This window comes from Rhizobium sp. A37_96, from assembly GCF_053521765.1.
Genome location: NZ_JBNWDS010000028.1, coordinates 1 through 40,821, shown reverse-complemented (window position 1 = coordinate 40,821; position 40,821 = coordinate 1). Strand labels below are relative to the sequence as shown.

At 61.8% G+C, this 40,821-nt stretch carries 37 protein-coding genes and 1 pseudogene; 18 read left to right on the top strand and 20 right to left on the bottom strand.

What is annotated here, in order from left to right:
- Positions 1-55 precede the first annotated feature (55 nt).
- From ACQZ6J_RS32515 to ACQZ6J_RS32500, 4 genes are all read right to left on the bottom strand, one after another.
- Positions 56-811 (bottom strand): amino acid ABC transporter permease, encoded by a 756-nt coding sequence (locus ACQZ6J_RS32515; protein ID WP_449087055.1) that lies wholly within the window; start codon positions 809-811, stop codon positions 56-58.
- A 201-nt stretch (positions 812-1,012) separates the two neighbouring features.
- On the bottom strand, positions 1,013-1,501 hold the full coding sequence (locus ACQZ6J_RS32510; RefSeq protein ID WP_449087054.1) for an NUDIX hydrolase: 489 nt from the start codon (positions 1,499-1,501) through the stop codon (positions 1,013-1,015).
- Entirely contained in the window at positions 1,494-3,179 is a 1,686-nt protein-coding gene (locus ACQZ6J_RS32505; protein WP_449087053.1) for a Na/Pi cotransporter family protein, read from the bottom strand. Before ACQZ6J_RS32505 ends, ACQZ6J_RS32510 begins: the two co-directional genes overlap by 8 nt.
- A 198-nt stretch (positions 3,180-3,377) precedes the next feature.
- Positions 3,378-4,379, bottom strand: a complete 1,002-nt coding sequence (locus ACQZ6J_RS32500) for a LacI family DNA-binding transcriptional regulator (protein ID WP_449087052.1) — start codon at positions 4,377-4,379, stop codon at positions 3,378-3,380.
- A 184-nt stretch (positions 4,380-4,563) separates the two neighbouring features.
- Between ACQZ6J_RS32500 and ACQZ6J_RS32495 the strand changes: the two genes are divergently transcribed.
- The 6 genes from ACQZ6J_RS32495 (at position 4,564) to mcpU (ending at position 13,150) form a co-directional block, all read left to right on the top strand.
- Positions 4,564-5,592 (top strand): ABC transporter substrate-binding protein, encoded by a 1,029-nt coding sequence (locus tag ACQZ6J_RS32495; protein ID WP_449087051.1) that lies wholly within the window; start codon positions 4,564-4,566, stop codon positions 5,590-5,592.
- A gap of 89 nt (positions 5,593-5,681) precedes the next feature.
- The gene (locus tag ACQZ6J_RS32490; RefSeq protein WP_163990583.1) at positions 5,682-7,919 is read left to right on the top strand and encodes an ABC transporter permease; all 2,238 of its coding nucleotides are present in this window, start codon (positions 5,682-5,684) and stop codon (positions 7,917-7,919) included.
- Entirely contained in the window at positions 7,916-8,980 is a 1,065-nt protein-coding gene (locus ACQZ6J_RS32485; protein ID WP_449087050.1) for an ABC transporter ATP-binding protein, read from the top strand. The genes ACQZ6J_RS32490 and ACQZ6J_RS32485 overlap by 4 nt, the downstream gene beginning before the upstream one ends.
- A gap of 36 nt (positions 8,981-9,016) precedes the next feature.
- Entirely contained in the window at positions 9,017-9,817 is an 801-nt protein-coding gene (locus ACQZ6J_RS32480) for an inositol monophosphatase family protein (RefSeq protein ID WP_449087049.1), read from the top strand.
- 170 nt (positions 9,818-9,987) lie between these two features.
- Positions 9,988-10,794 carry an MBL fold metallo-hydrolase gene (locus ACQZ6J_RS32475; RefSeq protein WP_449087048.1) on the top strand — a complete coding sequence of 269 codons (807 nt, stop codon included), beginning with the start codon at positions 9,988-9,990 and terminating at the stop codon, positions 10,792-10,794.
- Between the two features lie 289 nt (positions 10,795-11,083).
- Positions 11,084-13,150, top strand: a complete 2,067-nt coding sequence (gene mcpU, locus ACQZ6J_RS32470; protein WP_449087057.1) for a methyl-accepting chemotaxis protein McpU — start codon at positions 11,084-11,086, stop codon at positions 13,148-13,150.
- 145 nt (positions 13,151-13,295) lie between these two features.
- On the opposite strand, the gene ACQZ6J_RS32465 is transcribed toward mcpU, so the two are convergent.
- The 7 genes from ACQZ6J_RS32465 to ACQZ6J_RS32435 all read right to left on the bottom strand — a co-directional run bounded on the left by ACQZ6J_RS32465 (position 13,296) and on the right by ACQZ6J_RS32435 (position 21,125).
- Positions 13,296-14,978 (bottom strand): ABC transporter ATP-binding protein, encoded by a 1,683-nt coding sequence (locus tag ACQZ6J_RS32465; RefSeq protein ID WP_449087047.1) that lies wholly within the window; start codon positions 14,976-14,978, stop codon positions 13,296-13,298.
- The gene (locus ACQZ6J_RS32460) at positions 14,975-15,919 is read right to left on the bottom strand and encodes an acetamidase/formamidase family protein (RefSeq protein WP_449087046.1); all 945 of its coding nucleotides are present in this window, start codon (positions 15,917-15,919) and stop codon (positions 14,975-14,977) included. Before ACQZ6J_RS32460 ends, ACQZ6J_RS32465 begins: the two co-directional genes overlap by 4 nt.
- Positions 15,920-15,996: 77 nt before the next feature.
- The gene (locus tag ACQZ6J_RS32455) at positions 15,997-17,616 is read right to left on the bottom strand and encodes an ABC transporter substrate-binding protein (RefSeq protein ID WP_449087045.1); all 1,620 of its coding nucleotides are present in this window, start codon (positions 17,614-17,616) and stop codon (positions 15,997-15,999) included.
- A gap of 26 nt (positions 17,617-17,642) precedes the next feature.
- Entirely contained in the window at positions 17,643-18,563 is a 921-nt protein-coding gene (locus ACQZ6J_RS32450; protein WP_449087044.1) for an ABC transporter permease, read from the bottom strand.
- Positions 18,563-19,411: an ABC transporter permease gene (locus ACQZ6J_RS32445; RefSeq protein WP_163990569.1), complete on the bottom strand. Its 849-nt coding sequence runs from the start codon at positions 19,409-19,411 to the stop codon at positions 18,563-18,565. Before ACQZ6J_RS32445 ends, ACQZ6J_RS32450 begins: the two co-directional genes overlap by 1 nt.
- Positions 19,411-19,992: an ANTAR domain-containing response regulator gene (locus ACQZ6J_RS32440; protein WP_449087043.1), complete on the bottom strand. Its 582-nt coding sequence runs from the start codon at positions 19,990-19,992 to the stop codon at positions 19,411-19,413. The genes ACQZ6J_RS32445 and ACQZ6J_RS32440 overlap by 1 nt, the downstream gene beginning before the upstream one ends.
- On the bottom strand, positions 19,989-21,125 hold the full coding sequence (locus tag ACQZ6J_RS32435; protein ID WP_163990565.1) for a transporter substrate-binding protein: 1,137 nt from the start codon (positions 21,123-21,125) through the stop codon (positions 19,989-19,991). Before ACQZ6J_RS32435 ends, ACQZ6J_RS32440 begins: the two co-directional genes overlap by 4 nt.
- 358 nt (positions 21,126-21,483) lie before the next feature.
- On the opposite strand from ACQZ6J_RS32435, the gene ACQZ6J_RS32430 reads away from it, so the two are divergent.
- Complete coding sequence (locus ACQZ6J_RS32430; protein WP_449087042.1) at positions 21,484-22,137, top strand: HAD hydrolase-like protein; 654 nt, start codon at positions 21,484-21,486, stop codon at positions 22,135-22,137.
- Positions 22,138-22,318: 181 nt separating this feature from the next.
- Here the strand turns inward: ACQZ6J_RS32430 and ACQZ6J_RS32425 are convergent, their stop codons facing one another.
- Positions 22,319-22,759: a hypothetical protein gene (locus ACQZ6J_RS32425; RefSeq protein ID WP_449087041.1), complete on the bottom strand. Its 441-nt coding sequence runs from the start codon at positions 22,757-22,759 to the stop codon at positions 22,319-22,321.
- Between the two features lie 609 nt (positions 22,760-23,368).
- Between ACQZ6J_RS32425 and ACQZ6J_RS32420 the strand changes: the two genes are divergently transcribed.
- From ACQZ6J_RS32420 to ACQZ6J_RS32385, 8 genes are all read left to right on the top strand, one after another.
- On the top strand, positions 23,369-24,268 hold the full coding sequence (locus ACQZ6J_RS32420; RefSeq protein ID WP_449087040.1) for a helix-turn-helix domain-containing protein: 900 nt from the start codon (positions 23,369-23,371) through the stop codon (positions 24,266-24,268).
- A gap of 11 nt (positions 24,269-24,279) precedes the next feature.
- The gene (locus tag ACQZ6J_RS32415; protein WP_449087039.1) at positions 24,280-25,146 is read left to right on the top strand and encodes an AraC family transcriptional regulator; all 867 of its coding nucleotides are present in this window, start codon (positions 24,280-24,282) and stop codon (positions 25,144-25,146) included.
- Between the two features lie 368 nt (positions 25,147-25,514).
- The gene (locus ACQZ6J_RS32410; protein WP_449087038.1) at positions 25,515-26,423 is read left to right on the top strand and encodes a helix-turn-helix domain-containing protein; all 909 of its coding nucleotides are present in this window, start codon (positions 25,515-25,517) and stop codon (positions 26,421-26,423) included.
- A 76-nt stretch (positions 26,424-26,499) separates the two neighbouring features.
- Complete coding sequence (locus ACQZ6J_RS32405; RefSeq protein ID WP_449087037.1) at positions 26,500-27,108, top strand: TetR/AcrR family transcriptional regulator; 609 nt, start codon at positions 26,500-26,502, stop codon at positions 27,106-27,108.
- A gap of 127 nt (positions 27,109-27,235) precedes the next feature.
- Positions 27,236-28,555: a YbfB/YjiJ family MFS transporter gene (locus tag ACQZ6J_RS32400; protein WP_449087036.1), complete on the top strand. Its 1,320-nt coding sequence runs from the start codon at positions 27,236-27,238 to the stop codon at positions 28,553-28,555.
- Between the two features lie 315 nt (positions 28,556-28,870).
- Entirely contained in the window at positions 28,871-29,818 is a 948-nt protein-coding gene (locus ACQZ6J_RS32395; RefSeq protein WP_449087056.1) for an NADP-dependent oxidoreductase, read from the top strand.
- A gap of 65 nt (positions 29,819-29,883) precedes the next feature.
- Positions 29,884-30,300 (top strand): cupin domain-containing protein, encoded by a 417-nt coding sequence (locus tag ACQZ6J_RS32390; protein ID WP_163990551.1) that lies wholly within the window; start codon positions 29,884-29,886, stop codon positions 30,298-30,300.
- 525 nt (positions 30,301-30,825) lie between these two features.
- Positions 30,826-31,737: a helix-turn-helix domain-containing protein gene (locus ACQZ6J_RS32385; RefSeq protein ID WP_449087035.1), complete on the top strand. Its 912-nt coding sequence runs from the start codon at positions 30,826-30,828 to the stop codon at positions 31,735-31,737.
- Between the two features lie 198 nt (positions 31,738-31,935).
- Here ACQZ6J_RS32385 and ACQZ6J_RS32380 read toward each other — a convergent pair whose 3' ends face one another.
- Positions 31,936-32,700 carry an SDR family oxidoreductase gene (locus ACQZ6J_RS32380; protein ID WP_449087034.1) on the bottom strand — a complete coding sequence of 255 codons (765 nt, stop codon included), beginning with the start codon at positions 32,698-32,700 and terminating at the stop codon, positions 31,936-31,938.
- A gap of 360 nt (positions 32,701-33,060) precedes the next feature.
- Between ACQZ6J_RS32380 and ACQZ6J_RS32375 the strand changes: the two genes are divergently transcribed.
- The 3 genes from ACQZ6J_RS32375 (at position 33,061) to ACQZ6J_RS32365 (ending at position 35,172) form a co-directional block, all read left to right on the top strand.
- Positions 33,061-33,243 (top strand): hypothetical protein, encoded by a 183-nt coding sequence (locus ACQZ6J_RS32375; protein ID WP_163990545.1) that lies wholly within the window; start codon positions 33,061-33,063, stop codon positions 33,241-33,243.
- A gap of 160 nt (positions 33,244-33,403) precedes the next feature.
- A complete protein-coding gene (hmpA, locus tag ACQZ6J_RS32370; protein WP_449087033.1) occupies positions 33,404-34,615 on the top strand; it encodes an NO-inducible flavohemoprotein in 1,212 nt (403 codons plus the stop codon).
- Positions 34,616-34,713: 98 nt separating this feature from the next.
- On the top strand, positions 34,714-35,172 hold the full coding sequence (locus ACQZ6J_RS32365) for an RrF2 family transcriptional regulator (protein ID WP_163990818.1): 459 nt from the start codon (positions 34,714-34,716) through the stop codon (positions 35,170-35,172).
- A gap of 42 nt (positions 35,173-35,214) precedes the next feature.
- On the opposite strand, the gene ACQZ6J_RS32360 is transcribed toward ACQZ6J_RS32365, so the two are convergent.
- From ACQZ6J_RS32360 to ACQZ6J_RS32330, 7 genes and pseudogenes are all read right to left on the bottom strand, one after another.
- Entirely contained in the window at positions 35,215-36,006 is a 792-nt protein-coding gene (locus ACQZ6J_RS32360; protein WP_449087032.1) for a c-type cytochrome, read from the bottom strand.
- On the bottom strand, positions 36,003-37,628 hold the full coding sequence (locus ACQZ6J_RS32355; RefSeq protein ID WP_449087031.1) for a b(o/a)3-type cytochrome-c oxidase subunit 1: 1,626 nt from the start codon (positions 37,626-37,628) through the stop codon (positions 36,003-36,005). Before ACQZ6J_RS32355 ends, ACQZ6J_RS32360 begins: the two co-directional genes overlap by 4 nt.
- Entirely contained in the window at positions 37,618-38,181 is a 564-nt protein-coding gene (locus ACQZ6J_RS32350) for a cytochrome C oxidase subunit II (RefSeq protein ID WP_449087030.1), read from the bottom strand. The genes ACQZ6J_RS32355 and ACQZ6J_RS32350 overlap by 11 nt, the downstream gene beginning before the upstream one ends.
- Positions 38,178-38,357, bottom strand: coding sequence for a hypothetical protein (locus tag ACQZ6J_RS32345; RefSeq protein ID WP_449087029.1), 180 nt, complete (start codon positions 38,355-38,357; stop codon positions 38,178-38,180). Before ACQZ6J_RS32345 ends, ACQZ6J_RS32350 begins: the two co-directional genes overlap by 4 nt.
- A gap of 10 nt (positions 38,358-38,367) precedes the next feature.
- Complete coding sequence (locus tag ACQZ6J_RS32340; RefSeq protein WP_449087028.1) at positions 38,368-39,633, bottom strand: c-type cytochrome; 1,266 nt, start codon at positions 39,631-39,633, stop codon at positions 38,368-38,370.
- Positions 39,630-40,343 carry a c-type cytochrome gene (locus tag ACQZ6J_RS32335; RefSeq protein WP_449087027.1) on the bottom strand — a complete coding sequence of 238 codons (714 nt, stop codon included), beginning with the start codon at positions 40,341-40,343 and terminating at the stop codon, positions 39,630-39,632. The genes ACQZ6J_RS32340 and ACQZ6J_RS32335 overlap by 4 nt, the downstream gene beginning before the upstream one ends.
- Positions 40,344-40,636: 293 nt before the next feature.
- Positions 40,637-40,821: pseudogene (locus ACQZ6J_RS32330) on the bottom strand (EmrB/QacA family drug resistance transporter); the annotation flags it as partial.

The window sequence follows — 40,821 nt, the reverse complement described above, 5'->3', positions numbered from 1 at the left end:
GCAATGATTGCAAAAGGTAAATAGGTGGCCGACTTTTACGCCGCCCGAAGCGGGACTATCCCGCCGCTACCGTGGTAGGTTTTTGCACCGCCGCTCTCACATAGTAGATGTCCTCGACGTTTTTCAGCACTTCGGAATATTGAATGACGCTGGCAAGCGAGGTCAGCTTCACCATGCCGATCGTCTCGTTCCCGATCGGCGGAACGATGACGCGCATGGCCTGCGGCAACACGACTTTCAGCGTCGCTCGCAGTTTCGTCATGCCGATCGACTGCGCGGCTTCCATCTGCCCCTTGTCGATCGACAGAAGGCCGGCGCGCACGACTTCGGCCGTATAGGCGCCCTGCTGAATGCCAAGGCCGAGAAGGGCGGCGACGAACGGCGTCATGATGTCGACCGTTCGAACGGAAAGAACGCCCGGAATGCCGATCGTCGGGAAGATCAGGGCGAGATTGAACCAAAGGAGAAGCTGCAGGAGCGCCGGCGTGCCGCGGAAGAGCCAGACATAGCCGACGGAAATACTGCGCAGGACCGGATTGTCGGACATGCGCATGATGGCCGCGACGACGCCGAGAACGATCCCGACGATCATGGCGCAGAAGGTCATGACGATCGTATTGCCGACCCCTGTCATGACGGACCGGGAGAAGAAGTTTTCTCCGACATATTCCCAGGCAATATCGCCCTTCCAGAAGGCTCTCGCCAACAGGAGAAGGAGGATGATGCATATCGCCGCCATGATCTTGGTGCCGATTTTTCGCTGCGGCACGATCACGAGCGCATTCACGTCGAGTGGCGCTGAATTGGTCAAATTTCGATCCCCTGAGCTCGTTGGTGAGCTTCCGTTTTCTGGTGGGGAAAATTTACGTTGCTTTTGAATTCATCCGCAAACGAGATTTGAACATGCGATTTATGCGCTTCACGCATAAATCTTCAATGATGACGGCAATATTCCGCCGGGAACCGGGCACGGATCGGGATGCTGGTGGATTTGCGGGGGCTGGCCTTTCCCTCACTTCTCCTGCGCAAGCGCTGTCTCGACCGTGCGCAGAAGGCCTTTAAGTTCCGGCTCGCGGACATTGGCTGCCGCCTCATTTGGCGAGAACCATCGAAGCTGGCGCTGGCCGCGTTCCGGAAAGCGCTCGTCCAATCCGGAAACCTCGAGAAGATGGACCTGAACGACCGAAGGAACGGTCTCGCCGGTATCGAGAGACTTCAGATAGGTGTAGTAGCCGAAGCTTTTCTTCTTGGCCTTTCCCTTGACCCCGGCCTCCTCCCAGGCCTCGCGTTCGGCGACCTGATGCGGAAGCTTCTTGTCCATCGGCCACCCTTTGGGGATCACCCACCGGCCGCTTTCGCGCGATGTGATCAGCAGGATCTCGACATCCTTCCGCCCCGGCAGGCGCCTGTAGCAGATCGCGGCGTATTGCTCGATCGAGCGGCCGGCGAAGAGCTTTTCCGCCTCGCCTGCCAGGCGGCTGAGATAGGTCTTTTTATTCATTCGCTGTCACGGCTGCCTGTGGGAGCGGGCTTGGCGTCCGGCTCTGCAAGAGTTCGCCGCGCTCTTCCAGGACAGGATAGGCGGCAGCGGCGACGAAGTGGGAATTGATCTGCTTGAGATCGCGCAGCAGGTCGAGGTGAAGCGAGCTGGTCTCGGCGGTCTCGATGCCACCCTGGCGCAAGCGCTGGAAATGAGCCTCCGTGCCCTCGCGCTCCGCCTTGCGGAAGATAACCTTTTCCTGCGCCAGCATACGGGCGGCACTCTCGTTTTGCGTCATGAACAAGGCTGCCGTCGTCTGCAGGTTCGATTGCAATCGGTCGAACAGCCTTGCCAGCTCGAACTGGCCTTCCTTCGAGAAACTCAAGCCCCGGCGCAGGCGTTTGGCCAGATGCGGCAGAAGGTTCTGGTCGAGCACATCGCCGGCATGCTCCATGTTCATCGAGAACAGCAATATCTCGTTCAGGCGCCGCCTGTCGGCTTCGCCGAGTTCATCGGGATCGATCGAGGTCAGATAGGTTTTTACCGCCGTATTGAGGCTGTCGAGGATATTGTCCAGCGAGCGCAGGCGTGTGAGGGCTTTTCGATCGGTGTCGGAGAGCGCCAGTTTTGCGCCGGCAAGCATTTCCGACAGCACATCGACCAGTCTCAATGCCTCCCGCGCCGCGGCACCGAGAGCGACGACAGGCGTTTCCTTGGCGGCCGGATCGAGATATCTCGGCCGTGTCGGATCGGCCTCGTCGATCTTCTGCGGCAGCAATCTCGTCAGCAGATCGGCATAGGGCCGCAGGAGCGGCATGAACACCACCGCCAGAACGATATTGAAGGCACTATGGAAATTGGCGACGGCACGGGCGCTGTCGCTGTCTATCATGGCCGAAAGGCGCGTCGCCGGCTCGAGCAGACCGATCATCGCGGCCACGCCGACAATGCGCGTCAGCATGTTGCCGATGGGCAGCCGCTTGACGGACAGATCGGCGCCCGATTGCCCTTCGATCAACGGATTGATCGCCGTTCCGAGATTGGCGCCGAGAACGAGGGCAAAGGCCTGATCGACGTTGACGAGACCCTTGCTTGCCAGAGACATGATGAGCAGCACCACGGCAACGCTGGAATGCGCCGCCCAGGTCAGGATCGCGGCCAGAAGCAGGCTGAGAACCGGGGTCGACGCGATGGCATCCAGCACATAGGCCAGCGCCGTCGATCCTTCATACTGCGTCATCAGGTCGAGCAGCTGGTGCAGCGCCAGAAGCATGAAGCCGAGCCCGATCATGACGCGCCCGAGATCGTGCACGCGCGAATTTCCGGTGCGGCGGAACATCAGGACGCCGATCAGGATGAGGGCGGGCGACGCGGCGGCGACATCGAAGGACAGAACCTGGACGATCAGGGTCGTCCCGACGTTGGCGCCCAGCATCACGGCAAGCGCCGGCACCAGATCCACCAGCCCGCCCGCGGCAAAACCCGACGCCATCAGGCCGGTGGCCGTGCTGCTCTGCAGAATGGCGGTGACGCCGATCCCGGCAAAAAACGCCTTCATGCGATTGCTGAGCGCGCGGCCGAGAAAGGAGCGAAGATCGGGGCCGAAAGCGCGCTGGATGCCGGTCTGGACCATGCGCGTGCCCCAAAGCAGAAGGGCGATGTGGCCTGCCAGAGCGACAAGGCCGAGTATAAGCGCCATAGCGGTCCTCCGTATGCTTGCGATGCCCGGAGAATGCCGGACGACAATATCACGATAAGCTAAACTTTCGTTAGCCGACTATGTTTCTCCCTCTTTGCATCTTTTTCAAGACGCATTGTCACAAAACTGTCATAAAATTTATTTTCTCATTTATAAACAGAAGGATAGAGCATAAAATCTTCTGTTATAAACTCGTGGTCATCCGCCTCTGACCGAATCACGCCAGACAAGATCGGAGTGCAGCCGCAACGATTTGCCCTGCACGACGCCATTCTCCGAAAGCCAGGTCACCGCCTCGCGCGCAATTGCCGCAACCGGCTGCGAGAATGTGGTCAACCGGTAGGAAGACCAGGAGGCCTGCTCGATGTCGTCGAAGCCGACGACGCAGAGCTGCTGCGGAATGGAAAGCGAAAACTGATGGCGGGCGGCATCCATGAAACCGCAGGCCAGCAGATCCGTTGCGCAGAAGACCGCATCGGGCCGCTCCTTGCGGGTCAGCAGACGCCGCGCCAGGACGCGGCCGGCCTCGTATCCGGTCCAGCCGTGCCGCTCGACGACGACCTCCAGGCCATGATCCCGGGCGGCGGCGATGAAACCCTCTTCCCTTGCCATGAGGCTCGGCGTGCCGGCTTCCGAGTTGGCAAAGGCGAGCCGGCTGCAGCCCGCTCTGACAAAGGCCGTGACGACGCGCGCTGCCGCCTCGCGGTCGTCGAGATTGATGTGTAGCGGGCCTGACTGATCCTCGTCGCGATTGATCAGCACGAGCCTTTGCCCGCTGCGCAGACAGAGCTGCGTGATCGATTTGTCCGGCAGGCCCGACAGGATGACGGACGCGTCAGCGCGATATCGGATCGCCTGCTGCAGCGCCTTGTTGACGCTGCCGTCCGAGCGGTCCGTATTGATCAGCATCGCCACCTTCCCCGCAAGCTGCAGCTGCAAGGTCAGTTCCCGCAACAGGGCGGAGCGGTAGGGCGTCGCGACATCGGAAACGATCAGGCAGACGATGCCGCTCTCGTTGCGCATCAGCCCGCGGGCGAGATGATTGACCTGATAGCCGAGCTCTTCCGCCGCCTGCAGAACCTTTTGCCGCGTGGCCTCGGATACGCTGGCGCCGGGGGTGAATGCGCGAGACACAGCCGAGCGCGAAACACCCGCCCGCTGCGCCACTTCTTCAGCGCTGACAAAATCTCGTTGCGACACGGTGCCTCCCTATTCGCTGATGAACTTCAGCATAGTTTGCAATCGCGTGCAATACAGCAATCATGTCAGTATTGTGAAACTTTTATGACAGCGCTGGTTGACATGGCAAGCCAACCAATGCAGCATTTGCACACGCTTGCAAGAAGCGCTCGGCGTGGAGGCGCCGCAAAAGCAGGAGGACATCATGCGATTGGTCAATGTGGCCGCGGCAGCCCTTGCCGCGGGAGTATCTTTTGTTGCCTGGTCGGCGCATGCCGCGGGCGATCTGAATGTAATCTGCTCGGCAGATCCGGAAGTCTGCGACCTGATGAAGGGGCTGTTCGAGAAACAGAGCGACATCAAGGTCAACATGGTCCGGCTTTCCGCCGGGGAAACCTATGCCAAGATCCGCGCCGAGGCGCGCAATCCGAAGACGGATATCTGGTGGGCCGGAACCGGCGACCCGCATCTGCAGGCGGCGGCCGAAGGCCTGACCCTCGAATACAAATCACCATTGTTCGATCAATTGCAGGACTGGGCAAAGAAGCAGGCCGAAAGCGCCAACTTCCGCACGGTCGGCGTCTACGCCGGCGCGCTCGGCTGGGGATACAACAGCGAGATCCTGAAGAAAAAGGGCCTGAAGGAGCCAAAGTGCTGGGCTGACCTGACCGACCCTTCCTACAAGGGCGAGATCCAGATCGCTAATCCGAATTCGTCCGGAACGTCCTACAATACGCTTGCGACGCTCGTGCAGATCATGGGCGAGGACAAGGCTTTCGACTATCTCTCGAAGCTCAATGCCAATATCTCGCAATATACGAAATCAGGCTCGGCGCCGGTAAAGGCGGCGGCCCGAGGAGAGGCGACCATCGGCATCGTCTTCATGCATGACGCCGTCGCCCAGACCGTCGAAGGCTTCCCCATCAAGGCGGTCGCTCCCTGCGAGGGCACCGGCTACGAGATCGGCTCCATGTCCATCATCAAGGGCGCCAGAAACCTCGAGAACGCCAAGAAATGGTACGACTGGGCGCTGAGTGCCGAGGCGCAATCGCATATGAAGGACGCCAAATCCTATCAGCTTCCCTCCAACAAATCGGCCGAGGTTCCGAAGGAGGCCCCGAAGTTCGAGGAGATCAAGCTGATCGACTACGACTTCAAGAAGTACGGCGATCCCACGATCCGCAAGGCCTTGCTTGCCCGATGGGACAAGGAAATCGGCGCCAAGGCCAACTGACCGGCCCCTTGACCGTCGTGCCGGCCGGATACGCACGCATCCGGCCGGCATAGTCTCCAAATTCTGCTGAATGGGATGCGAATCCGACCATGACCAATAGCAAACGCCGGCTGGATATTGCGCTTATTCTCGGCATCGCCGCCCTGATACTACTCCCATGGTATCGCATCGAGGACGGCTTCTTCGGCTTTGGCTGGTTGAGCAGCTTTCCTCGCGACCCCTCCACAGCGCCTGGAATCCTGCAAATCTCCAGCTATGGTCGATGGTGGCTCGCGATTGCCGCCGGGCTTTTCGTGCTTGGCGGCATCGCGCGCTTCGTTTCCAGTCCGATGCGGCGCGGCGCGCTCATGGCCTTTGCCGGGGCGTTGGGTTTTGTCTTTCTGGCCCTGCAAGGGCTTGCCATCACCTCCGCGGGCTGGGCCTGGGCGATTAGCGAAACCATGTTCGGAGCCCTGGCGGACGGCCAGCCGGCCATGGGCGCCGGCGCGATCACGCTTGGCATCGTCTTTGTCCTGCTCTTTTCCTTCGGTCTTGCGGAGCGCGGCGTGATGAAGGGCGACGCCTTCGTCGTCAGTTCCATCACGATGCTGATCGTGCTGGTCGCGATCTTCGTATTCTATCCCGTCGGCAGCATGTTCGTCGGCGCCTTCCAGTCATTCGACGGCTCGTTCGATCCCAGCGGCTTCACGACGAACATCCAGGACCCATCGATCTGGAGCCTCAGCTGCATCGTCGGCGGCGACCGTTGCGGCGTTGCCTGGCGCACGCTCTGGCTCGCCATCCTGACGGCGGGAGGATCGACGCTGCTCGGTCTCTGCTTCGCGCTCGTTGCGACCCGCACCCGCTTTCCCTTCAAGAAGGGGCTGAGGCTCCTGACGATCCTGCCGATCATCACGCCCCCCTTCGTGGTCGGGCTTGCCCTCACCCTCCTGTTCGGGCGGGCGGGCGTCGTCACCCAGCTGGCCTCGTCGCTCTTCGGAACGGAGCCCAGCCGCTGGCTTTACGGCCTGACCGGCATATGGATCGCGCAAGTCCTTTCCTTCACGCCGATTTCCTTTCTCGTTCTCATCGGCGTGGTCGAAGGCGTCAGCCCGTCGATGGAAGAGGCGTCGCAGACCCTGCGTGCCAATCGCTGGCGCACCTTCTGGCGGGTATCGCTGCCGTTGATGAAGCCGGGTCTCGCAAATGCCTTCCTGATCGGCTTCATCGAGAGCATGGCCGACTTCGGCAATCCGATGGTGCTCGGCGGCAGCCATGGCGTTCTGTCGACCGAGATCTTCTTCAGTGTCGTCGGGGCGCAGAACGACCCGTCTCGCGCCGCGGTCCTCGCCATGATCCTGCTCGTCTTTACGCTGAGCGCATTCCTTGCCCAGCGCCTCTGGCTGCAAGGCAAGAGCTTCGCGACGGTGACAGGCAAGGGCGATTCAGGTGCGCACGCCGCCTTGCCCCGAGGCCTCTCGATCGCGGTCCACGCGCTTGTCATTCCCTGGATGCTCTTTACCGTCGTCGTCTATGTCATGATCCTCTTCGGCGGCTTCGTGCGGACCTGGGGCCTCGACAACACGCTAACGGTCGAGCATTACGTCAAGGCTTTCTCGATCGGCCTGCGCGACGATGGCGGCCTTGCCTGGAGCGGCGTCGCCTGGAACTCTTTCTGGACGACGATGGAAATCGCGCTGATCTCCGCGCCGCTGACGGCCGCCGTCGGCCTGCTCACCGCCTATCTGATCGTGCGCCAGAAGTTCGTCGGTCGCGGCCTGTTCGAGTTCGCACTGATGATGAGCTTCGCCATCCCCGGCACGGTCATCGGCATCAGCTACATCATGGCCTTCAACCTGCCGCCGCTGGAAATGACCGGAACCGCCCTGATCCTCGTCGCCTGCTTCGTGTTCCGCAACATGCCGGTTGGCGTTCGCGGCGGCGTGGCCGCCATGAGCCAGCTCGACAAGAGCCTCGACGAGGCATCGCTGACGCTGCGGGCCAACAGCCTGCGCACCATACGGAAAGTGATCCTGCCGTTGCTCCGGCCGGCGATCAACGCAGCGCTGGTCTATTCCTTCGTGCGCGCCATCACCTCTATCAGCGCGGTCATCTTCCTCGTCAGCGCCCAGTACAATATGTCCACGGCCTATATCGTCGGCCTGGTCGAAAACGGCGAATACGGCGTCGCGATCGCTTATTCCTCCGCTCTCATCGTCGTCATGATTACCATCATCGCCGGCTTCCAGCTGCTCGTCGGCGAAAGGCGGTTGCGGCGCGTGAACCGTGTCGCCATGACGCCATCACCGACAACCTCCGCATCCCTCGCTCAGGAGAAAACCGCATGAACCCGAAGGCTCCCGGTTCCGTCGTCTTCGAGAATGTCCGCAAGACCTTTGGCGCGTTCACCGCCATCCCCGATCTGTCGCTCACCATCGAGCCGGGAACGCTTGTGACCCTGCTCGGCCCTTCCGGCTGCGGCAAGACGACGACGCTTCGCATGCTGGCGGGGCTCGAGCATCCCTCCTCCGGCCGTATCCTGATCGGCGGCAAGGATGTCACCATGCTCCCGGCCAACGAGCGCGACGTTTCGATGGTCTTCCAGAGCTATGCTTTGTTTCCGCACATGACGGCGCTCGACAATGTCGCCTACGGGCTCGAATCCTCCGGCATGAGACGCAGAGAAGCGCGCGAGAAGGCGGAAGGCGCCCTCAGCCTCGTCGGCCTGGCCGGCATGGGCGCACGCCTTCCCGCCGAACTCTCCGGCGGCCAGCAGCAGCGTGTCGCCGTCGCCCGCGCCCTCGTCGTCGAACCCCAGGTGCTGCTTCTCGACGAACCGCTCTCCAATCTCGATGCCCGCCTGCGCCGGCGCGTCAGGACGGACATCCGCGAATTGCAGCAGCGCCTCGGCTTTACCGCCGTCTACGTCACCCATGACCAGGACGAGGCGCTCGCCGTCTCCGACCGCATCATCGTCATGAAGGAGGGTGGGATCGCGCAGCAAGGCGCACCGCGCGAGCTTTACGATGCGCCGGCCTCCGCCTTCATCGCCGATTTCATGGGCGAGGCCAACGTCATGCCCTGCGACATCGTCGAAACCGACGGCAACAGCGCAACGATTGCGATCGAGGGGCTGCGCCACCAGGTGAACGGCCGCGCAGTCAGGCCGGGGCCGGCTCAGCTTGCCGTCAGACCGAACGCCATCATGCTGACACCAAGAACTGGTGACGGCCCGTTCAACGGCCAGATCGTCCATTCCGCCTATCTCGGCGATCATGTCGAATATGAGGTGCAGACCGATCGCGGCTCCCTCTTCGTCGTCGACGCGACCGTCGATGCAGCCCTCCCTCCCCGCACGGACGTCACGATCAGCTTCAAGGATCGCGGCATCGCAGTCATCGGCGGCTAAACGCCGTCAAACATCAGACGATCAAGGACCTATTGAATGACATCCGCATCTCCCGCCGATCTCGAAACACGTCTTGCGCTGGCCGAAGCGATTGGCCGCGAAGCAGGAAAACTCGCTCTCGACTATTTCAAACGCCGCGAGACGCTGGTCATCGAAACCAAGCGCGACCTGCAGGATGTCGTCTCGATCGCCGACCGGGACGTCGAAAATCTCATCCGCGCCCGCATCCACGAGGCTTACCCTCATGACAGTATTCTCGGCGAAGAGTATGGGCTTGAAACGGGCACGTCCGGCTACACCTGGGTCGTCGACCCGATCGACGGGACAAGCCCCTTCGTCAATGGCATGCCCAACTGGTGCGTTTCCATCGCCGTGCTGCACGACGGCATTCCGGTGATCGGCGTCATCTCGGCGCCCTGCCACGACGAGCTTTACGTCGCCGCGCTCGGCAAGGGCGCCACCCTCAACGGCAAGAGCCTCAAGCTCGATGACACCCGCAACATCCGCAACGCCGTGACCGGGATCGGCGCCAACAATCACGTCACCCCAGCCTTCGTCGCGAAAATGGTCGAGCAGGTCCTGGAGGCCGGTGGCAACTTCATCCGCAACGGCTCGGGTGCGCTGATGCTCGCCTATGTCGCGGCCGGACGCCTCGTCGGCTACTACGAACCCTATATGCACGCCTGGGATTGCCTTGCCGGCTATTGCCTCGTGAAGGAGGCCGGCGGCTGGTACCATCCTTTCCCGACCGAAGGCGAACGCCTGACCAAGGGATCGGTGGTTCTCGGCGCAGCGCCCGGCGCGATCGACGATTTGCGAAAGATCGCCGGCGTTTAAAGCCGACGCCGATATCCCGACAGAGCTGCGACCGTCCGAAATGGCAAGTCGCAGTTCACCCCAGCCTGGAACTCGGCTCGATTGCGCCAATATGACAGATAGCCCGTGGGTAGCGGCGCTGCGAGCATTTCCGGCTTGATCCGGGAGAGCGGATTGGCGAGGATCTGATGATGACCTGTTTTATCTGTGCCGCTTGCGGCACGCAGTTCGACGAAAGCATCGAGCCTCCACGAACCTGCCCCATCTGCGAGGACGATCGCCAGTTCGTACCGCAATCGGGGCAGCAATGGACCAACATGACAACCCTTCGCGCGACGCATGGTATCGTCTGGAAGGAAGAGGCAAAGGGCATTCACAGCCTGCAGATCTCGCCCGATTTCGGCATCGGCCAGCGCGCCTTCCTGATCGAGACACCGGAGGGCAACATCCTCTGGGACTGCCTCAGCCTCATCGACGAGGCCAGCAAAGCCCGGATTGTCGCCATGGGCGGCCTGAGTGCGATCGCGATCTCCCACCCGCATTTCTATGCATCGATGATCGAATGGAGTGCGGCCTTCGGCAACGCGCCGATCCATATTCACGCCGACGATGGTCGATGGGTGCAGAGAACCACCGCTGCGCTTCGCCCCTTAACGGGAGAGTCGCTGGAGATAGGCCCGGCCATCATGATCCGTTGCGGCGGACATTTCGAGGGCAGCGCGGTGTTGCATTGCCCATGGCTCGAAGATAGGCGCGGCGCCCTCTTCGTCGGCGACACCATGCAGGTGACCATGGATCGGCGATATGTCAGCTTCATGCGCAGCTACCCCAACCTCGTTCCCCTCAACGCCAAGGCCGTGAAGGCGATTGCGCAGGCGGTGCGGCCATACCGGTTTGAAGCCATCTACGGCGCATTCCCGGGTCGAACGATCGAGAACGACGGCAATCGCATCGTGGAGCGCTCCGCGGAGAGATATCTGGAAGCGATCGCCAGCTAGGGTTTCAATCCGCTTCGAATGCCATCTTCGATATGGATCCCGCCGGCCAGTCTTTCATAAATCGCACCGCGGTTTCCATCGCGAGGCCCGCGATCCATCGTGATTAAAGACACCTTAACGCTTCTGCATCATATCTGACCGCATGTCTCATTAAGGCATGCGCGGCGCCATGACGGCATTTGCTGGGAATGACCATGTCGTTTGGCGCGTCCGGCTTCTTGATTTCCGCGATCATCAACCTACCGGACAACTTATAGGGACCGATCCCGTGCAGACCCGTTTCAATTTGATGACGAAGATACTGGTGGTGGCATCACTGGTTGTCATTGCCGCCCTCTGCGGCTTTTCAATCTATATCGACAGTCTCCAGCGCGGCGTCGCCCACGACGCGGTCAAGGGAGAAATCGAATCCTCCGGCCTGCAGGCGTCCCAGAGCATTTCGAACTGGTTGAATGCGCGCGTCATGCTGACCGAGCTCGCAGCCAACGCCGCCGCCAAGGCCGGAAATCCAGCTGCTATCGCCAGCGCCTTCGACAATCCCGTGCTGTTACGGGAGTTCATGTCAACCTACGTGGGCGATGAGCAAGGCGCTTTCACCAGCGTCCCCAACCAGGAGCTTCCGGCAGGTTACGATCCGCGCAAGCGCCCCTGGTACAAGGATGCGGTGCAGGCCGACAAGCTGGTCCTGACCGATCCCTACAACGACGCCTCGACGGGCAATCTGATCATCAGCGCCGCCATGCCGGTCAAGCGCGACGGCAAGCTGTTCGGCGTTGCCGCCAGCGATTTCTCCCTTGGCTCGCTGGTTTCCATGATCAAGGCGGTCACGATGGGCGGGAAAGGATCGGCCTTCCTGATCAAGAACGACGGAACCATTCTCGTCCACCAGGACCAGCAGCTGGTCACCAAGAAGCTCACGGACGCGTTTCCGCAAGCGACGCCGACGATCGGTTCCGGCATTTCCGAGACGACCTTCAACGGCAAGCCCGTTCTCGTCAGCTTCCTGCCCATCGAAGGCCTGCCGCGCTCCGATTGGTATCTGGGAGTTCAGATAGACCGCGACATGGCATTCGCCAGCATCGCCAAGTTCCGTATCGCCGCCACGGTCGCGACCGTCATCGGCGTCGTCACGCTGATCATCGTACTGGCTGCCCTGCTGTCGAGCCTCGTCGTGCGCCCTGTGCTGCAGATGACGAGCGCCATGGGCCGGCTTGCAGGCGGTGACGTCTCCGCCGAAATACCGGGGACCGACAGGAAGGACGAGCTTGGACGCATGGCAGCAGCCGTTGCCGTCTTCCGGGACAATATGATCCAGCGAGGCCGCCTGACGAAGGAGGCCGAGGAAACACGCATGCTCAGCGAGCAGGAGCGCCGGGAGCGCGAAGCGCTGAAGGCCAGCGAGGAAGAGCAGATCGCCTCCGCCGTGCATTCGCTTGCCGATGGACTTGGTCGTTTGGCAAACGGCGATCTGGTGCATCGCATCACGACTCCTTTCGTCGGCGATCTCGACCGCCTGCGGACCGATTTCAATACATCGGTCGCGCGACTGCACGACGCCATGGCTACCGTTGGCCGCAATGCACGGGCAATCGACACCGGCGCGACGGAAATCCGCTCGGCTGCCGACAACCTTGCGCGGCGTACCGAACAGCAGGCGGCTTCCGTCGAAGAGACTGCCGCAGCGCTTGAGGAAATCACGACCACGGTCAAGGACAGCGCCCGCCGGGCCGAGGAAGTCGGTCAGCTCGTCACCCGCGCCCGCAGCGGTGCGGAGAAATCCGGCGAGATTGTCGAAAAGGCCGTCGGCGCGATGAACATGATCGAAAAGTCGTCGGGCGAAATCTCCAACATCATCGGCGTCATCGACGATATCGCCTTCCAGACGAACCTGCTCGCCCTCAATGCCGGCGTGGAAGCGGCCCGCGCGGGCGAAGCCGGCAAGGGCTTTGCCGTGGTTGCGCAGGAAGTTCGCGAACTGGCGCAGCGCTCCGCTCAGGCCGCCAAGGAAATCAAATCCTTGATCACCGCCTCCGGCGAGCAGGTCAAGAACGGCGTCACCCTCGTCAACCAGACGGGCGAAGCGCTCGACGTGATCGTGCGCGATGTCCAGGAGATCAACCAGAACATCGAGGCGATCGTCCGGTCTTCCCGCGAACAGTCGACCGGCCTGCAGGAGATCAACGTCGCGGTCAACACCATGGACCAGGGCACTCAGCAGAACGCCGCAATGGTCGAGGAACAGACGGCGGCAAGCCATGGCCTTGCTTCCGAGGCGGCCACGCTGAACGAATTGCTCGCTCAGTTTCGCATTGCCGAACAGGCCGTCCGTGAGGCGCGCACGCGCCGCGCCGCCTGAAGAATACAGTCTGAAACCAGTTCCGCCCGCCTGAATGCGAAAGCAGGAAGGCGGGCGGCAACACTCGACATTCGCACAACGAGCGGTGAGCTGTTGCTCGCATCCTCTCCGAACCGCTCCTCCACGGCTCATGTGGCGCGTGGTATCAGCCTTGCCGCGCCTGCCTGTAGTGCGCCGGGTCCGGGATGGGGACCGCGGCCATCAGGTTTCGCGTGTAGTCGTCGCCCGGATTCTCGAACACCTGCCGGCGCGTGCCGATCTCGACGATGCGGCCGCCGCGCATGACCGCGACGTGATGCGACATCTTCTCGATGACGGCCATGTCGTGCGAGATGAAGAGATAGGCAAGGCCCATCTGCTCCTGCAGCTCAAGCATCAGGTCGAGAACGCGCGCGCGCACCGAAACATCCAGTGCAGCCACGCTTTCGTCCGCAACGATGAGTTTTGGCTCCAGCGCAAGCGCGCGCGCAATACAGATACGCTGGCGCTGCCCGCCGGAAAACTCGTGCGGATAGCGGGTCGCGGCGTCCGGCGTGAGCCCGACGCGCTTCAGCAACGCAGCGATACGATCCCTGCGTTCGGAGGCATTGCCGACATCATGGATCACCAGCGGCTCGGCGATCGCTGCGCCGACATTCATACGCGGATCGAGCGAGGCGTAGGGGTCCTGGAAAATCATCTGAGCGGCACGACGCGTCGGCTGCATTTTTGCCGGCGATAGTCCCTGGACCTCGCGCCCTTCGATCTTCACGCTGCCATCGAAAGCGATGAGATTGAGCACTGCCTTGCCCGTCGTCGACTTGCCGGAGCCGCTTTCTCCCACCAATCCGAGCGTCTGCCCGGCCTTGATCGCGAAGGAAACCTCGTTGACGGTCGGCGCGCTGCTCGCCCCCTTGCCGAAGAAACCTCGCTTCGCGCCATAGGTCACGCTCAGCTTTTGAACATCGAGAATGGGCGTATCGGACACGGCTCGCCTCGGCGCATCCGATACGCGCGGCGGCCCGTCCGTTCCGGCATGCGCCCCAAGCCGGGGCACGGCGGCCAGCAGCTCCCGCGTATAGGGCTGGGTCGGCTCGCCGAAGACGGTGAGCGCATCGCCCTCCTCCACGATACGGCCATGCTGCATGATGGCGACGCGATCGGCCATTTCCGCCACGACGCCCATGTCATGGGTGATCAGGAGGATCGAGGTATTGAACTCGCTGCGAAGCTCGCGCATCAGCGTCAGGATCTGCGCCTGAACGGTGACGTCGAGCGCCGTCGTCGGCTCGTCGGCAATCAGCACCTTGGGGCGGCAGGACAGCGCCATGGCGATCATCACGCGCTGGCGCATGCCGCCCGAAAGCTCATGCGGATATTGCTTCAGGCGCCTGGCGGCATCGTTGATATGAACAGCGTCGAGCATCGACTTGGCAATCTGCGCGGCATTATCGGCAGTGCCGGCCTGATGCTCGCGAATGGCCTCGACAAGCTGCTCGCCGATGGTCATCACCGGATTGAGCGACGTCATCGGCTCCTGAAAGATCATCGCCACCTCGCCGCCGCGGATCCGGCGAAGCGCGCGATGCGGAATGCCCACGATATTGCGGCCCTCCAGCAGGATCTCGCCGGAGGCGACCTTGAGCGAGGTCTTGGGAAGCAACCCCATGATGGACAGCGAGGTTACCGATTTTCCCGAGCCGGATTCGCCGGCAAGACAAAGCGTCTTGCCTGGCTCCAGGTCGAAGCTCACGTCGTCGAGAATGCGCTTCAGCCCTTCCGGCGTTCTTGCATCGACGCTCAGATTGCGGACGGAGAGAACCGCTGGACGGCCGCTTTGACTGGTCACGCGAAGACGATCCTTGGAAAGTAGAAGGACACGACCCAGTTGGGCATATCGACGATCTCGCTGATCCGGAGATCGCCGCATACCGAGCAGAGCATGTAGGCATCGACAGGCTTGAGGCCATGTTCGGCGACAAGAAGATCGATCATGCGCATGACCGCTTCGCGCGCGCCGGTCATCAGATCCGGGCCGATGCCGGTCGTTACCTCATAGCCGGCACTGTCGAGATGCCTGGTTACCGGCTCCGTCGTGGTGAAGCGCGGCGTCTGCAGGTTCGCACCCTTGACGAGGTCGAGGGTGAGCTCGACGTTCATCTGGCTTTCGATGGCCGTGCCGCAGACCTCGCCATCCCCTTGGGCTGCATGCGTATCGCCGACCGAGAAAAGAGCACCTTCCGTTTCGACGGGCAGATAGAGCGTGACGCCGGCGGTCAGGTCACGGATATCCAAGTTGCCGCCGACGCGCCGCGGCGGCACGACGGAATGCAGTCCGGGTTCGGCAGGCGCCACGCCGATCGTTCCGGTAAAAGGCTTGAGCGGCACACGGCCGCCGGGGCCGAAAGCGGATGGCGCCATGGTGACGCTGTCATAGGTCCAGACGTGCAGCGCCGGCTCCTTGAACTGGTCCGCCAGCAGGCCGAAACCGGGAATATTCGCCGTCCAGCCGTGGCCGATCGGGTGAAACTTGCGGATGGTCACCTTGAGCGCATCGCCAGGCTCCGCGCCTTCGACATAGACCGGACCGGAGACGGGATTGATCTTGCCAAAGTCCAGATTGACGAGCGTTTCCAACGTCGCGTCGGCACCCAGCTGTCCGCCGGAGGAATCAAGGCATTCGAATAGTATGGTCTCGCCGGCCTTGGCCGTCAGCGCCGGCGGAAAATCCTTGTTCCAGCCAAAGTTGTGTTGTGCGCGATGAATGGTGTGGGTGCAGGCGATGCACATGAGGGTCTCCGGGGTCAAATCCGCTGATTGCCATCCCGCCCCCTCGGAGTTCGAGGGAGCGGGTTCGTTGATCGGGTTTACTGCTTCACGAAGATCGCGTCGTAGTTGATGACGCGGGTGGGATCGACGTAGATGCTGTCGGCGCCGCCCATGCGCGGCGATTTTGCGACGACGCGCCGCTCGTTGATGACAGGTACCCATGGCGCATCCGCCATGATGTCGGTGAAGATCTTGCCCCAGGCGGCCTGACGCTCGGCCACCTTGGCCGGATCGGACATGGAGTCGGCTGCGACGGCGCGCTCGTCCAGCGCCTTGTTGCAGTACCACGACCAGTTCCAGCCGCCGGGAACCGCGCCGGAGCAACCCAGGATCGGACCATAGAAGTTGGACGGATCCGGGAAGTCGGCGATCCAGGCCATGCCGCCCGACCAGATCATCGGCGCTTCGCCTTCGGTGCCGCCGGCAGCGATGACATTGGCCTGTGCAAGAGCACGGACCTCGGCCTTGATGCCGATTGCCGCCAGATCCTGCTGGATCGACTGGGCGATGCGCGGCTGCGGATCGGTGTTGGTCGAGTAGAGCACGGTCGAGAAGCCGTCGGCATAGCCGGCTTCGGCCAGCAGCGCCTTCGCCTTCTTCACATCATAGGCAAAACCCTGGAAAGACTTGTCGTATCCCGGCATCAGCGGCGGCAGGATCTGGTTTGCGGGCGTTGCCCGGCCATTCAGGATACGCGTGATGCGGTCCTTGTTGACAGCCATGTTGACCGCTTCGCGGACCTTCAGATTGTCGAACGGCTTCACCTTGGTATTGAGCGTGATGTAGCCGGTGTGGAGCTGCTCTCCATCAACGATCATCTTCGCGCCATCAGGCGAATTCTTGATTTCCAGGAACTTCGCCGGCGGGATGCCGTCGCCGACGATATCGACCTCGCCCTTCTGCAGGCGCAGCAGCGCAACCAGTGGCTCCTGGCCCACCTCTACGGTGAAGTTGTCGATATGCGGGACGTCCTTGACGAAATAGTCCTTGTTGCGTTCGAAGACGAGCTTCTGGCCGATGGTCCAGTCCTTGAGGATGAAGGTGCCCGAGCCGACCGGATGCTTGCCGAAATCGCCGTTCGCAGCGTCCACGGCTTCCTTCGGCACGACCGAGGCAAAGTTGATCGCCAGCACATGCAGGAATGTCGCATCCGGGCGGCTCAGATGAAAGACGACGGTGCTTTCGTCCGGCGCCTCGATGCCGGGAAGATTGTCGGCCTTGCCGGCCGACATGTCGTCATAGCCCTTGATCGCACCGAAGAAGCCGGCGCCGGGGCCCTGCGTCTTCGGATTGACCGCACGCTCGATCGAATACTTGACGTCGGAGGCGACGACCTCGCGGCCGTTCGAGAACTTCACGCCCTTGCGCAGCTTGAAGGTGTAGGTCTGGCCGTCCGGCGAGACGGTGAAGCTCTCGGCAAGCGACGGAACCAGCTTCGCCGTGCCCGGCTCATAGTCCATCAACCGGGAAAACAGGCTCTTGATCATCGACCAGTTCACCCAGTCGTAGCCGATCGCCGGATCGAGCGTCGTGATGTCGTCCTTATAGGTGACGATGATGTCGCCGCCTTGCGTCGGCTGATCGGCGGCATGGGCTGCCAGCGGCATGAAAGCCAGCATGGCAGCTGTCGTCGTTCTGAGTAACCAGCTTTTGAACATAGGTCAGTTCCCCTTTTTCGTGTGGTTCAGTGCGAGCGGATACGTGGATCGATCAGCGGCGTGATGAGATCGGCCGCGAGATTGCCGAGGATGATGGCGAGGGCGGAGGTCAGCGTGACCCCCATGATGATCGGGATGTCGACCTGCTGGATCGCCTGCCAGGCCAGCTGCCCGATGCCGGGCCAGCCGTAGACTGCCTCCACCACCACCACGCCGCCCATGAACTGCCCGATGTCGATGCCGATCATGGCGATGATCGGCAGGATGGCGTTGGGCAGCGCATGGCGCAGGATGATGCGCCGCCCGGACAGACCCTTGGCGCGCGCCGTGCGGATGAAATCCTGATTCAGCACGTCGATCATGGCGGAGCGGACCATGCGGGCATACCAGCCGGCGCCGAGAAGGCCGAGCGTGGCGGCAGGCAGAACGATATTCGAGAAACTGCCGTAGCCGCTCATCGGAAACCAGCCGAGTGTCGCCGCGAACAGATAAAGCAGGAGAAGAGCCACGACGAACTGCGGCGCCGATACGCCAACGAAAGCGGACGCCATCACCAGACGATCGGTCGGGCCGCCGCGATCGAGCGCCGCGATGATGCCGAGCGTCAGGCCGAGCAGCACTTCGACGAAGATGCCGGCTGCCATCAAGGTGATCGTGGCAGGCAACCGCGCCAGGATCAGCGTCATCACCTGCGTCTTCTGTGCGTAGGACCGGCCGAGTTCGCCATGCAGCAAGCCGTTGAGATAATGCAGGAACTGCGTCGGCAACGATTGGTCCAGGCCGAGTTCGCGGCGGATATTGTCCACCGTCTGCGCCGTGGCGCTGCGGCCGGCGATCATGCGGGCCGGGTCGGCCGGCAGGGCATACAGCAGGATGAAGGTGATGGCGGCGACGCCGAGCAGGATGAGCGCCGACTGGACGAGGCGCCTGATGAGAACGTTCAGCATCAGCCCCTGCCTCTCTGGGTCGGATCGAGGATGTCACGCAGCGCATCGCCAACGAGGTTGAACGCAAGGGCGGTCAGCAGGATGATGGCGCCGGGGAAGAAGACCAGCCAGGGGGCCGCCTGGAAGTAGCTCTGGCTTTCGAAAATGATGTTGCCCCAGGATGGCTGCGGCGGCTGGACGCCCACCCCCAGAAAGGAAAGCGTCGCCTCGAGCAGAACGGTGGTTGCAATGCCGAGCGTTCCCCAGACGATGGCCGTCGGCAGCAGATGCGGCAGGATGTGGAGGACGACGATGCGGGCATGGCCGGCGCCAAGCGCGCGTTCGGCCATGATGAAATCCCGCTCCACCAGCGCGCGCGTCTCGGTATAGACGATCCGCGCCACCTGCACCCAATTCACCAGCGCGATGACCATGGCGACGATCCACAGGCTGGGCTTCAGGATTGCCGCAAGCACGATGGCGAGCAGCAGCGCCGGAAACGCCATCATGAGATCGGTGAAGCGCATCAGCAGACTGCCTGCCCAGCCGCGCAGATAGCCGGCCATGACGCCGACGAAGAGGCCGATGGTGACGGCGACGCCATTGGCGACCAGGCCGATCACCAGCGATGTCCTTGCACCGAACAGCAGTCGCGAAAACAGGTCGCGCCCGAGCGTATCCGTCCCGAGCAGAAACTGGCCGCCCGGCGGCATGGGCGCACCCTCGAGGGTCAGGCCGTCAAACATCTGGTTGTCAGGGTCGAAGGGCGCGAGCCACGGCGCGGCAATCGCCATGGCCACGACAGCCACGACGATGACGAGGCCGAACAACCCCGCGGGTTGCCGGCAAAGTTCCTTGAGTACCCGCATCAGCCGACCTCGGACAGTGTTTCTGAGCCGACCAGGAAGAAGGCGGCGATTTGTTCCACCGGAAGACGCCGGCGCATGGCGCAGTTTCTGAGGATGGCATAGGCGCATTCATCGTCGATCTGGCGCTCGGCCTTCAGCCTCTCGACTGCCGAAAAGACGACGGGCCTGAGCTTCAACCGCTCCTCCAGATGCGCGATCCGGCCCGCCGCCTTGATCCGCTCCTCGTGAATGGACACCGCCAGCACCAGCGCGGGGAAAACGGCGGACGCCACCACGGGCTTCGGGATGATTGCGCCCGCCCCCTGGCGCAAGGCCCAGGCGATACGGCCCGGGGCTTCCGAGCCGAGAATGGCGACGACGGGCCTGAGCGGCTTGTCGCCGCTCCACGGGATCAGCTCGTCCCATCCGCGATCGACGTCGACCATGACGAGATCGGGCAGCTCGCTCACGGTTATCGGCTTCCATTGGCGGGTCACCCGCATGCCGAGGACGATGAGCTGACGGTTCAGTCTCTCGGTATTGGTGTCATCCTCCGCAAGGATCGTGACGCGCCATCCGGCGAAATTGGGCGTGCCGTTCATGATTGCACCACGCGAAGGTGCCGAGCGGGCTTCTGCCTGCTCGTGATCAGATAGGGGTCGGCGGGGATGGCCGGTTCCGCCGCGATGAGATCGAACCCAAGCTGCGAATTGATGCGGCCGAGATAGAAGGGCAAGGCGGCATGGTTGGTCGTCGGATCGACAACGAGATCGCCAAGCACCGATGGCCAGGAGCGCGAGACGATTTCCTGCCTGACCATGACGGGATCGTCGTTGCCGCAGGCTTCGATCGCGGCGATGCAAAGAGCGACCGCGGTATAGGAGCTGGCAAACATGGTGGAGACCTTGCCGGTCTGCGGGCGCCATGCTTTCAGGCGGGATTTGAAGGCAAGGTTCTCGCTGGTGTTCAGGCCATCGAAATAGGAGAGCGCCGAAAGCTGGCCGACAGCCCCGCCGGCAATATCCGCCAGTTCGCATTCCGTAAGATCGCAGCTGGCAACCGGGCAGTTTTCCGGCAGGAAAGCCGGGTCACGCTTGGCAAGCTCGCTGATCGCCGCCAGGAACGCGTAGCTCGACGGACCGATCAGATTGTTGAGGATGAAGCTTGGCCGCTTTTCCGCAATGTCGGCGACGATGCGTTCGACGGCCGTCTCTTCGAGCGGCAGGTAGCGCTCGCCCAGGATGGTTCCGCCGGCATTGACGATCAGCTCGCGGGCGAGCCGGTTCATCTCCCAGCCCCAGACGTAGTTCGCCCCGACGAGATAGGGCCTCGACCCATGGCGCGGGATCAGATGCTCGAACAGCGGGATCAGATGCTGGTTGGGACAAGCGCCGATATAGATGACGTTTTCGTTGGCCTCGAAACCCTCGTAGGGACACATGTACCAGAGCAGGCCATCGTGCTTCTCGACAAGCGGAATGACTTCCTTGCGCGCCGCCGAGGTGATCGTGCCGACGATGTGCCGGCAGCCGCTGTCACGCATGAGGCTTCGTGCGCCCTCGAGATAGGCGGAGAGGTCCGCGTGCGGATTGAAGAAGACGAGTTCCGCCTTGTCACCGCCATTCCGCTGGTAGTCGTGGAGTGCGAATTCGGCGCCCAGCCGGGCCTCACGTCCCAACGAACCATATGGCCCGGTGGTCGAGTAGAGAATGCCGATTTTCACGACGTCTTGCATCGAAACCCCAAAAATAAAAAATCCCACAACGCGGGTCCCGGAAACCGGGGCGTTGTGGGGCGCTATTGCCCTTCGACAAGCGAAGTCATGTCAAGACCGAGCAAATCTGCTCATATCTTGAGCGTGATTAAAATACGGTCATTTTAGGTTTGTCAAGTCGGAAGCCGCTCTTAAGTTCAGGCCCCTATCGGACGGCGCGAGATTTGATCAAACGTCGGTGACGGCTCTCGCACGAGATTGGCGTGCAACACAAGAGGGTATGGGTTATGCACACAAGCGGCCGTGGAGTCGTTGCCTTTGACCGCGCCGCAGACGTCCGCATTTGTATCAAGCCATGCCAGCAGAAAGCGAGATCCCTGTGTCCTACGCCGCTTCCAACCTCCTGCTCGATCTCGATGGTACGTTGGTCGATTCGCAACCAGGCATCCTTTCAAGCTGCCGCGCGGCGCTGCGGGCGCTCGGCCATGAAACGGACCCGGAAATGGATATCACCGCGATCATCGGCCCTCCGATCGAGGATGTGATGCGATACCTTCTGAGCTCTTTTGGCGATGATCGCGTCGCCGAAGCCGTCGATGCCTATCGATCCGACTACGGAACTCGCGGCCTCCTGCTGAGCGAACTTTACCTTAGCATTCGGGAAGCACTCGTCGATCTGCATTCCCGGGGCACCCGTCTTTTGCTGGCGACATCCAAACGGCAGAGTTTCGCGCAACGCATTCTCGACAATCACGGATTGTCGGGCCTTTTCCAGGGCGTATATGGCTCAGTGCCCGGAGCCGGTCTGGACCATAAGCCCGAACTGCTGGCCCATATTCTCAAGGATGCCGGCTTGGACGCGGAAGCCTGCCTGATGATCGGCGATCGAAAATTCGACATCATCGGAGCGCATGCGAACCGGATGCGGGCCGTCGGCGTTCTTTGGGGCTATGGCAGCCGGGAGGAACTCGAACTTGCCGGCGCAGACCTCCTCATCGATGCGCCATCGGAATTGAAATCGCTGACGGCGTGAGGCGCGCACCTATCCCTTCACGCCCGCACCAAAACTTTCAGCTTTCGGGAGATCTTCGCGAGTTGATTCTCACAGGAGACCGTCGGCGAGGCTGAACACTGCGGGAACTCAGGAAGCTTTCGTGACGAGAAAGCATGCCCTTGGCGTTTTGCTGGAGCAATGCGACTTGCCGTAGCCAATGCTACGCGGTTTTCTCGATTTGGCCTGACGCATCGTGTTCGCGAGGAGAATGCTGTCGCGGATTGCCGACTGGTTCCTGACCAACTTCCGCCCCGGGCTTGAACGCAACAACAAACTCGATGACCTTGGACGACGACATCTCGCAAGGCTTGAGAGCATTGCTCCCTTGATATGGGGAATACCAGTTGAAGCTGACGATGTCGCTTCCTCCGAGCTCCTCGGCAAACAGCCAAGCGCGGCGGCCGTCCGCGGACCGCTTGACGGTGACACCCCAGCGCCGCCCGTTAAAATGGCCTTCGGAGTAGCCGTCGGGCAGCCGCGCGAGCGCATGCCGAAACTCGTGTAAATCTTGTGGCGATGTCATCAGGGGAGAAGGCATTCGTCGCAAATCCCGCAACCGTCTTCGTCCATCGCCGACCGGGATCGGCTGCGTCGACAGCATAGGCATGTCATCCCCGGTCCGGAAGGCTTTTCATCGCGCTCTGGCGGAAGGATTTCAATCAAGGGGTTGGAAAACAGGTCGGTCGTTAGGTCGTTCATCGGGAAGCTCCAGCAGCAAGACTGAGATAGGAATTCATGGGACGAATCCTAGGTCTTGAAATTGGGGCGGGTGATCCACGAGTCCCGATTATCCTATCCAAATGCGGAGGCTGAAGGCTGGAAAAGGCCGGGAGATCGCCTTGCTCTCCGCGCAACTGGGGAAATGTTGGCGGGTTGCAGAATGCCTCCTCGATCGAGTTCGCCGCGACAGCGCCGATTTTGGGCCAGATTGTACAACGTGCGTCCGGATCGTGCAGGCAAAGCTGCGCGGGTTTCCTTATCATCCGTCAGGTCGGACAGACGAGCTTCCGCCGGATACTGCCATCGCTGATATCCTGGAACGACACCGGACCGTTCGCCGGCAATCCGGCTCGCATTCCGAGGTCGCTTGAAATGGCGCGCCGCGTCGGCCGTCTGGGAGGAGCCCGGTTGCCCATCGAGTGGTGTAGCCAAAAGAGTACCAAGACATCTCGGCACGCTTCACCCGAAGTCGTGCGGCTGGAGGGTTAGGATGCGGAGCCAGGGTGTCTACGGGAAGAGGCTGGGGGATCATTTTCAACTCGAGCGAGCCCCCGCGATCGTCACGAGAAGCCTGAAGCGCTCGGAGATGGGCGTCACGCACATCCGTTGTCAGAAGCCCAGTCTCACCTCTCCCATTCCAAGCGAGGATGCATATCTGGTCGCCTTTCAGGTCGAGGATTGCATAGAGCATGAACTATGGATCAATGGCCGCGGCAGCGGCGCGCTACCCCTGTTTTCCGGCCAAACATCCATCTACGATCTGCGAACGAACCCGATCGCCTTTGTTCGCGAGACGTCGAACTGCGTCATGTATTACATGCCGAAAGCCGCGTTCGATACGCTTGCCGAAGAGATCCCGGCCGCAAGCTTCAGTGAGCTGGACGCACACGAGGGCCGTCCCAACGACGATCCGGTCATCGCGGGTCTGACGGCCGCCCTCCTTCCCGCGTTCGAAAACCCCGAATATGCCAGCCAGCTCTTTTTGGATCACATCACGCTCGCCGTGGCGACGCATGTCGCGGGCCGCTACGGCGACCTCCGCCTTCGGGATGGCAGCAACTCCGGAGGCCTTTCGAGGAGCATGGAACGGCGAGCCAAGGAGATGATCGACTCCAATCTTGCCGGGCAGATTCCATTGGCGCAGCTCGCGCGTGAATGTGGCCTGTCCACCCGTCATTTCACCCGTGCGTTCAAGCAGTCGGTCGGAGTGGCGCCGCACCATTGGATGGTATTGCGGCGATGCGAGCTGGCCAAAGACCTGCTGAGGTCCACGACGCTGACCCTCGCCGAAATAGCGATCGGTTGCGGTTTTGCGGATCAAAGTCACTTCACGCGCGTATTCACCCGTGTCGTGCGGACGACGCCGGGCGCATGGCGCAGATCGCTCTGAGAGGTATAAAAATGAAAGAAGAAGGCGCCTACGGCGAGACACTCAGAAAAACGTTCAAGACCGACGTCGCGCCCTCATTCGTGGCAAGGACGCTGAAGAACGCCAAGGTCGCGGTGACGGAAATTCGATGCGACAGGGAAGACACCGGCCTCACCGAGCCTATCCCGATCGAAGACGCGTTCCTGCTGACGGTTCAATTGCGAGATGTCCACGCCCACGGCCTCTTCCTCGACGGCCGACAAGTTCGCACCGGCTTCCTCCCTGCGGGAACGGCGAACATCTATGATCTTCGCTCTTCGCCGGTCGCAGATAGCATAAGCGCTTTCCATCATCTGAGCTTCTACCTGCCCCGTGCCGCCCTCCTCGAGGTAGCGGAACGGGAGGACCTTCCGGATGTCGATGGTTTCGACCACAATCCCGGCCTGGGCATCAAGGATGACGTGTTGCACAATCTGGCCCGAGCCATCCTGCCCTGTTTCAGATCACCCCTCGCCTCGAACCGGTTGCTGGTCGATCATGTCAGCATCGCTGCCACCGCGCATGCGATCAAGACCTACGCACGGCGAGGCAAGTCAGCGGCGGCCAGTGTTCGCCATCTCTCCCGCAATGAAGGGATGCGAGCCAAGGAGCAGGTTGCCGAACATCTCGACGGCGACATTTCCCTGGGCGAGCTGTCGGCAGACAACCAGATGTCGCCGCTGGATTTTGCGGCATCCTTCGAATTCAGCGAGGGGATGTCCATTCATCAGTGGCGGGTAAACCTGAGAACCGAGCGCATGCGGCGGCTTCTCGCGCGCGGCTATGATATGCCCACCATCGCAAGAATGCTCGGCGTCTCGGAAGCCGAGCTTACCCGCGCCTTGAAAAGTTCTTCGTAAGCGCCCGTATTGGGTCGTCACGGATCATCTTGAAGAAAACACGAGCAAGATGGCGGGCGTCGAAACAATCGTTCTCGAACGCGATTTTGCCAAGTGCTGCTTCCGTCGATCGGTCGCGTTGCCTAGAAACGCGGATGCCAGGGCGGGCCAACCTCGCCGGAATTCGTTCGCCGCCAACACTCGTCCTCCGCACGCAATGACCAGCCGACAGTTGCGCGGTCCCGGCGACCTTGCTTGAAGAATCAGGGCATATCTGGAAACATCCAGACAAGCACCGCCGAAGAGGCGGCGGATCTCGTCGAAATCCACTCAAATCGTGATAAATTGGCGGCTTCGGGAAATCTGCGCGGCCGGGTGCAAGGAGGCTAATGGCAGCGAGTACGAGTTACGGCAAGGCGTTTGGCAAAAGGCTCGGCGCCAGGTCATCAGGATATGCGAGCCGTGCGTTGTCCAAGGCGATGCTTGCTGTCACGGAGCTTCGATACGACGATCCGCAGCACGTATTGTCGACACCGCCGGTCGAGGAGGACGCGTTCGTCGTTGCCCTCCATCTAAAGTTTTTTCCGCGCTATCGATATTGGGAGAACGATCGTCCGGCACGAGAATCCTCGCTCCTTCCCGGCCAGATCATCATCTACGATATCAAGCGGAAGCCGATCTTTCATCTCAACGATTCGTTTCACTCGGTGCATTATTACTTCCCGCGCGCGGCCCTTGACGCCGTCGCGGAGGAAGCCGGGGTCCCCTCTGTCACGGATCTGCGCTATAATCCGGGTGTCTGCATGGACGATCCGGTCGTGCGCGACCTGACCTTCACCCTCCTGCCGCTCTTCGCCGACCCGCAGAACGTGCCGAGACTGTTCATGGACAGCGTGCTCGTCGGGGTCGCCCATCATGTCGCCTGCCGCTACGGCGGCATGAGGGTGCGCCCCGTGACCGCCGCCTCCGGCCTTACCCGATGGCAGCAGGTTCGGGCAAAGGAGCTGATTTCGGCAAACCTCGACGGGAACCTTCCGCTTGCAGCTCTGGCGGCGGAATGCGGAATGTCGATGCGGCAGTTTCTGAAAGCGTTCAAGCTGTCGGTCGGAGCGACACCCCACCAATGGCTGTTGCGCCGCCGGATCGAATTGGCCCAGATGCTGCTTCGCGATCCGGATCTTCCGATCCCGGCCGTTGCGAGCTCATGCGGTTTTTCCGATCAGAGCCACCTTACGCGCGTGTTCACGGCGAAGGTCGGCATGACCCCGGCGGTCTGGCGCCGCGAATGCCGGAAATAAATCGGGCGCTGCGCTTGCGATATTAGAACGGTCGCTCTATATGAATTGGAGCAATCGTTCTAATATGGAGAGTGACGTGGCGCGTTCACGGCAATTCGACAATGAGAAAGTCCTCGAAGCCGCGGAAAGCGTTTTCTGGGAGAAAGGTTATCATCCCACCTCGACGCGTGACCTCACCGCCGCGATGGGCATGACGACCGCCAGCGTCTACAATGCTTTCGGCGACAAACGCGGCCTCTTCCTGGCGGCGCTCGGCCACTATCTCGACCACTCTCTTCACGAACGCATGGCGCGGCTGGAAGCCACGCTTGCGCCGGCGGATGCGATCTCCGCCTTCTTTGCCGATACCATCGCCCGCTCCCTCGGTGATCCCCTCCAGCGCGGCTGCATGCTCGTCAACACCGCGTTGGAAGCGCGAGGCGACGACCCCGAAATTCGGGAGAGGGTCGCGGCGGAAACCCTGGAGATGGAGGCCTTCTTCACGCGCTGCGCACAGGCCGCGCAGGACGCCGGCACCACGATCTCGACCCTTCCGGCCGCCGACATCGGCAAGATGCTGCTCTCCGTGGCGCTCGGGCTGCGTGTTCTTGCGAGGGTTCGCCCTGATCCCGACGTTCTTTTGGGTCTCGCCAGACCCACTCTCGCTCTGCTTGGGCTGCCGCCGCTAAAGGAGCCTCCGAGCTGATAGAAGCAGCATAGCCCTGACGGGCCGCTGATCACCCCAGACCAATTATCCGCAAAACCTGCAGGCCGCTCGCGTCGCGATCCGGTGATGGTTCCCTGCACCCATTCCACACACGAAAGGCACTCCCATGAGCACGCATCACGCTGCGGCTTCAGACGATTATTCCCTCACCAGATCCCAGTGGTTCGCCACGATAGCGGGCCTCTCCGGCAGCTTCGTGGCGATAGGACTGGCGCGCTTTGCCTACACGCCCCTGCTGCCGTCACTCATCGGGCAACACTGGTTCACGGCATCCGAGGCCGTAACGCTGGGCGCAGCAAACTTCGCGGGCTACCTGGCCGGTGCCGTGCTCGGGCGGCCCGTCGCCGCCTCGATCTCGAACAGATCGTCGCTGCGCCTGTTCATGGCCGTTGCCACACTCGCCTTTTTCGCCTGCGCCTTCCCCCTCTCGACAACGTGGTTCTTCGTCTGGCGCTTCCTCTCCGGCCTCGCCGGCGGCGCGATCATGGTGCTCGTCGCAACGACGATCCTTCCCCACATCCCCACGAAACGGAGGGGCTTCGTGAGCGGCATGATATTCCTCGGGTTAGGCCTCGGTATCGCCGCGTCCGGTACAGTGGTGCCCGAACTCCTCCTCATCGGCCTGAAAGAAACCTGGATCGGTCTCGGCGTGCTTTCGCTGCTGCTGACGGCGGTGAGCTGGTTCGGCTGGCCCAACACCGAGCCGCAGGCCGCAGGTGCGCCAAAACAGGTCCACTCGCATAAATCCGCCCGTGGACCGCTGCTGATCCTTTACAGTCAGTATGCAGCCAACGCGCTCGGCCTCGTGCCCGCAATGATCCTGCTGGTCGACTATATCGTGCGCGGCCTGAACGGCAGCGCGCAGCTCGGCGCGGCCTACTGGATCCTGTATGGCATTGCCGCGATTACCGGACCGGTTCTGTGCGGCTTTGCCGCCGACCGCATCGGGTTCCGGTCGTCCTACCGCATCGCGCTGCTGCTGCAGGGCGTCGCCGGTCTTCTTCTGGCCACCAGTTCCAGTGCCGTCGCGCTCATCGTCGCCACCGTTATTCTCGGTATTTTCACACCGGGCATCGTTCCGCTGGTGTTGGGCAGAACCCAGGATATCGTACGCCACGACCATGCCGCCCAGCGGCAGGCCTGGGGGCATGCGACGACCGCGTTCGCGCTCTTCCAGGCGTTGGGCGGGTATGGCTACTCCTATCTTTTCGCTCATTCGGGACAGAACTACGCGCTCGTCTTTGCGATAGGGGCAATTGCCGTCGCATTGGCTCTTCTCCTCGACCTTGTCGTTCCGGACCGGACGTCGAGACAAGGTGGCGAACGCCTGCAAACACCGGATCGCCTGCTTCCCGCGAACCGAAACGAGCAGACGCCGCACCCGGAAGCCGGGGCACGTCCCTCCCACACCGGGGCCAGGAAATAGCATCCAGCCGCCCACCGGCACCCCAACCGGGATCGAGTCCCTATTCCACAAAACAGGGCGCCCTCACAAAATACAAACCGGGTGCAGTTTCCGAGAATAGCCCGCAGCAAAGGGGATGGATGACGAGCATTCCCTTCCGGAAACGACACACCTTGTTGCTTGTCGGCGGGTCATCCGCTTGGTCGGCGCAACAGATGCGCGCATCGCTTCCGGAACCGGGTTCCGGCCGGTCGACGAGAACGACGGCCGGACAACCTGACGGGCATCCATCCTGAAATCCGGTGATACTTTTGAATGGAGAAAACCATGAATTCCATGCCTGAGCCTTCGACGATGACGTCCTACCGTGTCCACGAGTTCGGCGGTCCTGAAGTCATCAAGCGCGAAGAACTTCCGCTCGTATCGCCGGGGCCTGGCGATCTGCGTGTAAGGGTCAAGGCGGTCGGCGTCGGGCCATGGGACGGCTGGATCCGATCGGGGAACAGCGCCCTGCCCCAGCCACTGCCACTCACGCTCGGATCGGACTATTCCGGCATCGTCGACGCGGTCGGCCCTGAGGTGAAGGGATTCAAGCGGGGCGATGCGGTGTACGGCGTCACGAACGAACGTTTCATCGGCGCCTATTCGGACTACGCCATTGCCAAGGCGTCGATGAGCGCCCTCAAGCCCATCACGATCGGCGACGTCGAGGCCGCCTCGGTTCCGGTAATCGCGGTGACGGCCAAGCAGGCTTTGTTCCAGCATGCGCATCTGACAGCCGGCCAGACCGTGCTCATTCACGGAGCGGCGGGCAGCGTCGGCGCCTTCGCAGTCCAACTCGCCCGCAAGGCAAAGCTGAAGGTGATCGCGACATGCGCCGCGAACGACGTCGAATTCGTCCGGCGTCTCGGGGCAACGGTCGTTATCGACTACAACAGCCAGAAATTCGATACGGAAGTCAGTCAGGTCGACGCCGTCATAGATCTGGTCGGCGGCGAGACTCAGGTTCGCTCCTTCGGCGTCATCAAGCGCGGCGGCTATCTGATTTCGGCCGTCTCGAAACCGAACGAGGAAGTGGCGAAGGAACTGGCCATCCAGGCCAAATTCTTCCTTGTCGCCGTAACCACCGCCGAATTGGTCGACATCGCCGCCGCCATCGACAATGGCGAGCTTGAAACCAAGGTCGGGACGGTGCTGCCGCTCTCGAAGGCGGTCGAGGCCCATGAGATGCTCGAGGGACGCCGGCCCCGAGGAAAAGGCAAGATCGTAATGACCGTCGACTAGCCCCGAACGCTGTGCCTGAACGGATGGCTCAGTCGCCGGCGAACAGTTTCCCAAGGAGATCCAAGATGAATGTCTACAAGCCTCTCATGGCGTGTGCCCTCGTGCTCGCGCTTTCCATCCCGGCCGTGGCGCACGACGCTGTCGGCGAAAAGGTGTCACAGGTATTTCTGGAGAAGATACCGAATATCCCCGGCAAGAGCCTTCGGGCCTTCGTCGTCGACTACGCGCCGGGCGGAACATCGCCCTCCCACACGCACGACAAGTCCGCCTTCATCTTCGCCTACGTCCTTGATGGCGAAATTCGCAGCCAGGTCGACGACGGAGCGGTCAAAATCTACAAGGCGGGAGAGAGCTGGTTCGAGGTGCCGGGCGCCCACCATCGCATCAGCGAGAATGCCAGCAAAACCAAACCGGCAAAGCTGCTGGCGGTGTTCGTGCTGAACAGCGACGCGGGCCAGCCCACCATCCCCGACAAGAATTGAGGCCATCGCAGGTGGAGATCGAGCACATGAGATCGCCCAAAGACCCGGTCGATATTCTTCGGCGTTTCCTGGAAAATCCCGCCCATCCGGAGACCGTGCATGAAATTGAAAACAAAGATCGACACCGAATGGATCTACCCGCTCGCCGCCGACTTTAGGTGGCATCGGATGCCGCAAATGCGAGCGACATCGTGGTTGCCCGATATCATGACCGAACCTTAAGGCGAGCGATCCCGCACACGGACCAGATCTTTCAAGATGGAACCGGCCGGCGCCAAAGATCGTAATGTTGCGAACCCGCGCCGGCTTTCCGCCGAAAGGCCAACCGTTACGGTCGCTCCGCCACAAGCGAAAAGAGCAGTACGAACCACCTGCCGCAAGAGAAACGGGTTGCTGCCGGCCGGCTCGGTTTGAAAGGTCACGATCATTTTTGAACGATGTGGACGTAAATGTATGACCGCGCTCGAATGGACGTTGCCTGACGAATTGGCCAGCTTAATATCGAGGCGTTAGGGAGCTCACGTCATGACAGACACCGGTGCATACGGTGAAAACCTCGGCTCACGTTTCGAACTGCAAAACGTCCCGACAATTCTGTCCCGGAACGTGAAGCGGGGGAGCCTTGCCCTGACCGAGATCCGGGGCAACGATCCCATACCGTTTTGCAGCAAGCCCATACCCATCGAGAATGCATATCTGGTCGCCATACAGAAGCGCGACTATCCAAACCATCTCTATTGGGAGGACGGCAAGCAATATCCGGTCCAGAACCTGCGGGCCGGACAGACCTTGCTCTACGATCTCCGGCGCGATCCGGTCGTGCTGATGGACAAGCCGTTCCATTCGATCCATTTCTATCTGCCGTCGGACGTGCTCGACAAAGTCGCGGAAGAAGCCAGCGCCCCCAAAATCAGTGAGCTCGCCTACAAGCCCGGCTGCGGATACGACGATCCGACGATGGTCAATCTTATGAGCGCAGCGGCAACGGCCTTCACCAATCCGGAGGAGGTGCCGCAGCTTTTCGTCGATCACATCGCCCTTGCCATGGCGTCGCATATTGCCTCCACCTATGGAGGGCTGGTGCCCGGCAGCCATGTTGCGAAAGGCGGCCTCGCCCCCTGGCAAAAGAAACGCGCCAAGGAGCTCATCGAGTCACGGCTCGACGGCGCCCTGGAGCTTGAAGACCTCGCAAGAGAATGCGGATTGTCGAAAAGACATTTCTGTCGTGCCTTCCGTCAGTCCACCGGGCAATCGCCCCACGAGTGGTTCCAGCTCAGACGTATCGATCGCGCCAAGGATCTTCTCCTTGATCGCGACAAGTCGCTTGCGGAGGTCGGAATTTTGAGCGGCTTCTCCGATCAGAGCCATTTCACGCGCGTCTTCATGCAATATGTCGGGACAACGCCGGGCGTCTGGCGGCGCAACCGCTGCGAATGATCCAAGCATCCTCCCTGGATGTGATACCCGGCTGACACCCGACCGAGCGATGAAGCTGCCCGCGAAGTGCCGCAGGCAGCTTCGGCAAAAGTCCGAGCAGCCCAGCTCCACAGGCGACAACCACCTCCCCGAGCGACATTTACGGCGGCCCGCACATTCCGAAAGCGGCGGGGTCGGCGCTGCCCATCCGAGCCCATATCAGGTTCGTGTGATCGTCGCTCCGCCGTCGACGAGCATCGCGGTTCCGGTGACGAAGGTGGAATCGTCGGATGCCAGAAAAAGCGCGGCGGCGGCGAGTTCCTCCGGCCGGCCCAGGCGTTTGAGGGCGCTCATGTTGATCATGAATGCTTCCTTGTCCGCGGTGTCGTTCATCGCGTGATACATGGACGTCTCGATCGCGCCTGGAAGAATGGCGTTCACGCGGACATTCCTCGGCCCGTACTCGGTGGCGAGAGTCCGCACCAAACCGATGATCCCGGACTTGCTGGCGGCATAAGCCGCCGTGCCGGGAAAGCCGAAGCTCGAGCCGACAATCGTGCTGGTGAAGATCATCGATCCGCCGCCGCCGGCGATCATGCGCGGGATCTGGGCTCGCGCCGCCAGGAACGATGCCGTGAGGTTCACGGCGATTGCCTGCTCGAATCCATGCTGCGAGACTGTCTCGGAGGGTCCGGCTTCGCCGAGCGTGCCGGCGTTGTTGAATGCGATGTCGAGGGCGCCAAACTTCAAGTAGGCGGTCTCGACCAGGCTATGGGCGTAGTCCTCGTTCGAGACATCGCCCGCAAGCATCGCGGCAACGCCTCCAAGGGCTTCGATTTCCGCAAGAAGTGACTGAAGTTCAGACTGTCTCCGCGCACCAGCCACGACCATGGCACCTTCGGAAGCAAATCTCTTTGCCGTCGCCCGGCCGATGCCCGCGCTGGCTCCGGTGACGATGGCAACCTTCCCAGAAAGCCGTCTCATAGCAATTCCTCTCCTGACAGGTGAAATGTCGATGAGGAATAGAACCGTGCCGACGCCTCGCCTTCTATCATCATCGGCGCATTCATTGGACGGAAGGGCCACAACACCCGCCATTGTCGCCGCAAGCGCCTGCCGCGGCACTCTTGACGGTCAGCGCATTCAAAACATGTCTCGCCGGTACAATTCGCCATGCGCCGACTATGGCAATTTCCTCTCGTTCCCCCCCGCCGTGCTGCCCAAGGCACGGCAGCAGACGCACCCGCCGCTAGTGCCGTCTGCGAACTGGTCTGCCGAGACTTCAGCCTTATCGGCAGACCACCTTTGCGACGGAACGCCGGATCACGAACGATGGAGAAAATCATGCCGAAATTCCGCACGACCGAGGCCCCGGAGCAAAGCTCGAGCGGCTTTGTGGGATTGGCGATCGTCGCCGCGTTGCTGGCGCTCATGGCGCTCCTCCTGCTGCGAGGAGACCTGAAGGAAGGCCGTCAGCAGCAGGTCAGGGTCTTCGTACCGGAGGCCGATCAGCCTCCTGGCCGGTAAAGGGCGCGGCTCTCATCGTGAACGCGGCCGACAGCGATTCCCGGCTTCGCTCTGCGACAGAACGGCGCAACTGCGATTACGTCATTAAAGATACATTGTAGATATATCTTTAATGACGTAGATGTTGGTCACCGACCAACACAGCCAGAACGGAGATCACATGTCGGAAACATTGAGCGAAAAAACCAAGTCGATCGTACGGGCCACCGTGCCGGCGCTTGCGGCACACGGCACGACGATCACGGCGGCGATGTACAAGCGGCTTTTCCAGGATCCCGCCGTCCGCGAACTGTTCAACCAGTCCAACCAGGGCGAAGGTGGACGCCAGACGAAGGCGCTCGCACAGGCGATCCTCGCCTACGCCCAGAATATCGACAATCTCGCGGCCCTGGGCCCCGCCGTCGAGCGCATTGCGCAGAAGCACGTCGGGCTGCATATCCTGCCCGAACACTATCCTCACGTCGCCACGGCGCTGCTCGGCGCGATCAAGGATGTACTGGGCGACGCCGCCACGGACGAAATCCTCGCTGCCTGGGGAGAAGCCTACTGGTTCCTCGCCGACATCCTCATCGGTCGCGAGAAGCAGATCTATGACCATCTGAAGTCCTCGGTCGGCGGCTGGAACGGATGGCGCAAGTTCGTCGTCGCGGCCAAGCGGCCGGAGAGCGACATCATCACCTCGTTCGTCCTGCAGCCGGTCGACGGCGGTCCGGTGGTCGGACACCGGCCCGGCCAATACCTGACGTTCAAGATCAACGTTCCCGGCCTGCCGCCGCAGCGCCGCAACTACAGCATCTCCTCGGCTCCGAACGGCATGACATACAGGATTTCGGTCAAGCGCGAGGCGAACGGCACCGTCTCCAGACATCTGCACGACCGCGTCGACGAGGGAGACGTCATCGAGGTCGCGCCGCCGACCGGTGATTTCCACTTGCCGGAACGCCCGGAACGGCCCGTCGTCCTTCTTAGCGGCGGCGTCGGACTGACGCCAATGGTCAGCATGCTCGAGACGATCGTCGACAGCGGCGTCCAGCTGCCGGTTCACTACGTCCACGGCGCGCAGGATGGCCGCATGCACGCGATGGGCAGCCACGTCAGGGGTCTCGCCGGCGGGCGCCCTCACTTGAAGACCGCGATCTTCTACGACACGCCGCATGAGCGCGACGAGCGCGGTATCCATTTCGATCACGACGGTCAGATCACGATCGACTGGCTTGCGGAGAACACCCCGATCCATGAGGCCGACTTCTATCTGTGCGGGCCAAAACCGTTCCTCGCCGCCTTCGTCAACGGTCTTGCGAAGGCCGGGGTGCCGCCGGAGCGCATTCATTTCGAATTCTTCGGCCCGGCGGACGATCTGGCCGCCGCATGAATTCGAAGGTGGGGACAGGTCTCGGCCCGTCCCCACAATTGATTCATCCCGGAGATATTTTTATAAGGAATGAGTTGCCCCAGGGATCGAACACCGCCATGCGCCTCACCGTCTATTCCGACTATGCACTGCGCCTGATGATGTACCTCGCCTTGAATGGCGAGAAGCTTTCGACGATTTCCGAGATCGCGGACGCTTACGACATATCGAAGGCGCATCTGATGAAGATCACACACGAACTCGGCTTGAAAGGATTCATCGAGACCGTGCGCGGCCGGCAGGGCGGAATGCGGCTGGCGCGCGACGCCGGCAAGATCGGCGTCGGCGATATCGTGCGCGCGTCGGAACCTGATTTCGCCATTGTCCCCTGCATGGAGGAAGGCGCCGGAAAGATCTGCGCGATCCAGCCGGCCTGCGTTCTCAAGCGCGCGCTCGCCTCCGCCGCCGCCGCGTTCCTCGACGTGCTGGACGGATACACGCTGGCGGATCTTACGCGGCCGTCGGTGCCGCTTCGAAACCTCCTCGCGCTCCCGGATCTTCCGATAACGACCGCCTGACCCACCTCCCGGAAATGCAATGCGACAATAGCCGCCTGCCTCCTATTGCAGGGAGGCATAGTAGCGCGAGGCGGCCCTGATCTCTTCATCGGTCATCGCCCGCGCCACATTGCGCATCTGCTCGCTGGTATCGTTGCGGCGATTTCCGGAGACGAACGCCCGCAGTTGGGATTCGATATAGACAGCCGACTGGCCGTTGAGCCAGGGGCTCCCCCGTTTGTTCTCGATGCCGCCGTGGCACGATCCGCAGGGTGCGATCCCCCGCATCGGCGCACCGACCTGTACGATGGCGGGCTCGGCCACCGCCGTTCCGGCAGGGGTTTCCGGAAGTCTCGGAAGATATGCGTAGTAGGCCGCAAGATCGCGCATGTCTTGCTCCGTCATGGTCAGCGCGAACGGGCTCATGACCGCGTTTACGCGGGCGCCGCTTTTGAAGTCCCGAAGCTGCTTGTAGATCACCGCCGCATACTGCCCGGCCAGGTTGGGCGAATCCGCACGGCTCACACCGGTCGGCCCATGGCAGATGGCACATTTCTGGGCGAGCGTTGCGCCTCTGCCGATGGAATCGGCGGGCGCTTCGCGCAGGTCGTCGGCGCCGAGCGTTACCGACGAAACCTGAAAGTCCGGAGCGACGAAGGCGACGGCAGAGTTGCGAACGGGAAATCCTGCTGCGCTGCAAATGGAATCCCATAGTCCCGCCAGGCGGCCGTTCGGCTCCGCGTACGGCATGAGCACGAAGCCGGTGACGACTGCCGAGAGAAAGATCAGCACGGCAATACCGACGCTTGTCGTGAACCATCTGTTCGCGATGCTGAAGATTTTCTCGCCGCTCATTTCCGGACTCCGACATAAACGGCGGGCACCGACGTATCTCCCCGGAAGGCGAGCTGCAGGATCGGATAGCCGTAGTTGGTGACGGTCAGGCCGATCATGAGGGCGATCCAGAGGCCGTGGCCGTTCAGCGCGGCCGGCACCCGGGCAGGCGGATGGATCGCAATGCTGAACCGGTAGCTGCCCGGCTCCTGCCGCCCCGACATGTGTCCTCTGATGAGGATGGCGAAGAAGAGGATTGCGGAGACGACGAGAATGAAGCCGCCGATCACGGACAGGGCAACGGGTATCGCCTGGCCGGCAATCGCAGGATCGGCGTAGTCGTAGTAGGCCATTCGTCGAGGCATGCCGAGAACGCCGACATAATGCCAGGGAAAGGTCGTGACGATCATTCCGACGAACCAGAGCCAGAGCTGCGTTCGCATCAGACCGATGTCGAGCAGCGGCCGGCCCGTCAGATGGGGCCAGAGATCGTAGGCGATGACGAAATACATGATGACGATCGCGCCGCCGAAGATCAGATGAAAATGTCCCGTGATCCATTGCGTGTTGTGGATCGAGGCGTCGAGCTGGTAGCTCATGTTGATGAGGCCGCCCGCACCGCCAAAGCCGAGCATCAAGAAGGAGAATGCCACGGCGAGCATCGTCGGATTTTTCCATGGAAGCGCTGCAAGCCACCCGAACGGCCCCCGTCCGCCTCTCAGCCGCCCGGCGATCTCGACCGAGGCGCAGATCGTGAAGACCGTCAGGAGCGTCGGCAGCGCGACGATCGCCGTGAACGCGGAATGGACGAACTTGAAGCCGGCGCCGACCTGAGGGTCGGCAAAGGCGTGGTGGATGCCGATCGGCATCGCGACGACCAGAAACAACACGAAGGAAATGCGGGCCATCGGGTCACTGTAGAGCTTGCCGCCGATCGCTCTCGGGACAATCGTGTAGTAGGCGATGTAGCTCGGCATCAGCCAGAAATAGACGATGGCATGCAAGGTCCAGGAGAAGAAGATACGCGCGAGCCCGGCATCGATCGTCGAACGAAATCCAAGCGCTACGGGTATGATCTGAAGCAGGAGTTCAAGCGCGGCACCGACCGCCGTCCACCCCCACAGATAAGAGCCCGCGACATTCGCGTACATCGCCAGGGGAACCGGAGCGCCCGGATTGGCTCGCTTCCAGCGGTAGAGGTTGACCGACATCAGGGCGACCCAGATCCAGGAGCCGACGACAACGAGGACCACGCCGATGTAGTAGAACGGGTTGCCGATCATCGGCGGATAGAAAGTGTAGAGAACGGAGGCCAGACCCATCGAGACGGGGATCATGGCGGTGACGGCGCCGACGACGATCAGCCAGAAGCCCGCCCATGCCCAGCGTCGCCCGACCAGCGGCGTCTTCAACGAGCTCTCGGTGATCGCGTAACCAAACCCCATCGCGACGAGCGTGGGAAACACGTAGCCCATGATGGTTCCATGGGCGGTGACGGAGCGATAGTACAGCTCGGGATTTCCGATCCAAGCCGCCAGGGGGCTGCGGATGAACATCTGCCAGGCGCCGAGCAGGATCGCCAGGCCGAAGACGCCGAAGGCGAGCCAGAAATGCGCGAGGATCAGGCGTCGGCTACTTAACACAGGACAGCCTCCTCTTGTCGGCGGCGAGCGCCATGAAGGCCTGCCGGTCGATGACCTTCACTTTCGCCCACATGCCTTCATGCCCGACGCTGCAAAACTCCTGGCACGGCATCAGGTGCTCGCCCGGTTCCGGAAAGCGCGCGGTTTGCTCAGACACGTATCCCGGCACCAGCATCGTGTTCACGTTCGTCCCCTGGATCAGGAGGCCGTGGACGACATCCGCGCTGGTCGCCCGAATGACGACCTTCGTCTCCGCCGGCACGAGGATGCAGGATGGCGTGAACGAATATTGCTGACCAACGGCCCGGACGGTGACCGACCCGTCGGGTTCGACCGCGGTTCCGAGGTTGGTCTCCACGAACTCTCCGGTAACGTGGAGCGTCACCGGGTTTATCGTCTCGACCTGCGTCTGGGGCATCGTCGCCTGGTGCAGGCCGGCATAGGCCGCCATCCCGACAAGAAAGGCGATGATGAGGATCGAAATCGCGGCCCATCGGCGCTCGATCTTCTCGGCGACCTGGGCACTGGCCGGCTGACTGTTCTCCACGCTCATGGAAATCCCGTCCGAGGCAAAAAGACGAACAGATAGAAGAGCAGCCACATCGCCACCACGCAGGCGGTCGCGATACCGGCGACCACGATTGCGCCGCGCGGTCCGCTCGCAACGATATGGTCGACCTTCGCGTCGTGGACATCCGGATCGCGATCAGGGGAATCGGTGTTGATCATATCGTGTTCCTCATTGAAGCGGGGCGGCACGCAATTGGTTCGCCTCGGCCGCGCTGACCGGCGCCCCGGTATTGCCCCAGGACGTCCTGATGTAGCTGACTACCGCGGCGACCTCGTCGTCCGAAAGACTGACCGAGAATGGCGGCATTCCGTGAGGCATCGGATTTCCCGAGGTTCCCGGCGGATAGCCGCCGTTGAGAACCATCCGGATGGCGTTCACGGCCGAATCCATCTGAATGGACTGGTTTCCGGCGAGCGGAGGATAGTGAGGCGGCTTCCCCTCTCCCCTCAAGCCGTGGCAGCTTGCACAGTCGCTCTCGTAGACAGATTTTCCGAGGCTGACGAGAAGGCTGCTCTCGGCGTGAGGCAGCCGCGACACGACCGGCTTCGGGCTATCCTGGGCTATGCTCTTCAGATAGACGGCCATCGCGCGGATATCCGCATCCGAAAGATACTGCAGGCTGTTGTAAACGACGTCCGCCATGGGTCCGTAGACAACGCCTCGGGCCGACACGCCTTTCTGCAGAAGATCGGTGATGTCCTGGATGCTCCAGGTTCCGAGGCCAGCTTCCTTGTTCGAAGTGAGAGAGGGCGCATACCAGTCCTGCATCGGGATCAATCCGCCCTTGAAAGCATCGGCCTCGGAATTGCCCCCGAGCGCGTTGATCGGCGTGTGGCACATGCCGCAATGGCCAAGCCCCTCGACCAGATAGGCGCCACGGTTCCACTCATCGGATTTCTGCGCGTCCGGCTTGAATGCCCCTTCGGTGAAGAAGAGCGTCCGCCAACCGAGCACGAGCGAGCGGTTGTTGTAGGGAAACTGGAGTTCGTGCTCGCGGTTCTTCTGCGAGACGGGCTCGATCCGCAGCAGATACGCGTAGATCGCGTCGCTGTCCTGGCGCGAAACCTTCGTATAGGACGCGAACGGCATGGCCGGGTAGAGCAATCCGCCATCGGGAAAGCGTCCCTCATGCATCGTCCGATAGAAGTCGTCCGCGCTCCATCGTCCGATTCCGGTGTCGCGGTCGGGCGTGATGTTGGAGGTGTACAAGGTTCCGAACGGCGTCGGCATGGCCCTGCCTCCCGCGAAAACCTTGCCCTCCGGCGCCGTGTGACAGGCAATGCAGTCTCCCGCCCGCGCCAGATACTCGCCCCTTGCGATGAGGGCCGGATCGTTTGCAGCGACGCTCTCGCTTGCGCGAATTGCCGTTTCGCCGCAAAGAAAGGACGTGACCGCCAAGATCCCCACCACGGCAATGAAACTGGAAGGCCTCATTTGAGCGTTCCTTCCTCCGGCTGGCTTCCGCATTGGAACGGCAAGGCAAACGCATCGTTCTTCGCCGGAGACGGATCGGCCGGGACCGGCTGGGCGGAAAGCCATGCAGCCACGGCCCGAACGTCGTCCTCGGTGAGATGTCCCGCGACGATCTGCATGCAATCCGGAGCGATGGCCGTTCGCGTCCCGTAGCGCCAACCGCCGAGCTGCGCGCTGAGATAACTTGCTCGAAGGCCGAGAAGCCCCGGAATGCCGGGCTCCTGGCCCGTCAGAAGAGAACCGTGGCAGCTTACGCAGGCAGGCACTCCGCGAGATGCGTCGCCACCGGTGACGAGAGCTTTGCCGTGGTCAAGGACGGCTTCGCTGACATCGGCCGGCCCGGGTTGCGGAAGCGGAGGCCGCTGTGCCGCGAAATAATCCGCGATTTGCTTCAAATAGGCTTCCGGCAAGAACTGAAGAAGATAGTTCATCGGCGGGTATTTCCGGCGGCCGTTCCGGAACGCGAGGAGCTGATTGTAGAGATATCCGGAGGGCTTTCCCGCAAGGCGCGGGAAGTAGGGATCGCTCGTTCCCCGGCCCTGGATGCCATGGCATGGCGTACACGCCTGAACGCGTTCGGCCATGCCCTCCGCCGTCATATCCTCTGCGGCCGCGCAGCCGGCTACAGCGAGATACGCAGCGAGAAGAAGGACACGCATGGACAGCCGCATTGTCGTCGTTCCTCGCTCTAATCCAACATGGTCATCTGCGCTTATGGGTGGGGCATCGGGCGGCCTGTGTCTGGCAACAACGGGACGAGTTTTGTGGGAACGGGCCGGAAGGATGCCGCAACTGCCGGAAGCAACAATCGTCTCGATGGCAATCAAGCCCGCTAAAGCCTCGGCGAGCACCCGCACGGCACGGCCGACGGGAACGGCGCCGGGCCAAATGACAGGCCGAAGATCGCGCATGATCGGCCCCGCTATGCGAGCCGCGCTCCTTGTGCGCTGTTCATCGCGGCGCTTCAATGAGCGCCCGCGCCGGAAGTCTGGCCCGGCTTCGGTTTCTTTAGGATCAGGCTTGAGCAGAGCGCGATGATGAGAGCGATGCCGATGAGGAAGAAGGTATCGCTGAATGCCATGATGTTTGCCTGCTTGCGCAGGCTTGCCGCGACGGCGACGATGGCCTTGTGGGAGGCGAGGGCCTGGT

What these genes read in the sequence shown, in the direction of transcription:
- ACQZ6J_RS32415 (WP_449087039.1), top strand. Translation starts at nt 24,280, where the DNA reads ATGAAAGAAGAAGGCGCCTACGGCGAGACACTCAGAAAAACGTTCAAG.
- ACQZ6J_RS32375 (WP_163990545.1), top strand. Translation starts at nt 33,061, where the DNA reads ATGCCGAAATTCCGCACGACCGAGGCCCCGGAGCAAAGCTCGAGCGGC.
- ACQZ6J_RS32400 (WP_449087036.1), top strand. Translation starts at nt 27,236, where the DNA reads ATGAGCACGCATCACGCTGCGGCTTCAGACGATTATTCCCTCACCAGA.
- ACQZ6J_RS32380 (WP_449087034.1), bottom strand. Translation starts at nt 32,700, where the DNA reads ATGAGACGGCTTTCTGGGAAGGTTGCCATCGTCACCGGAGCCAGCGCG.
- ACQZ6J_RS32460 (WP_449087046.1), bottom strand. Translation starts at nt 15,919, where the DNA reads ATGTGCATCGCCTGCACCCACACCATTCATCGCGCACAACACAACTTT.
- ACQZ6J_RS32490 (WP_163990583.1), top strand. Translation starts at nt 5,682, where the DNA reads ATGACCAATAGCAAACGCCGGCTGGATATTGCGCTTATTCTCGGCATC.
- ACQZ6J_RS32440 (WP_449087043.1), bottom strand. Translation starts at nt 19,992, where the DNA reads ATGAACGGCACGCCCAATTTCGCCGGATGGCGCGTCACGATCCTTGCG.
- ACQZ6J_RS32510 (WP_449087054.1), bottom strand. Translation starts at nt 1,501, where the DNA reads ATGAATAAAAAGACCTATCTCAGCCGCCTGGCAGGCGAGGCGGAAAAG.
- mcpU (WP_449087057.1), top strand. Translation starts at nt 11,084, where the DNA reads ATGACGAAGATACTGGTGGTGGCATCACTGGTTGTCATTGCCGCCCTC.
- hmpA (WP_449087033.1), top strand. Translation starts at nt 33,404, where the DNA reads ATGTCGGAAACATTGAGCGAAAAAACCAAGTCGATCGTACGGGCCACC.
- ACQZ6J_RS32435 (WP_163990565.1), bottom strand. Translation starts at nt 21,125, where the DNA reads ATGCAAGACGTCGTGAAAATCGGCATTCTCTACTCGACCACCGGGCCA.
- ACQZ6J_RS32485 (WP_449087050.1), top strand. Translation starts at nt 7,916, where the DNA reads ATGAACCCGAAGGCTCCCGGTTCCGTCGTCTTCGAGAATGTCCGCAAG.
- ACQZ6J_RS32410 (WP_449087038.1), top strand. Translation starts at nt 25,515, where the DNA reads ATGGCAGCGAGTACGAGTTACGGCAAGGCGTTTGGCAAAAGGCTCGGC.
- ACQZ6J_RS32360 (WP_449087032.1), bottom strand. Translation starts at nt 36,006, where the DNA reads ATGAGCGGCGAGAAAATCTTCAGCATCGCGAACAGATGGTTCACGACA.
- ACQZ6J_RS32395 (WP_449087056.1), top strand. Translation starts at nt 28,871, where the DNA reads ATGCCTGAGCCTTCGACGATGACGTCCTACCGTGTCCACGAGTTCGGC.
- ACQZ6J_RS32450 (WP_449087044.1), bottom strand. Translation starts at nt 18,563, where the DNA reads ATGCTGAACGTTCTCATCAGGCGCCTCGTCCAGTCGGCGCTCATCCTG.
- ACQZ6J_RS32390 (WP_163990551.1), top strand. Translation starts at nt 29,884, where the DNA reads ATGAATGTCTACAAGCCTCTCATGGCGTGTGCCCTCGTGCTCGCGCTT.
- ACQZ6J_RS32335 (WP_449087027.1), bottom strand. Translation starts at nt 40,343, where the DNA reads ATGCGGCTGTCCATGCGTGTCCTTCTTCTCGCTGCGTATCTCGCTGTA.
- ACQZ6J_RS32340 (WP_449087028.1), bottom strand. Translation starts at nt 39,633, where the DNA reads ATGAGGCCTTCCAGTTTCATTGCCGTGGTGGGGATCTTGGCGGTCACG.
- ACQZ6J_RS32495 (WP_449087051.1), top strand. Translation starts at nt 4,564, where the DNA reads ATGCGATTGGTCAATGTGGCCGCGGCAGCCCTTGCCGCGGGAGTATCT.
- ACQZ6J_RS32345 (WP_449087029.1), bottom strand. Translation starts at nt 38,357, where the DNA reads ATGATCAACACCGATTCCCCTGATCGCGATCCGGATGTCCACGACGCG.
- ACQZ6J_RS32445 (WP_163990569.1), bottom strand. Translation starts at nt 19,411, where the DNA reads ATGCGGGTACTCAAGGAACTTTGCCGGCAACCCGCGGGGTTGTTCGGC.
- ACQZ6J_RS32350 (WP_449087030.1), bottom strand. Translation starts at nt 38,181, where the DNA reads ATGAGCGTGGAGAACAGTCAGCCGGCCAGTGCCCAGGTCGCCGAGAAG.
- ACQZ6J_RS32475 (WP_449087048.1), top strand. Translation starts at nt 9,988, where the DNA reads ATGACCTGTTTTATCTGTGCCGCTTGCGGCACGCAGTTCGACGAAAGC.
- ACQZ6J_RS32425 (WP_449087041.1), bottom strand. Translation starts at nt 22,759, where the DNA reads ATGCTGTCGACGCAGCCGATCCCGGTCGGCGATGGACGAAGACGGTTG.
- ACQZ6J_RS32455 (WP_449087045.1), bottom strand. Translation starts at nt 17,616, where the DNA reads ATGTTCAAAAGCTGGTTACTCAGAACGACGACAGCTGCCATGCTGGCT.
- ACQZ6J_RS32420 (WP_449087040.1), top strand. Translation starts at nt 23,369, where the DNA reads ATGCGGAGCCAGGGTGTCTACGGGAAGAGGCTGGGGGATCATTTTCAA.
- ACQZ6J_RS32365 (WP_163990818.1), top strand. Translation starts at nt 34,714, where the DNA reads ATGCGCCTCACCGTCTATTCCGACTATGCACTGCGCCTGATGATGTAC.
- ACQZ6J_RS32385 (WP_449087035.1), top strand. Translation starts at nt 30,826, where the DNA reads ATGACAGACACCGGTGCATACGGTGAAAACCTCGGCTCACGTTTCGAA.
- ACQZ6J_RS32480 (WP_449087049.1), top strand. Translation starts at nt 9,017, where the DNA reads ATGACATCCGCATCTCCCGCCGATCTCGAAACACGTCTTGCGCTGGCC.
- ACQZ6J_RS32505 (WP_449087053.1), bottom strand. Translation starts at nt 3,179, where the DNA reads ATGGCGCTTATACTCGGCCTTGTCGCTCTGGCAGGCCACATCGCCCTT.